We start from the raw sequence: 57671 nt of genomic DNA on the forward strand, positions 1-57671 counted from the left end.
GGTCCCGGGATCGATTCCCGGTCGGGGCTCTCTCATTAATTCATGCGAGAGCACGTATTAATGATGTGGCGGTGTAGCTCAGCTGGTTAGAGCGCACGACTCATAATCGTGAGGTCGACGGATCGAGCCCGTCCACCGCTACGCCCCGATAGCTCAGTGGTAGAGCGCCATCTTGGTAAGATGGAGGTCCCGGGATCGATTCCCGGTCGGGGCTCAGATAAGCCTGTCTCTTCGGAGGCAGGCTTTTTTGTTTTCCAATTTTGTCTGCCTATTTTCTTTGCTTGAGGCCCGGTCTGCATGCGCTCAGCGCACGGCTCGATACCGGGCATAGCGAAGCCCCCGAGAAAAATACTCGGGGGCTTCGTCTTTATGCTCTGATCAAAGCGTTAGGAGGCGCGGCGTACCACCGGCAGCTGGGACAGTAGCTCGTAGGAGCGCAGGCGGTCCTCATGCTCCCACGCCTCGGTCATGACAATGAGCTCGTCAGCGCCCGTGCGCGCCACCAGGTCCTCAATACGAGCCTGCGCGGTCGCGGGGGAACCTACGATTGCTTCGGCGGTCATGCGTTCAATGTGCATCTTCTCCGCGTCGGTCCAGACGGCGTCCATATCTTCCACGGGAGGTGCGAAAGACAGATTGCCGCGCACCACGCCCAGGAAATGCTGCTGCTGGCTCGTGTACAGGTAGCGTGCCCGCTCGTCGGTATCAGCGAGCATTGCGGTGGCACCCACCATGACGTAGGGCTGTTCCAGGTGCTCCGAGGGCTTGAAGTTTGCGCGGTAGGTGTCTACCGCCTCCTGCAGCATTGCGGGCGCAAAATGCGAAGCGAACGCGTAGGGCAGACCCAGCTGTGCGGCAAGCTGCGCACCGAACAGGGAAGAACCCAGAATGTACAGGGGCACCTTCGAGCCCTGGCCGGGAATGGCGTGCACGCGGTGCATGGGGGAGGGCTCACCCAGGAAGCGCTGCAGCTGCTGCACCTCGGCGGGGAAGCTCATGGCGGCAGAATCGTCGCGGCGCAGAGCGGCGGCGGTCATCGGGTCGGTGCCGGGCGCACGACCCACACCCAGGTCAATACGACCGGGGTGGAATGCGTTGAGGGTACCGAACTGCTCCGCCACCACGTAGGGTGCATGGTTGGGGAGCATAATGCCGCCCGAACCCACGCGAATACGCTCGGTTGCGGCGGCAATCTCCGCCATGACCACGACGGTCGCCGAAGATAGCAGGGAACCGGCATTGTGGTGCTCGGCGACCCAGAAACGCTCGTAGCCGAAGGACTCAGCCGCGCGGGCGGCATCGATGGTGTTGAGCATAGTCTGGTGCTGACGCTGATCGGGTCGATGCGGCATCAGGTCAAGCACCGAAATTTTTACGTTGGAAGACACAATTTTTCCTTCTTGATTGATTGCGGGTACCCGTCCAGCCTACGCCTGCTTGGGCTGGATGGGTAGGGGCCTTCGCTAGCAGGTAAAAATGCGACGAAATACTGCACGCCTGCACGCTGGTTGCCTGCACGCCGGTTACCTGTACAGTGGTCTGTCCACTCTGTGCGCCCAAGCTGAACACTGTGCACAAGAGCGGTAGACTGAAACCATGAGCATTAACCCTGAGATTGTGGGCAGGGTCTACCCGTCCGAGAACACCTACGTTGTCGGCCGCGAAAAGATCCGCGAATTTGCCCGAGCAGTTCACGCAGAAAACCCCCTCCACCACGACGTTGAGGCAGCCCGCGCGGCAGGGTACGCAGATGTGATTGCCCCGCCGACCTTCGCCATTATCCTGGCGCAGGCAGCCGACGCGGCACTCATCAATGACGATTCCGCCGGTATTGATTTCTCCCGCGTGGTGCACGCCGACCAGCGCTTCACCCACCACCGCCCCATCGTTGCCGGTGATGAACTGCGCACCGAAGTTCACGTGGACTCCGTGCGTGTCATGGGTGCCGGAGCTATGCTGACCACCCGCGAAGAAATCGTTGACGCGCAGGGCGAGCCGGTCACCACCTGCATTTCTTCCCTGCTGGTTCGTGCTGAGGAGGAGAACTAATGGTGCGTTTTGAAGATCTTGAAAAGGGCCAGGAAATCGGTTCGCGTACCGTGGAGCTCTCCCGCGCTTCGCTGGTGCGTTACGCTGGCGCATCCGGTGACTTCAACCCGATTCACTGGAATGAGCGTTTTGCCCAGTCGGTGGGCCTATCCGGCGTGATTGCTCACGGCATGCTGACCATGGGTACCGCCGTGCAGCTCGTGAGCGACTGGGTAGGCGACCCCGGTGCGATTGTGGACTATCAGACTCGCTTCACCAAGCCCGTTCCCGTGGCGGATGCGCCCGGCGGTGAAAACCCCGATACCCCCACGAACGCCCTGACTATTAGCGGTAAGGTGGGTGCTCTGAATGAGGAGGAGCGCACCGCCCGCATTGACCTGACCGTCACCGCGCGTGACGAGGAGGGCAAGGAGCAGAAGGTTCTGATGAAGAGCCAGGCTGTGGTTCGTCTTTCGGCGTAGTCTCTCGGCATAGAGTTTCTGCGCTCGCAGATAGCTGTGTGAAAGCCCCGACGCTACCCGATGCGGTGGTGCCGGGGCTTTTGCGTGCTCGCCGAGGTTGTGTGCTTACCGGCGGAGTGGTGGCGTTTTTCTGAGAAAGGTGCGGCGGAAAATGAAGGCAAAATCACCATAAGGTTTTCGTGACTTTAACGCGTGGTGGGTGTCGACCCCGCACAACGACCGGTATTCTTAACCTATGACTGAAAAGCTGTTGAGCGAACTGACCACCGCCCAGGTAGGCGGCCCCGCTAAGACCTACGTCCGCGCCACCTCCGAAGCAGAAATTATCGAAGCAGTCTCCGCTGCAGACGCCTCAGGCGAACCCGTCCTCATCGTGGGCGGCGGCTCCAACCTGCTGGTTTCCGACGAAGGCTTCAACGGAACCGTCGTGCACATCGCCTCCGAAGGAGTAGAGGTTCTGCCCATCCCCGCATGCGGCGGCGCAAACGTGCGCGTACAGGCGGGCACCATCTGGGATGACTTCGTCAAGCTCAGCATCGAGAACGAATGGGTCGGCCCCGCGGCCCTCTCCGGCATTCCCGGTACCGTGGGCGCGACCCCCGTGCAGAACGTCGGCGCCTACGGCGTGGAGGTGGGCGAGTTCATCGCCTCCGTACGCACCTGGGACCGTGAAAAGAACACTCGGAAGACCTTCGCGAGCGCAGACCTGCGCTTCGGCTACCGCGACTCGGTGCTCAAGCGCGCAACTGTCAACGGCTCGCCCCGCTACGTGGTGCTGACTGTTGATTTCCAGTTCACCCTCGGCAACCTCTCTTCCCCGATTCGCTACGCCGAGCTGGCGAAGAGCCTGGGTGTTGAGCCCGGCGAGCGCGCCGAATCCGCTCTGGTGCGCGAGAAGGTGCTTCAGCTGCGCGGCTCCAAAGGCATGGTACTCAACCCCGAGGATCGTGACACCTTCTCGACCGGTTCTTTCTTTACCAACCCGATTGTGCCCCGCTCGACCTTGGAGTCCCTGCCCGAGGGCGCCCCGAACTTCCCGGTGGTTGTGAAGACTTCCCCGTTCACCGCCGGTGTCGAGGACCCGGACCGTGTGAAGCTTTCGGCTGCATGGCTGATTCAGCACGCAGGCTTCGATAAGGGCTTCGGCCTGGAGGGTGAGTCCCGCGAGATCGCCCAGGGCCGCGCGAGCCTGTCCACCAAGCACACCCTGGCGATTACGAACCGCGGCGGCGCATCCGCTGAGGACATCTTCGCTATTGCCCGCGCTGTGCGTGACGGCGTGCGTGAACGTTTTGGCGTGACCCTGGTTCCTGAGCCTGTCGTGGTCAACGGCGAAATCTAAATGCTAAACTTCTCGTCTCTCGTAGCGCGAGGGCGCATAGAATAAACGCTTCGGGCGGTCTCTGATGAAGAGACCGCCCGAAGCGTTTTATCCACCCGCTGAGCTAGTGGCGAGGGGAAGAGACGCGCGCCTGCCCCGGCAGGTAGGGCCTGCGCTTGGGCGCTGTGCGCGTTGCAGCCAGCGGAGCGGCGGGCAGGTGCTCCATCAGTACCTGAACCGCCAGCGGAAGCTTCTGCGGCGGGCAGGGGGCGTGGAAAATCGGCTTGTGACGCGTGGGTCGGTAGGGGTAGTATTCCGCGTCCTCGCTGTGTGACCAGACAAGGTTGCCGAACTCGCCGGGAACGGGGGAAAGCACATTAGCGTAGTAGGCGCGCGTCTGCAGGTCGACACGCTCGGAGGCGCCAGTAGTGGTGCCGGTGGATACGCCGCTGGGCACACGATCCTGTTCGATGATGAGGGCGCGGACCATGCCGCCTACGGTGCTAATCGCGTTTACGTGTAGGGCGAGCAGATCCCCGTCCTTGTGGTCGACCTGTACCTGCCCGTCCGCGAGGATTTGGGTGCCCATTGTGATGCTGCTGGCGATTCCTTCGCAGAGGGCACGGATGAGCGCCATGCGTGCAGGGTAGAGGTCTGCGATATCCCAGCCGATGAGGGCGGGCGTGGCGGAATTGCCTGCGTATTCCTCGCAGGATTCGTAGGCTGCGACGTCCACGTAGCCGCGGGCGATGGGCTCGCGGTCGTAGGGGCGGCCGTCGCGCTGCTCCCAGAAGCTGAGGGCGGTTGCGGTGAAGACAGCCTGACCGTCGCGTACGGCGACGCTGAGCGTAAAGTCCTGTAGGTAGCCATTTTTGGTGCGCGGGCGCAGGGTGATTGCGCGGGTGTATTCGTTGAATTCCTCGGGCCAGTCCAGGTAGTAGCTCATTTTTGCCCCGTCGCCACGGTGCACGGTGAGTTCGCCCGGCAGTAGCATGGCTTCGGGCACGCCGCCGGCACGTTCGGTGGCGTAGTGTTCGCTCACGGGCCAGGGGCTGAACTCTGTGCGGTAGGGGCTGGAGAGGAAGGAATCGAGCATAGAACGTATCCTCTCATAGTTTGAGGTTGTGGCGCATGGATAGGGGGCTTAAATGACAAATGAGCTGTCCCTTCTGGTTGCTCGGAAAAAGCGTTCAGGAGGGACAGCCCATCATGTAGGCTAGGCGGCTCGTTAGAGGGATTCGCCGCGGCGTTCAGGCAACAGGAACACGGTGGTTGCCGCTACCAGGAACGCGGTGGAGAAGAGCGTAAAGAGCAGCGGGGTTCCACCGAATGCGATCAGCGGCGGCACAATGAGCGGCGCCGCGATGGAGGCGATACGACCAATGCCGGCGGCGGCACCGGTGCCGGTTCCGCGCAGGTGGGTCGGGAAGATTTCCGGGCTCAGGGCGTAGAGGGCACCCCACGCGCCGAGGTTGAAGAAGGAGAGCATGCAACCGGCGAGGATAATGAATACCTCGGAGTGCGCCATGCCGTAGCCAGCCGCTGCGAGGGCGGAGCCGAGCAGGAAGGTCGCCAGGGTTGCGCGTCGGCCCCACTTTTCGATGAGGTAGGCGGCGACCGCGTAGCCGGGCAGCTGGGCGAGGGTCATGATGAGCGTGAACGCGAAGGACTTCACGAGGCTGAAGCCCTGGGCGTTCAGCAGCGCCGGAATCCAGATGAATGCGCCGTAGTAGGAGAGGTTGATGCAGAACCAGATGACGCACAGGGCGATGGTCTTGCGGCGCTGACCGGCAGCCCAGATGGAGTGAATCTTCGCGGATTCTGCGTTGTCGGCACTTTCTGCGGCACCGTGTGCGGAAGCGTCTTCGGTCTGCTTCTTACCGGTTCGGGAGAAGAGCGCGGGGGAGGCCTCGAAACGTTCGACCACCTGTCGTGCCTGATCGTGCTTGCCGACCGACTCCAGGAAGCGCACCGACTCGGGGGTTCCCATACGGATTACGAGCGAGTAGATGGCGGGGATCAGACCGATGGCAAGCGCCCAACGCCAGCCATTAGCCTGCGGAACGACGAAGGTACCGATGAGCGCGGCGAGGATCCAGCCCAGAGCCCAGAAAGCCTCCAGGGCGACCACGACGCGCCCGCGAATAGCACGCGGCGAGAACTCAGAAATCAGGGTGGACGCCACGGGAAGTTCCGCGCCCAGACCCAGACCAACCAGGAAACGGAAGACGAGCAGCACACCCAGGGAGGTTGCCAGGGCGGATGCGCCGGTCGCCAGACCGTAAATCAGCAGGGTGAGGGCGAAGATGTAGCGGCGGCCGAGCTTATCGGCGAGTAGGCCGCCGAAGGTTGCACCGAGCGCCATGCCGGCGAATCCGATGGATCCGAGCCAGGAGGCTTCGGTGGGGCTGAGCTGCCATTCCTTGATGAGTGCCGCCATGACGAAGGAGATGAGGCCAACGTCCATGGCGTCCAGCGCCCAGCCGAGACCCGAGATGCCCAGGAGCTTGCCGTGGGCGCGGGTGAAGGGCAGGTTTTCGAGGCGTTCGTTGAGGGTCGGTGCGGCGTTGCGTTCAGCAGCGGGTGCAGAGGTACCAGCGGGTGCAACAGCGTTGGTGCGGGATGAGTCCGTTGATACGGGACGAGGGGAGGACACGGTAGTGGGTCGCTTCCTTAGTGTTTAGGCACAAGTGCCGGGTGAATTGTTCCCTTACAGTGTATAAAGGTACTTTCGACTTGAACACTATTGAAACGAAAAAATTTTGAAGATGACGGAAAAATCTCAACATGAAGAAATCTTTCACAGCACCCATTCAGCGGTAGGTGCTATTCTCTAACCACCGCCGCCCGGTGAAACTCGCCTACGGCACGTTTGGAAGGACCACCCCTGAAAACTATTGAAGATGAAGTCAAAGAAAGCGAGACCAGCCGCTTTCACCGCTGGCTCGAAGCCCGCAAGGAACGTATGCACGCGCATCCGGTCATGCGTCATCTCTACAAGCCCCTCGTCATCGGCGTGGGCGCCTTCTGCTTTATCGCCGGACTGATTATGCTCGTCACCCCCGGCCCCGGCTGGCTGTTCATCTTCATCGGCCTGGGCATTTGGGGTACCGAATTCACCTGGGCACGCCGCGCCAATGTCTTCATGAAGCACGTGGTGCTCACCGCCTGGTACCGCTACCGCGCCTGGCGACAGCAGCGTAAGGAACGCAAAGCCGCACGTAAGGCAGAACGCAAAGCCGTCGCCGCAAACCAGCGCTAAACCAGCTCACGCTAATCCGGCCAGTGCTAATCCGGTTCGCGCAAGCTATAGACAGACGCAAAAAGCCCTCGCTCCCATCCGATAAGAATGGTAGCGAGGGCTTTCTTATAGCTTGTCAGTGAGCTTTAGAGCTTGCCAACAGCAATCTGAAGCATGCGGCGAATCGGCTCAGCAGCACCCCAGAGCAGCTGGTCACCCACGGTGAACGCGCTAATGTACTCGGGGCCCATTGCAAGCTTACGCACGCGACCAACCGGAATTTCCAGAGAACCGGAAGCAGCCACGGGGGTCAGCTGCTCCATGGAAGCCTCACGCTCGTTCGGCACGAAGCGAACCCAGGGGTTGTCCTCAGCGATGATGCGCTCAATCTCCTCGAGCGGCAGGTCCTTCTTAAGCTTGATGGTCAGCGCCTGAGAGTGCGAGCGCATCGCAGCGATACGGACGCACAGACCGTCCATGGTGATCTTGTCATCTTCGGAGCGGCCCAGGATCTTGTTGGTCTCAACCTCAGCCTTCCACTCTTCGCGGGACTGGCCGTTACCCAGATCCGAGTCGATCCAGGGAATCAGGGAGCCGGCGAGCGGCACACCGAACTGGGAGGAATCCAGCTCACCGGAGCGCTGCTTAGCAAGAATCTTGCGGTCGATGTCCAGAATTGCGGATGCGGGGTCGTTCAGCTCCTCGGAGACCTCGTTGCCCAGGTCGCGGAACTGTGCGAGCACCTCGCGCATGTGGCGGGCACCGCCGCCGGATGCAGCCTGGTAGGTCATGGAGGTAGCCCACTCGACCAGGTCGTTCTTGAAGAGGCCGCCCAGGCCCATCAGCAGGCAGGAGACGGTGCAGTTACCGCCGACGAAGTCCTTCACGCCGGATGCCAGGCCGCGGTCGATGACGTCGCGGTTAATGGGGTCCAGCACGATGATGGAGTCATCGTTCATACGCAGGGTGGAAGCGGCATCAATCCACAGGCCGTCCCAGCCGGCTGCACGCAGCTTCGGGTGCACAGCCTCGGTGTAGCCACCGCCCTGAGCGGTCACAATAATCGAGTGCTTACGCAGCTCATCAATGTCGTATGCGTCCTTCAGTTCGGACGACTCAATTACGCCGTCGAAGGTGGGCGCAGCGCCACCAACATTAGAGGTAGTGAAGAAGACGGGGGTAATGCCCTCGAAGTCGCCTTCCTCAACCATGCGCTTCATGAGGACGGAGCCCACCATGCCGCGCCAGCCAACAAAACCTACAGAGTCACCGGGATTAAAGTTCATGGTTCCCAGTGTACTCTTAGGCTGGCGGGTGCGGACTAACACCGTACAAAAAATTTGATATTCGGAACGGTACATTCTGCGCAGGCGCTAGGCTCGGTACCAGGTACTGCACCGGGTACTGTATCGGGGCGCGTTAAAGCGTTCAAGCCCGCGGCACTCCGGATGGAGCAGCCGCAGGCTTGAACTGTCAGTTTGGGGTTTTATCTATGGGAGGCGCTCTTTAGGAGAGACGTTCCAGGCGCTGGAACGAGAAGTACATGGGGTTCTTCGTGCCCGACTCATCGAGCAGGTAACCCTTCTCGCTATTCTCCCAGGCGCTCTCGGAGGTGACCCGCCAGCACCCGTTCGGGGAGCTGCCCTCGCAGTTACCCGCAGAATTTGCAAGCTGCAGTTCGGGCGCTCGCGTATCGCCGGTAATCTCGTTGCCCTCCTGGCAGTAGAAGAGGGTCCGCTCCACCGTCTCCACCCGACCGAAGGCGGGCAGGTCGGTGCGGGAGAGCGCCTCCGCGTACACGGAGCCGCCACCAATAATCCAAGCATCAACCGCGGCGGTATCTGCGGGGGTAGCTTCGACCGGCGCGCCCGCGGCGTCACGAGCCGCGTACAGTGCCGCATCCAGTGAAGGAACCCACAGGGCGCCGTCGCGTTCTTCTGCCTCGGTGACCGAACGGCTAATCACGATATTCATACGGCCCGGCAGGGGGCGGAAACGCGGCGGGAAGGACTCCCACGTGCGGCGACCCATAATCACCGGGGCACCCAGCGTCACCTTCTTGAAGTGCGCCAAATCCTCCGGCGCGTACCAGGGCATATCCCCGTTACGACCAATGATGCCGGCATCGGTTTGAGCCCAAATAGCGCCCAGACGAAACATCATGCCTCCTAGAACTACCTGCAGTTAGACCGCAATCGGGGCGGCAATACCAGGGTGGTGCTTGTAATCCACCAGCTCAAAGTCTTCATACTCGTAATCAAAAATAGAAGGCTTCTTCGTCTTAATAACCAGCTTCGGGTAGGGGTACGGTTCGCGCGGCGGGTAGGGGTTACCCTCCGGGTCGGTGCCGTAGCCCAGCTGCTTCTTCACCTGCTCCAGGTGGTTCGAGTAGATGTGGCAGTCGCCGCCGGTCCAGATGAACTCGCCCGGTACCATACCGACCTCTTCGGCAATCAGGTAGGTCAGCAATGCATACGAGGCGATGTTGAAGGGCACGCCCAGGAACATATCGGCACTACGCTGGTACAGCTGGCAGGACAGCTCCTTCACACCGTCGGCGCGTTCGTGCACGTAGAACTGGAACAGCGCGTGGCAGGGCGGAAGCGCCATGCTATCCACCTCGGCGGGGTTCCACGCCGAAACAATGTGGCGACGAGAGCTCGGATTATTCTTCAGTGACTCAATGACCTTCGCAATCTGGTCAATCGTGCCGCCATCGGGGGTCGGCCACGAACGCCACTGCACGCCGTACACCGGACCCAAATCGCCGTTCTCATCAGCCCACTCATCCCAAATGGTCACGCCGCGCTCCTGCAACCAACGCACATTCGACGAACCGCGCAGGAACCACAGCAGCTCAATAGCAACCGACTTGAAGTGCACACGCTTGGTGGTAATCAGCGGGAACGACTCACGCAGATCAAAACGCATCTGACGGCCGAAAACACCGAAGGTGCCGGTGCCGGTACGGTCGGAACGCTGCGCATCCGCCGCAATGGCGTCCTTGTTCTCCTCGAGGATTTCGCGCAGAAGATCTTCATAGGGCGTGGGGATTGCGTGAGTCATAAGAAAAACCTTGAATCCTGTCAGTAGACGTGAGAGGCGGCAAAGAAGCAACCGCCCCTCTATTGTAAAACCCGCAAACGGGGTGCAGGTAGAGCAAACGCGCTGAGCATAAAGCCCAGCGCGCTCGCTATGAAAAGATAAAAATCTAGCCTAGAACCTAGTCCAGAGCCGCGCGTACACGCTCCACCGAGACAATACGCGGATCATCGCCCTCGGTCACCTGCAGGACCAGGGCATCGCCGGGCTCCAGGTACGGGTCCTCGGTCGGAAGTATCTCCGCGGAACCCTCAAACAGGTACTCGCGCAGAACATCCATCACCTGCGGCAGTACCGGGCGGTGGGTGCACAGCAGGGACGAAGAATCCTTATCGAACAGCGAAGCCACCACGCGGGCAGTACGCGCCGGGTGACGCTGAGCCCCAGCCTCCGACAGGGACTTCTTCTCCTTTACCGAAACACCGTAATCCACCGAATACGGGGTCACGGTCTGAACGCAACGCAGCCACGGGGAAGAAATAATGCGGCTCGGAGCCCACGCCGCAAAGAGACGGCTAGAAGCCAACGCCTGGCGCTTGCCGGTAGCCGCAAGCGGGCGGTCATCCTCAGCGGCAGCCCAGTTCGAACGCGGCTTAGCCTTCGCGTGGCGGGCAATCAGCACCGGGCGGGTGCGCAGCACGTCCGCCTCCGCGAGAGCCTCCAGGGACTCCAGAGGAGCCAGGTCGTCCTCGTTGGTCAGCAGGGCGCGAGCAACCTCGGTGGATACCCAGCGCAGCTCATCCACTTCACCCTCATCCGCCAGGGCGCGGGCACCCTCGGGAAGCTCAGCGGACCAGTAGAAAACATCCTTAGGGCGGCCACCCACCGGGTAGGAAGTCACCGCCAGGGGCACACCCAGAACAACCTGCAGGCCGACCTCTTCGCGAATCTCACGAATAGCAGTCTCAGCTAGGGACTCGCCGGGATCCTGCTTGCCCTTAGGCCAGGACCAGTCATCATAACGGGGGCGGTGAATGATCAGGACCTCAAGCGCACCGTCGCGCATGCGCCAAATCAGTGCGCCAGAAGCAACAATATCCGCAGTGTTTGCGGGGGAACGGTCAATGCTGTTGACCGCGTCAAAACGTCGTGCCGAGTAGTAGATGGAGGGGGAATCCAGCGGTGCCATATCTCTCTCTGAACCTCTTCGCTAGGCTTGCGCACAATGCCAGAGGGCACCATGCTCCGTGTCTAATTGTAGGCGAGAGAACGGTCAAGTTGTAATCTCAACGTAACCTGTTGTTCACTTTTGCGCTAAGTGCACTAGTCCACCGCACGTTTTTACACGACACGCGGAAAACCCCGCCTGCCCCACGCCATAAAGCGCGAGAACAGACGGGGTTCACGACCAGAAATCACCGCTAGGTCAGCGGCACAGCCTTAGACCTTATCGACCACGTTCTTACGGGAACGCGAGCTCAGGTAGTAGGACTGCACATCCTGCAGCGGGTTACCCTGATCATCGGTGTCGTGGCGGGTCCAGTTACCCTCAGAATCCAGGTGCCAAGTACGCGAAGAATCACTCATGTAGATGGTGAACATGTCACGCAGGTACTTCACGTGGCGCGGATCCTTCACCGGCACCAGAGCCTCAATACGGCGGTCCAGGTTACGGTGCATCATATCGGCAGAACCAATGTAGACGATCGGATCGCCACCGTTCTCAAAGGCAAACACGCGCGAGTGCTCCAAGAAACGACCCAGCACCGAACGGACGCGAATATTCTCGCTCAGGCCCTTAACACCCGGGCGCAGAGCACAAATACCGCGAACCACCACATCCACCGGCACGCCAGCCTGCGAAGCACGGTACAGCGAATCGATGACGGCTTCATCCACCATGGAGTTGCACTTGATCTGAATCTTTGCCGGGCGGCCCGCCTTGTGGTTCTCAATCTCCTGGTCGATGCACTCAATCAGGCCGCTACGCAGAGTACGCGGCGCCACCAGCAGCGACTGGTAATTGGTCTTCGGGGCGTAACCGGACAGCTGGTTGAACAGGCGGGAGACGTCCTCACAAATCTGCTCATCACAGGTAATCAGACCCAAATCCTCGTAGAAACGAGCGGTCGACGGGTGGTAGTTACCGGTACCAATGTGCGCGTAACGGCGCAGATGGTTACCCTCGCGGCGCACCACCAGCGACAGCTTGCAGTGAGTCTTCAGACCCACGATGCCGTACACCACGTGCACGCCGGCGCGCTCCAGCTTACGAGCCCAGGAGATGTTGGCTTCCTCATCAAAACGAGCCTTAATCTCGACCAGCGCCACAACCTGCTTGCCAGCCTCAGCCGCCTCAATCAGCGCATCCACGATGGGGGAATCGCCACTGGTGCGGTACAGGGTCTGCTTAATCGCCTGAACACGCGGGTCAGCGGCTGCCTGAGCCAGGAACGCCTGCACACTGGTCGCAAAGGAATCGTACGGGTGGTGCAGCAGCACGTCGTGGTCGCGGGCGGCAGCGAAAACGTCCGCAGCCTTCGCGGTCTCGGTGGCGTTGAGCCAGCGGGAGGTGTGCGCAATGTGCTTGGGGTAGTGCAGAGCCGGGCGGTTCGCGCGAACAATCGCACTCATGCCGCGCAAATCCAACGGAGCCGGCAGGCGGTACACCTCGGACTCGTCAATGTTCAGCTCAGAAATCAGCAGATCCAGGATGGTCGGGTTGATGGTGTCCTCAACCTCCAGGCGGACCGGAGGACCGAAACGACGGCGCAGAAGCTCCTTCTCCAGGGCCTTCAGCAGGTTCTCTGCATCGTCCTCTTCCACCTCAAGATCCTCGTTACGGGTCACGCGGAAGACGTGGTGCTCCACGACCTCCATGCCCGGGAAGAGGGCGTCCAGATGCTCAGCAATGATGTCTTCGAGCGCAATGTAGCGGCTCTCGCGGCCCGCAGTATTAGCGGCGCGGGAACCATCCACAGAGACCATGCGGTCCAGCTGATCGGGCACCTTCACGCGGGCGAACAGCTCCTTGCCGGTCTGCGGGTTACGTACCAGCACCGCAAGGTTCAGCGACAGACCCGAAATGTAGGGGAAGGGGTGCGCCGGGTCAACCGCCAGCGGGGTCAGAATCGGGAAGATGTCCTGCATGAACTCCTGACGCAGGCGCTGCTTAGCGTCCGCATCCAAGTCGTCCCAACCGACAATGCGGATGTTCTGCTCCTCCAGAGCAGGCAGAACCTGGTTGTGGAACACATCGGCGTGGCGCTCCTGCAGCTTATGGGCACGCTCAGCAATCTCTTCCATCTGCTCCTCGGGGCTCAGACCGGCAGCCGAAGGCACCGCCAGACCGGTCGCAATGCGGCGCTTCAGACCCGCCACACGCACCATGAAGAACTCGTCCAGGTTGGACGCCACAATCGACAGGAAGTTCAGACGCTCCAGCAGGAACAGGTTCGGGTCCTCCGCGAGCTCCAACACGCGGGTGTTGAAGTCCAGCCAGCTGCTCTCACGGTCGAAGAAACGCTCCGGGCCGAACTCCTCTTCCAGACTGAAGTAGGAGCGCTTCTCGCCCTTCTCAATGCGGTCGCCGCGGGACTCGGCACGCTCAATCTTCGAAATATCGTGGCCGATATGAATGACACCGGTCATGGGTGCCGGCTCAGACGGCTTAGGCTTAGGCGCCTTATTCAGGCCATTGGGGGCGGGTACCATACTGTACTTGCCTTTCTGCTCGGGGATAAGTCGTGAAGAGGCACGCCAACTGTGGCGCACCAAAACTAGGCGGCAGGCTCAGCCTGCTGGGCGGGGGCGTACATGCGGTCAACCGTCGCCACACCGAAACCCAACGAAGTGTAGAGGGAGTATGCGGCGGTGTTATCGGCATCCACGTACAGGTCGATGGCGCGCAGCGGCTCACCGTTCTCATCCTCCGCACAAGCCAGGTACGCCAGCGCGCGCAGGGTGAGGGTTCGGCCCAGGCCGCCTCCCTGAGCCTGCGGGTTCACACCCACCACATAGATCTCGCCGGAGGGGGACAGCTCGCCCTGCTCCTGACCGGTCGGAATCTTCGTCCAGGTGAATGCCGCAATGGCGGAGTCATCATCCACCTCGGAGGCGATGAAGAAACCCTCAGGACGGAACCAGGGGGAGCCGGTGCGCTCGCGCAAATCGGCAAGGGTGAGCTTGCCCTGCTCCGGGTGATGCGCAAAAGCTGCGGCATTCACGCGCAACCAGGGGAACTCGTCCGCGCCGGTGAAGGTGCGCATCCGCAGGTTCTCCGGCAGAGTGCGCGCGTCAGAGCGTTCCACGAGCTCTTCGCGGGTCTGAGCGTCCAGGGGCAGAACCATCTTGTACAGCACGCGCACCGGCTCGAAGCCGTGCAGGGTAGCGAACGCGTGGGCGGGGCTTTCAATGCCGGTGTCGGTGGCGCTGCCGTGAACCCAGAGTCGGTATCGTACGGCGTCTTCACCCAGCTGACGGACGGCGTGGTCGAAGAATGCGCTGCCGGCGCCTCGTCCGCGGTATTCGGGGGCGACGGCTGCCTCAATTACACCGGTATCTTCGTCGTTTGCCGGGGTGAGCGCCACGAAGACGGCGGCGAGGGTGCCGTTATCCTCGGCGACAAAGAAACGCGGAGGAATGAGGGTGCTTTCGCGCAATGCCTTGCTCAGCTCAACGCGGGTCTGCTCAGAGAACGCCGAGACGCCGTCATGGCGGGCAACCTTCTGCGCAAAGGAATCGAATCGTTCCAACAGCTCTTCGGTGAGCTGCGGTTCCGCGTAGACAAGGGAGCTTTCAGCGGGCAGGGTGGAGGGATTGGGTGTCTGACTGTGTACCATCATCGCCTTCTTTCGTAGCCTTCTGATTCAACTCTACCGGGGATAGTTGCTCTTTGAAGAGTTTGTTCTTCGTCCTGGACGAATATGACAAGAACCGGAACATTTACACATTCTGGTACTCGGCTCAGCGGCGAGGCTACTTCATAACGGGTACACCAAAACAGGGGTTGGAACCCCAAAATTTAGCGGGTGCTGTTGAAGGAATAGCCCACGTTACGCACGGTCGAAATCATCTGCTCGTATTCGGTACCGAGCTTGGAACGCAGACGACGCACGTGCACGTCCACGGTGCGGGTGCCGCCGTAGTAGGAGTCGTAACCCCACACCTCGGAGAGTAGCTGGGCGCGGGAGAAGACGCGGCCGGGGTGCTGAGCCATGAACTTGAGCAGTTCAAACTCTTTGAAGGTCAGATTCAGAGCGGTGCCGGAGAGGTGCGCCGAGTACGCCTGGGTGTCAATGACGAGGTTGCCCGCGCGCACGATGCGCTCTTCGGAGTTCTCTTCTTCTGCGGCTGCGTCGCTCTTGATGGCGAGGCGCAGGCGCGCATCCATTTCGGAGGGGGACGCCTGGTCAGAAACAATATCGTCAACCTGCCAGGAGGCTGCAACCGCCGCCATACCGCCTTCATTCAGAAGTGCGATGAGCGGCAACTGTACGCCGGCGGCGCGCAATAGCTGGGCGCATTGGCGGGCTTTGACGAGTGCGGTGCGGGCGTCGACCATGAGCAGGTCGAAAGCTTCAGATTCGAGGGTGGTGTGGGCAGTGTCGAGGGGGAAGACGTGTACCTTGTGGCTGAGGAGGCTCAGCGAGGGGATCATATCCTGCGCGGCGGTATCGCTCATAAGCGCAATACGGTACACAATCTCTCCTTTCCTGCATATTTCCCGTGTAAAACTTTTGGCTCTTTCTAGTGTACTCGCCCGGCTGTGATGCAGCTGTGGGAGCCGGCGCAGGCGGGGCACAAATATCGTATTCCGGACTGTTCATATAGCCTTTTCAACCGATGACTACAGGGGTTCTGGCATGCTGGTGCGGAACCGGGGTCTTGCCCGGCGCTAGGCAGGTCTTGCATCCGGGAAGCGGCTTGGGTGTCCACTATGTTTCAGCCGTTGATTCTGCGCCCTTTCGGGGTGGGACTGTGGTAGGTTTAAGGCATGGAAAACAATCTTATGGCTCTTGAAGCTCTCTTCATGTCGCTGATGGCTATTATCTCCGTGTGCATCGGTATCGGTGCATTCGCAGTGTTGCGTGGCCTCTTCAGCGGCCAGAAGTAGTCTTCCCGCACAGAGCAGAAGCATCGCCCACACAGGGCTTTAGGCGGTCGTACGGTTCGTACCGCCTCGCCAATGACAGCGTGAACCCCCACCCGGTCCCCTCCGGTTGGGGGTTTTCTTTATGCTGCCTGCCGTACCGTTTACTCTGCAGACGGCGGCGCTACCCCGTGCCGTGAGCGAACGAACAGGCTACCGTTGTACGCACGGGTACTAAAATGGAAGGTATGGCTATTGAAATCCCTACCAACCTAACCCCTGAACTTGTTCCCTTCGCATGGCTGCTCGGCACCTGGGAAGGCACCGGAACCATGTGGTACGAAGGCCAGGAAAACACCCCCTTCGGCCAGATTATTACTTTTGAGCAGGATGGTCTGCCCTTCATCGAATACCGCGCTGAGTCTTTCCTGCTCGATGACGAGGGTCAGAAGCTGCGCCCCATCACCGTTGAAACCGGTTTCTGGCAGATCGACCGCCCCCTGACCGACGCTGACGGCGGCTTCGGTATTGTCCCCAAGGACGTTGTTCCCGCCTTCGCTGACGCGGCAAGCGTAGAGACTCTCCGCAATGCCGACGACGGATTCTCTCTGCTGGCGACCATTGCGCACCCCGGCGGTATTAGCGAAAACTACGTGGGCATGGTCAAGGGCCCGGTCATTCGCATGCAGACCGGCAACCTGCTACGCGATGATATTTCCCACGACTACGCCGGCTCCGTGCGCCTGTGGGGCCTGGTCAACGGCAACCTCATGTGGGACTGGGAGGTCGCAGACGCCGAGGGTAAGCTGCACAAGCACGCCTCCGCTGAACTGCGCAAGACCTCGTCGATGACCGGCGACTCCTTGGGCACCTCGATGTTCGGTTCCCTGGACGGCGAAGAGCCCACCGGCGAGCCCGGCTCCGAGCCCACCGCCTAATAAATTACTTATGTCTGCCCCGCTGAATGGCGGGGCAGACTCTTTGCGTGAAAGGTGCACCTTCCGTGACTGATTCTTCGCTTGAAGCCCCTCAGGCTGAGGCACCCCAGCCCGATGCCGCCCGCCCCGCGAGCCCCCTGCTGGGCCTGCACGGCGCTTTTGCAACCTCCGGTCTGGATGCTGGCGTTGCCGCGCACTACGGCAACCCCATGCTGGAGCAGCGCGCCCTCAGCTTTGACCGCTCCGCCGGTGCGGAGGAACCGCTGGTGCTGGTGGACCGCTCCTCCATGGGCGTGGTGCGTGTTGCGGGTCCGGATCGTCAGACCTGGCTGACCTCCATCGCCTCGCAGATTCTGACCGGCATGACCGCCGGGGAGAGCCGCGAGTTCCTGCTGCTTTCGCCCCAGGGACGCGTGGAGTACGCCCCGGCAGCTATCGAAGACGGCGAGGCGCTCTGGCTGATCGTGGAGGGCGACCAAGCTCAGCCGCTGACCGATTACCTGAACCGCATGAAGTTCATGATGCGCGTTGAGGTGCAGAACCTCAGCGACGAGTACGCCGTGCTGGAGAGCGCCCGCAACCCGATTCTGCAGGACGGTTCGGTGCATCCGGCGCTCGCTGAGTGCAAGCCGCTGGTGTGGGAGGACCCTTGGCACACTCCGGCACCGGGTAGCTACCGCTACGACGAGGCGGGTGACGCCCACCCCGGCGCGGACTACGTGCGTTTCTTGAGCATTGTGCCGCGCTCTGTCCTGCCGGCCCTGGCTGAATCTGCGGATGCGCGTTTTGCGGGCCTGTGGGCTGCGGAGGCTCTGCGTATTGAGGCGTGGCGCCCTCGCTACGGCACTGAAGCTGACGATAAGACCATTCCGCAGGAGCTGGATTACACCCGCACCGCGGTGCATTTCGATAAGGGCTGCTACAAGGGTCAGGAGACGGTGGCTCGCGTGCATAACCTGGGTCGCCCGCCGCGCCGCCTGGTGTTCTTGGATATTGACGGTTCGGAGCACACCCTGCCCGCGGTAGGTAGTGAGTTGTTCGTGGAGGGCAAGTCCCGCCCGGTCGGTCGTATTACCTCGGTGGCGTTGCATTATGAGGCGGGCCCGATTGCGCTGGCTGTGATTAAGCGTGGCGTTGATCCGCAGGCGCCTTTGCGTGCGGTTGATGGCGGCGACTTCCAGCCGGATGGTTCGCCGGCGCCGGCGACCGAGTATGCGGTGGCTCAGACGACGGTGGTTTCGCCGGAGTCCGGTGAGGTGGCGCGTCGTTCTTTGGCTGGTCAGGACTTCCTGAAGCGTTAGGCGCTTCCCAGCCAAAAACCGCCTGAACTAGAAAATACCTCAGATAAGACCGCGGAGGCGGGCACCCGTTACGAGTGCCCGCCTCCGCGGTCTTAGTATGTGTGCTCAGCGGTCTTGCTGAGCCTGCGGGGTTTAGCGGCCGAAGAGGACGGCTGCTTCTTCCCAGCGTTCCTGAGGTACAGACTTCAGACCGTCCAGTGCCTCTTCGAGGGGTACGTACTTGATTTCGGTGCCCTGAACGGAGACCATCTTGCCCCACTGCTTCTGAGCGACCATGTCGACTGCGCCCATGCCCAGGCGGGTTGCGAGCACGCGGTCGTAGCCGGTGGGTGCGCCACCGCGCTGGATGTGGCCCAGGATGGTGTTACGGGTTTCGACGCCGGTCATCTTCTCGATCTCGTGGGTGATGTACTCACCGATGCCACCGAGGCGGGGACGACCGTCCTTTTCGGTACCCTTGTTTGCCATGACGTCGTCGAAGCCTTCGGGGATGAAGCCTTCAGCAACAACAACCAGGGGAGAGCGGCCGCGGTCGTGTACTTCCTTGACCCATTCAGCAACCTGCTCCATGGAGACCTTGACCTCGGGAATCAGGATTGCGTGTGCGCCTGCTGCCATACCGGAGTGCAGTGCGATCCAGCCGACGTGGCGGCCCATGACCTCTGCAACCATGCAGCGGTGGTGCGATTCACCGGTGGTGCGGATGCGGTCCATTGCCTCGGTTGCGATGGACACTGCGGTGTCGAAGCCGAAGGTGTAGTCGGTTGCGCGCAGATCGTTGTCAATGGTCTTGGGGACACCGATGACGGGCAGGCCTGCGTCTGCCAGGCGCTTTGCGCCTGCGAGGGTGCCTTCACCGCCGATAGCAACGATTGCGTCGATGCCGTGGCGTTCCATCATGATTTCGATGTTTTCGGGGCCACCGTTGGGGCCGTCGAAGGGGTTGGTGCGGGAGGTACCGATGATGGTGCCGCCCTGGGCTGCCAGGCCGCGGACCTTCTGACGGGGCAGGTCCATGTAGTCGCCTTCAACGACGCCGCGCCAGCCATCACGGAAGCCGACGAACTCGTAGCCGTACTTCTTGACGCCGTTGAGGACAGCGCCGCGGATGACAGCGTTCAGGCCGGGGCAGTCGCCGCCGGAAGTAAGCAGACCGATCTTCATAGTTGGCTCCTAATGTCTGCGCGTTTTAGGTGTTGTGCGCGCGCGTGTATATAACTATGACCTCCACGAATTCGGCACGCGAATGTTCGCCGGTCGGGAGGTCGTTCTCTTGGTCTCTATTTTAGCGATGTTTGGGTTGTGTGGGTAGTGGTGGAAAGCCGTGGGAACGCCGGTTTTGGTGCTGAAAAGTTCAGGTTTTTGAAACCTGTATGTTTGGGTTTGAAACACAAATAGCCGCCCTTTCCCACCTATGGCACCGAAGAGGCGAATGAGGCTTCCTCACATCTGTAAAGATGCGGGAAGCCTCATTCGTTTTAAAAATATTTTTAAATATTTGTGGGATTCTCCGTTTTTAGGACAAAAAACGGTCAATAGTCCTGTGATTGATCGTTTCGCACCGGTTTATCCCACGTCTGAACCGCTTCCCACGGGGTGAGTTGCAGGTTCAGCAGGCGCGCTCAGAGGGGGCGGAACTAGTCGCGTGCCTGACCGAGGAACTTCTGCAGGCGTGCCAGGCCCTCCGCCAGGTCCTCGTCGCTCAGGGCGTAGGAGAGGCGCAGGTAGCCGCTGGGACCGAATGCCTCGCCGGGAACTACGGCGACCTCAGCCTTTTCGAGGATGAGCTCAGCCAGCTCTGCGGTGGTCTGCGGGCGTACGCCTTCAATTTCCTTGCCGAGCAGTTCGCGTACGTCCGGGTAGGCGTAGAACGCGCCGGTGGGTACGGGGCAGTGCACGCCTTCAATAGCGTTCAGGCCATCTACGATGGTGCGGCGGCGGCGGTCGAAGGCTGCGTGCATGATTTCCACGTCGTCCTGCGGGCCGGTCAGCGCGGCGAGGGCTGCGCGCTGGGCGATGTTGTTGACGTTGGAGGTCATGTGGGACTGCAGGTTGGAGGCTGCGGCGATGACGTCGCGCGGGCCAATCATCCAGCCCACGCGCCAGCCGGTCATGGCGTAGGTCTTTGCCACGCCGTTGAGGATGACGCACAGGTCAGCGAGCTCGGGTACTGCCTTCAGGATAGAGACTGCCTGAACACCGTCATAGGTGAGGTGCTCGTAGATTTCGTCGGTCAGAACGAAGATGCCCTTGGCAAGTGCCCATTCGCCGATGGCGCGGGTTTCTTCTTCGGTGTAGACGGCACCGGTCGGGTTGGAGGGGGAGACGAAGATGAGCGCCTTGGTGGCGGGGGTGTAGGCCGCTTCGAGCTGCTCGACGGTGACCTTGTAGTGCTGGTCGCTACCGGCGAAAACCTCGATAGGGTTACCGCCAGCCAGGCGAATGCACTCGGGGTAGGTGGTCCAGTAGGGTGCGGGCAGCAGGACGTCGTCGCCTTCGTCAATGACGGTTGCGAATGCCTGGTAGACCGCCTGCTTGCCGCCGTTGGTGATGACAACCTGGGAGGGGTCAATCTCTACGCCGGAGTCGCGCAGGGTCTTTTCCGCGATTGCCTTCTTCAGCTCGGGAAGACCGGAGGCGGGGGAGTAGCGGAAGTTCTTGGGGTCGTTGAGCGCTTCGCGTGCGGCGTCCACAATGTGCGCGGGGGTGGGGAAGTCCGGTTCGCCTGCGCCGAAACCGATGACGGGGCGTCCCTGAGCCTTGAGTGCTTTTGCCTTTGCGTCGACGGCAAGGGTTGCGGAGGGTGCGATGGCACCGATGCGGCTTGAAATACGCGCCATGGGGCTCTCTTCTCTTTCTTCTTGTGCGCTGCCGGCGTGAAGTCGACAAGGAAATAGGTGATGGGAATGCACGTGTGGGACCAATCCGCGCGTGATGGGCGCGGGTGTGTGCGGCGTTCCTTGTAATAGGATACGGTCCACTAGTAGCGATACGGAACCCTTCGTCAAGGTATCTCAAGAGGTTTTTCGAAAAATATTACATTTTGAAGTTGCATCAGCCCCGAAAGATGGTTTACAGTTAGTTCTGCACCCGCAAGGGTGTAATTGTTTGCCCCTCTAAAGCCACGGCTTAGGAGGCAGTGGAGGAGTAGACAAGTGAGAAGCAACTCTCACACCTGAAGTTAACGCTTCAAAGGGTGGTGGCTCAATTGGTAGAGCAGCGGTCTCCAAAACCGCAGGTTGCAGGTTCGAGTCCTGTCCGCCCTGCTTTTATTGCCTCAATAAATAATTTGTACGCCCGCACCCCGGGCGTACTTTTTTAGACTCAGAAAGGGGCAGAAGAAATGGCATCGTCTGCTACCGCCGAGAAGGTTGTTAAGCCCGGCGCATCGTCGAAGAACGATAAGAAGCTCGGTTTCTTCGGCCGTATTTTTGCATTCCTCCGTGAAGTTTTTGCGGAGTTGAAGAAGGTTACTACTCCCACCGGACGTGAACTGGTTGGTTACTTCTTCGGAGTTCTGTTCTTCGTCGTGGTGATGCTCCTTCTTATTTCTGGTCTGGATTATCTTTTCGGCCAGGGAGCATTCTGGATTTTCGGTAACGGAACCATTCAGCGTAACTAGTACAGGCTGCATCCTTATTTGGGGTGCCCCATCAGTGATTTCCCTCAGCGCATTGGCGAGTGGAAGTCCTCTCTAGATGATTAACGATAGAAAGTAGGAGCGACGTGTCCGAGCAGGAACTGGTATCCGAGATTGAAGAGGTCGAGGTAGCCGTTGCTGAGGCTACTGAGGAGTCTGCAGCTATTGAGCAGCAGGCTGAGGAAGCTACCGAGGCTGTCGAGGTGGCTGAAGCAGCTGCTGAGGCTGCTGAGGAAGTCGACGCTCTGGAAGAATTCAAGTCCAAGCTGCGCCGTCAGATGGGCGACTGGTATGTGGTTCACACCTACTCCGGCTACGAGAACAAGGTGAAGACCGGTATCGAGACCCGTATCCAGAACCTGGAAGCTGAAGATGAGATCTTCGAGGTTCAGGTTCCCATGGAGACCGTGGTTGAGTTCAAGAACACCGTGAAGAAGACCATCCGCCGCGTGCGTGTTCCCGGTTACGTTCTGGTTCGTATGGAACTGACCGACCACTCGTGGGGCGTTGTCCGCCACACCCCCGGTGTGACTGGCTTCGTGGGTCAGGATGCGTACAACCCGGTCCCGCTGCGCATGGACGAGGTCTTCGACATGCTCCTGCCGGTCTTCGAAGAGCAGCAGCAGAGCCAGGGTCTGCCTGTTTCCAAGCCCGTTATCGAGTCCGACTACACTGTGGGCGAGAATGTCCGCGTGAAGTCCGGTGCTTTCGAGGGCATGGACGCTACCGTTTCGGAGATCAAGGGCGAGTCCCAGCAGATTGTCGTGATGATTTCCGTCTTCGGCCGCGATACCCCGGTGACCTTGAGCTTCACCGAGATCGAAAAGATTTAACGCTTTTAGCGTGTGAATATGAGCCTCGCACTTCGGTGTGGGGCTCATATTTTGTAGCGGCTGTATAGCCGGTGGCGGCTGCGCAGGTGAGGTTTACTCTTTCTGCTAGCTGGCGCTGGATTAAGTCGCTGATTAACGCTAGAATGTTGGTTTGTGTATGCGCATGTCACGCTTTCATGTGGATGCACGGGTGACCGCGCCACGGTCACCGTCTTGCCGGCGTACGCTCCTGTGCGTCGGTTCCCAGCTAAGAAAAGGACCCTACATTGGCTCCCAAGAAGAAGGTCACTGGCCTCATTAAGCTGCAGATCCAGGCAGGCGCCGCTAACCCGGCTCCCCCCGTCGGCCCCGCACTGGGCTCGCACGGTGTGAACATCATGGAGTTCTGCAAGGCATACAACGCTGCAACTGAGTCGCAGCGCGGTAACATCATCCCCGTTGAGATTACCGTCTACGAGGATCGCTCCTTCACCTTCATCACCAAGACCCCTCCGGCTTCCCAGCTGATCAAGAAGGCTGCTGGCGTTGCTAAGGGCTCCGCTGTTCCTCACACCACCAAGGTTGGTTCGCTGACCGAGGCTCAGGTGCGCGAGATTGCTGAGACCAAGATGCCCGACCTGAACGCAAACGACCTGGATGCTGCTTCCAAGATCATCGCAGGTACCGCTCGTTCCATGGGTATCACCGTCGAGTAATTTCGGTTCGCCGAATAGCCGAGTAATCGGCACCGTAGATTTTTCTACACAGAACTTGTAAATGCCCGTCGTATGGACGGGATGTGGCAGAGCCGAGCGCGGCTCACGAGACCACAACTGCATAAGGAGAAAAGCAGATGGCAAAGCGCAGCAAGGCGTACAAGGCAGCTGTAGCCAAGATTGAAGAGGGTAAGCTCTACACCCCCGCTGAGGCAGTTGCCCTGGCGAAGGAAACCTCTTCCACCAAGACCGACGCAACCGTTGAGGTTGCAATGCGTCTGTCCGTTGACCCCCGTAAGGCAGACCAGATGGTTCGCGGTACCGTGAACCTGCCCCACGGCACCGGTAAGACCGCTCGCGTGGTCGTTATCGCAGCAGGCCCCAAGGCTGCTGAGGCTGAGGCAGCTGGCGCTGACTACGTTGGTTCCGACGAGCTGATCGCAAAGATCGCTGGCGGCTGGACTGACTTCGACGCAGCGGTTGCAACCCCCGACATGATGGGCAAGGTCGGCCGCCTGGGTAAGATCCTGGGTCCCCGTAACCTGATGCCGAACCCCAAGACCGGTACCGTGACCATGGATGTTGCAAAGGCTGTTGCAGACATCAAGGGCGGTAAGATCGACTTCCGCGTTGACCGTAACTCCAACCTGCACTTCATCATCGGTAAGGCTTCCTTCACCGCTGAGCAGCTCGAGGAGAACTTCCAGGCAGCTCTGGAAGAGGTTAACCGTCTGAAGCCCTCTTCGGCTAAGGGTCGTTACATCTCCAAGGCAACCGTTGCTACCACCTTCGGCCCCGGCATCCCCGTTGATCCGGCTGCCGTTGCTGCCTAAGGTATGCACCTGTAGCTTCTAGCATTTAGCTAGTAGTCGCCCCCGACGTTTAGGCGTCGGGGGCGATTTTTTTGTGCATGATTTTGTCTGTGCGAAGATTCAAAACACAGCGTGAAGATTCAAGACATTGCGTGACCGGAATCGGTTAAAGTACGTCACGGACTTCCAGCTTGTATAGGCTTAAAAACATAGAATGATTTTCTGGTCCCTGGTTCCTATGGCGTTGCCCATGCTCCGGTACCGTCGAAACACATATTGGGGCTGCGTGCCCCATCCTGCCCTACAACTATGAGAGGTAAAACCTAATGCCTTCTTCCCTTCAGAGCGAGCAGAGCGCCCGTCGCGGTCTCAGCGTGCCGGTCAATTATTTTGCGGTGGCGCTGGGCACCGGTGCTTTGGGTGCTGCCTGGCGTACCGGTGCGTCGAAGGGAATGGCGCCTGAATGGGTGGGGGAGAGCATCCTGGCTTTTAACGCTGTGGTGTGGCTGCTCCTTGTGGGGTTTTTGGTTCATTCGGTGGTGAAGTACCGTGCGTGGGTGCGTAGTTTTTGGGAGCATCCGGCGCGTACCTGCTTCTTTTCGCTGATTCCGGCGACGACGGCGCAGATGGGTGCGGCTCTCTACCCGTATGCTGAGGTTCCGGCTCTGACCCTGGTGGTGCTGGGAGCTGTGGGGCAGCTGTACTTTGCCTCTCACCGCATTGCCGGTACGTGGCGTGGTGGGTATGTGCCTGAGGCCGCTTCGCCGGTGCTGTATCTGCCGACTGTGGCGACGAATTTTGCGACCGCTACGGCGATGGGCTTTGTGGGGTGGCACGATATGGCGATGCTCTTCTTCGGTGCGGGCCTGATTTCGTGGTTCAGTGTCGAGGCCGCGATTCTGAGCCGCCTGCGCACCTTGACTCCGCTACCTCAGGGGGAGCGCGGCATTATTGGTATTCAGATGGCGCCGCCTTTTGTGGGTGGTAACGCGTACCTGGCGGCTAATGGCGGCACGGTGGACTGGTTCTTCCTGGTGCTGACCGGTTATGGCATTCTGCAGCTGTTCTTCTTGATGCGTTTGCTCCCGTGGACTCTTGAGGGTGGTTTCTCGATGAGCATGTGGGGTTTCTCGTTCGGTATGGCTTCCATGGCGGCGAGCGGTATTCGCTTGGCGGCTGCTGGCTCGCTGGGGTTGGTTGGTCCTGCCTTGACGGTGGCGGGTACGGCTTTCCTCATCTTCCTGTGGGTGGGTACGCTGCATCTGGCGTTGAAGGGGCGTTTGCTGGTACGACCGAGCTAGGGCGCTCACATGAGACTTTGGTGCGAGGTTTGCGCGCTGTTTTATGACGGTGCTTATCTTCTGCACCCGTGCCGGGCATAAGTTTCGGCGATAATGGGGGAATGACTTCTGCATCCTACTCTTCTGCCGCGGCGGAGCCTTTTGAAGGCCTGCGTATTCGAGGTGTCGCTAAGACCTTCGGCACCGATACGACGGTTCTGAACGAGATTGACCTGGATGTGCACCCCGGGGAGCTGATTTCTCTGGTTGGTTCTTCGGGTACGGGTAAGTCCACTCTGCTGCGTATTATTGCCGGCCTGGAGGAGCCGAGCGCCGGTCGGGTGACCTACGCCGGTCAGCCTCTGGAGCGCGGCTCGGTGGGTGTGGTGTTTCAGCGCCCTATTCTGTACCCGCACCTGAGCGTGAAGGACAATATTCTGTTTCCAACCCGGCTGGGTGCGTTCGCCGGTCAGGTTGATATGGACTACTACCGTGAGCTGCTGGAGGCTTTGAAGCTTGAGGGGCTGGAGTCCCGTAAGCCTTCGCAACTGTCGGGTGGTCAGGCTCAGCGTGTGGGTATTGCGCGTGCTTTGATTCGTCGTGCCCCGGTGGTTCTTTTTGATGAGCCGCTGGCGAGTGTGGATGAGCAGATGAGTGCGAGTATCCGCGCCGATATTGTGCGCCTGCATGAGCGTTACGGTTTTACGGGCCTGTACGTGACCCATGATCAGAATGAGGCGCTCATGCTGGGTCAGCGGGTGGCGGTGATGGATGCTGGCTACCTGGTTCAGGTGGATACTCCGGAGCGGCTGCTGGCGCATCCGCATACTCTGCAGGTGGCGAAGCTTATGGCGGCGCCCGCGCTGAACCTTTTGGCTCTTGAGGATTCTGAGTCGCTTCCTGCCGGGTGCGAGTTGGCGATTCGTGCGACCGCTCTGTGCCCTGTGGCGGCAGACGCTGCTCATGCTCTGCCGGTGCAGGTGCTCGGCAGCCGCCATCTGGTGGGTGGCATGCTGTACCGTGCGCGTCTGTTGGAGACGGTGTCCCTGCCTCTGGAATCTCGGCGGGCTTCGGCGGATTCTGAGCTGAGTGCCCGAATGTGTGCCCGAGTGCGTGCCGGTCAGGAGCTTGAGTTCTTTATCTCGGATGCGCAGGGCGGCTCCTCCCTAAGTGTTGGGGAGCGGGTGCACCTGGGGGTGGCGGCGGAGCGCTGCTTCTTGTTCTCGGGCGGAAAGCGCTTTTACCTCTAGAACACGGTTTCTGGGCCTTTCAACCGGGCCTTTTCGGCGGGAGAAAGAGCGGTTAATTGGCTTAAAAGGGGTCTTTAAGTGATTAATCCCGCTTAACCACGTTTTTAACTTGCGACTCGGGCTTTAACCTGAGATGATGAATGAACCAAAGACCGCCGGTCTAGAACTATGTCCTTTATCGCCACCTCGATGGAGACGAAGAACAGAGTTCTGATAAGAGCAGATTTCACTAGAAATCGCCGCCCGCGTAGGTAACTCGAAGTGAATAGTCGTTACCCTGATTTAGGGTGCCGTCTATCGTGCCTCGTACGCCTACGCGTCGGGGCATTTTTTATTGCTTGCAATAAATGCTTCGAGGCTCTACCGGCGACCTTACAAGAATCGGAAGAAGGAACTACCATGGCGACTCAGGAAAAGATCGCTGCAGTATCCGAGCTGAAGGAACTCTTCGAAGCTTCGAACGCAGTCATCCTGACCGAATACCGCGGTCTCACTGTTGCACAGCTCAAGGAGCTGCGCCGCGCACTCGGTGCAGAGACCGAATACGCCGTGGTGAAGAACACGCTGGCTGCTATCGCAGCTAAGGAAGCTGGCATCGACGCATTCGAAGGCCACCTCCAGGGTCCCTCCGCACTGGCATTCATCAAGGGCGACCTGATCGATGCTGCTAAGGGCCTGCGTGACTTTGCCAAGGCTAACCCCCAGCTGATTGTGAAGAACGGTTACTACGAAGGTGCCGCTCTGACCGAGGACGACGTCAAGCGCTACGCTGACCTGGAATCCCGCGAGGTTCTGCTGTCCAAGGTTGCAGGTGGTGCAAAGGCTACCATCGCACGCATCGCACAGGTTGTGGACGCACTGCGCGTCAAGCTGGAGGAGCAGGAAGGCGCAGCTCCCGCTGCTGCCGAGGAGGCTTCGGAAGAGGCATAAGCCCCTTTCGTGCTACTGCACCAGCGCTGAGATACTCAGCAGCGTGAACGCGAATAGCGTGTAACGCACCCTAAATTTGACCGACCCTCTCGGGTAGGTACTGAAGATTTACACCGCGGGCGTCAGCCCGCACCAGATAGTGAAGGAGCCAAACAATGGCTAAGCTGTCCATCGAAGAACTCATTGCAGCATTCAAGGAACTGTCCCTCGTTGAGGTTTCCGAGTTCGTCAAGGCATTCGAGGAAGAGTTCGACGTCACCGCAGCTGCTCCCGTTGCAGTTGTAGCAGGCGGCGCAGCAGGCGAGGCTGCTGAAGAGAAGTCCGAGTTCGACGTTATCCTGGAGTCCGCTGGCGACAAGAAGATCGCAGTGATCAAGGAAGTTCGTGCCCTGACCTCCCTCGGCCTGAAGGAAGCAAAGGACCTGGTTGACAGCGCTCCCAAGGCTCTGCTCGAGGGCGTTTCCAAGGAAGACGCTGAGAAGGCTAAGGAGCAGCTCGAGGCTGCTGGCGCAACCATCACCCTCAAGTAATCGACTTCTTCTCGATTCTTACGCGGGCGGTGCATCCATCGGATGTGCCGCCTCGCGGCATTTAACAGCCCCGAACCCGCCCGGTATGAAGACTGGGGAGGTTCGGGGCTTTGCCGTGTCCGCTCTTTTCTCCTGTAGCAAACGGCGGCGCGGTCCCATCTGACCGCGCTCACTCGCAGAAGTCGCTGTGACCGCACTGTGCCCCGGATGAGAGAGGCTGAGAGCACTGTGGTGCCTCTCTCCTAGAGCCCGGCAACGGGTCAGAGGTGCCGTATGATGGGATGAGACAACCCAGACATTCCTTTGCACGAAAGCGGATAGACATGAGCGAGCAGAAGAAAAAGAAGAAGAGCGCAACCGAGCGACCCGCCCGCGACTTGGCGGCTGAAGCACAGCAGGTCCTGGACGCTTTCGGTGCCGGTGTTCGTGAAGACCGCGATTACCCGGCTCTACACCTGGCGCCTCCCGTGGGCCGTCTGAATGACCCGAACGGCCTGGTCTTCGATGGTAAGCGTTATCACGCCTTCTACCAGTACTCGCCCCTGCACCCGGAGCGTATGGTCTACTGGCGTCATGCGGTGAGCGAGGACCTGACCCACTGGACCGATGAGGGTACCGCGCTGGTTCCCGATAGCCGCTACGACTCGCACGGCTGCTACTCCGGCTCCGGTATTAAGGTTCCCGGCGGTTTTGAGTTCTTCTACACCGGTAACGTGAAGGACGAAAAGGGCAACCGCGAAACCTACCAGATTCTCGCAACCGCTGGTGAGGACGCGAAGCCGACCCGTCAGCTGCCCCCGCTGATTTCCGGCCCCGCAAAGGGCTACACTGCACACTACCGCGATCCGCACGTTTTTGAGCGTAACGGCGAATGGTGGATGGTCATTGGTGCTCAGCGTGAGGACCTGACCGGCGCTGTGGTTGTGTACACCTCCAAGGATCGCCGCGAGTGGACCTTCCGCGGCGAGCTGGGCATTAAGGACAAGACCCTCAAGGGCACCTACATGTACGAGTGCCCCTCCCTGCTGAGCATGCGCGATGAGCTGACCGGCGAAATCCGCGACGTGCTGATTTTCAGCCCGCAGGGCATGCAGCCCCTCGGCGAGAAGTACAACAACATTTTCCAGAGCGGCTACATTGTCGGTTCGCTGGATAACGAGACCCTCAAGTTCACCGTGGAGACCCCCTTCACCGAGCTGGATGCAGGTTTCGAGTTCTACGCCCCGCAGACCATCTCCGGTACCGGCCTGACCGCTGACCCGAAGGCACCGCACACCGTGAGCGGCGATGCCCCGGTGATGATCGCGTGGCTGGGCAACGCAGACCAGGACGACCTGCCCTCGTGGAGCCACCGCTGGGTGCACATGTTCACCTACCCGCGTGAGCTGCACCTGCGTAACGGCAAGCTGTTCCAGCGCCCGGTGCCGCAGCTCAACGACGCGATGGAGATGAAGCCGCTGTACCGCGAGGAGGAGAAGGGCAAGCTCGTGGAGCTGAAGAACGCCCTGACCTTCCGCCTGCGCGGTCGTGTGAACGTCTCTGATGAGCGCGTGAAGCTGAAGATTAAGGACACCCACGGCGTGGCACTGAGCATCGTCCTGGATAAGGACTTTGTACAGATGGACCGTGGCGGTACCCGCTACACCGAGGGCGGTAGCCTGCGCCGCCGCACCCTAAAGCGTTCGAAGATTCGCGAGTTTGACCTGCTCGTGGATGGCTCGGCAACCGAACTGTACGTGGGTGGCAAGCTGGTCGCATCCATGGGTGCTGAGGTCATGACCGCTCGCACCTTCTTCAAGGGCGATAAGCGCCGCGTCCGCCTGACCGGTGGCGAGGTGTTGTCCCTGGAGTACGGCCGCCTCTAAGCCGTTTTCTAAGGCGCTGGTTCTAGGTGCTGGGAGCTGCCTGCACGGGTGGTTTTACGGTAATTTCTGAATATGTCTGAGGGCTCACTTTCCGTATGGAGGGTGGGCCCTCGCTTTTAAGAACTTTCCCGTGATACCATGTTTTACATCCGATATGTCAAACGTATGACATATGCATGACATGCACACACAGACATATCTCACCTCATTCACAAAGCATCATACGGTGGTGCTCCAAACAAAGGAGAGCGAGCGTGGACCACAAGTCAGTGGCACAGCGCGTGCTGAAGGACGTCGGTGGCGCCGGCAACATCGTTGCAGCCGCACACTGCGCAACCCGCCTTCGCCTCGTCCTGAAGAACCAGGACAAGGTCGACCAGGCAGCAATCGACAACGACGAGGATCTCAAGGGTAGCTTCCTCAACGCTGGCCAGTTCCAGATCATCGTCGGCCCCGGCGACGTCAACGAGGTACACAAGCACCTCATCGCCGCTGGCGCACCCGAGGCATCCAAGGACGACCTCAAGAGCATCGCCGCGAAGCAGGGCAACCTTGTCTCCCGCTTCATCAAGACCATTGCCGACATCTTCGTGCCGCTCATCCCGGTGCTGGTCGGTGGCGGTATGCTGATGGCGGTCAACAGCGTGCTGACCTCTAAGGGTATCTTCGGCCCGCAGCCCTTCATTGAGATGTACCCCGAGTGGGAGGGCTTCGCGGATATCGTGAACCTGCTCTCCGCAGCGCCCTTCGCCTTCCTGCCCGTGCTGGTTGGTTTCTCCGCCACCAAGGTCTTCGGTGGTAACCCCTACCTGGGCATGACCATGGGTGCCGCAATGGTCTCCCCTGCCCTGATGAACGGCTACAGCGTCGCAAAGTCGCTGGCAGGCGTTGAGGGTGCTGACCCCATGACCTACTGGAACCTCTTCGGCCTGCAGGTTCAGCAGGCGGGCTACCAGGGTACCGTGCTGCCCATCATGCTGGTTGCATTTATCCTGGCGAACATTGAGAAGTTCTTCCACAAGGTCCTCAAGGGCACCATCGACTTCATCTTCACCCCGACCCTCACCATCCTCATCACCGGCTTCCTGACCTTCCTGCTGGTCGGCCCGCCGATGTTCCAGCTGGGTACCTGGCTGGGTGAAGGTATCAACTGGCTCTACACCGTTGCCGGCCCGTTGGGTGGTCTGATCTTCGGTACCTTCTACGCATTCATCGTGATGACCGGTATGCACCAGGCATTCCCGCCCATCGAGATGAGCCTGTGGGCAACCGGCGGTTCCTTCATCTTCGTTGTTGCCTCCATGTCTAACGTGGCTCAGGGTGCTGCCGCAGCCGGTGTCGCGCTGACCACCAAGAACAAGAAGATCAAGGGCATTGCTTCGGCATCCGCACCCTCCGCATTCCTGGGTATTACCGAGCCCGCAATGTTCGGTGTGAACCTGGCTCTGCGCTGGCCCTTCTACATTGCAATCGTTTCCGCTGGTATTGGTGCAATGGTTGCTTCCATCCTGAACGTGAAGGCAATTGCTCTGGGTGCTGCTGGCTACATCGGCTTCCCCTCTATTAGCCCCACCACCGGCGCGGGCTGGGCTGGCTTCTTTGGCAGTCTCATCCTGACCACCGTCATCGCTTTCGTTGCCTCCTTCATCTGGGGCAAGAAGGTCGAGGCTGGCAACACTGAGGAAGCTGAGGCACCTGCTGCTGCTCCTGTTGCCGCCGCAGCTCCCGCCGCTGCCGCTCCTGCTGTAGCAGCTGAGGCTGGCGAGAGCGTCGAGATTGGCTCCCACATGGTCGGTTCCGTGGTTCTGCTGGCAGACGTCAAGGACCCCACCTTCTCCTCCGGCGCACTGGGTGCAGGCACCGCAGTGGAGCCCACCGAAGGTAAGCTCTACGCACCGGCTGACGGTAAGATCACCGTTGCATTCCCCACCGGCCACGCATACGGTCTGCGTACCGAAGATGGCCTGGATCTGCTGATGCACATCGGCATGGACACCGTTGAGCTTGACGGCAAGCACTTCGAGCCCAAGGTTGCTAAGGGCGACACCGTCAAGCGCGGCGACGTCATCGCTGAGTTTGATATCCCCGCCATCAAGGCGGCTGGTTACCCGCTGGCAACCCCCATGGTGATCACCAACGCCAAGAAGGCAGCTACTTCGGTTGAAGATGTCCAGGCTTCGGGCGCTTCTGTGACTAATGCAGATTCGCTCCTGAAGGTTGCACTGAAGGCAAAGGCTAACGCATAGTCTGCACTCTTAGTGAGTAGATAACCTCAACGTGATGTACACCCCGTACCGCTCTTCCTAGAGCTGGTGCGGGGTGTTCAATTTTTCCTGCAATGCTGTGAAAAAAGTGTGTGAATACATATGCATTAAAATTATGCATATTGGTGCAATATTAGCTAGCGCACAATGGTGCATGGTCATGAAAAATGTCTTGATAAGGCACAATCTATTAGCCAGGAGTGAATAATCCAGCTAATATTTATGTATAGTTTCAAGCTTTTGTAAAGGGTGAATATGACCTCAGCTTCCTATACCGTCCGCACCGCCGAGCCTCATGAATATGCCGAAGCGCTCGAAGTACTGATTGCCGCATTCGACGGGGATCCCGCCATGATGGCAGTCATCGCAGGCGGTAGCCGCCGACAGGAACTCGCCAGGCTCCGCGCCATCATGACCCTTCAGGTCTACGGCAACTTTTCCGACCGTGGCCGCATCGATATCGGCATCGAAGAATCCACCGGCAAGATCGTAGGCGTCTGCCTCTGGAGCACCCCCGAATCCCACGAAGGTTCCTTCCTGAACGAACTCAAGCAGATTGGCGCCTACTACAAGGCCCTCGGTTGTAAGAGCCTGCTACGGGCAGTCATGATGGAGCTACACCTGCTCAAGTACCGCCCCGCGTACAAGCACTGGTACCTCTTCAACATTGGTGTTCTCGAAGAGTATCGTGGCCGGGGCATTGGCTCCCAGCTACTCGACTACGGTACCGAACGCATCGGCGACTACCCCGCCTACCTCGAAGCATCGACCTACGACAGTGCCCGCCTCTACGAGCGCCGCGGATTCTTCTCCCTCGGCCCGCTCCACGGAATCTTCTCCAAGGCACACGCCGTCGGCATGGTCTACCCCGGCACCGGTCCCACCGAGATTGTGCAGCGCACCTCCTAAACTTCCGGACGCGCGCAGAACCGATAAATGTATATGAAAAATCCGCCCCACCGTGAGCACTCGCACGGTGGGGCGGATTTTTATTGTCAGAAGAGGAGCCTCTTATTGGAGCTCGTCCGGGGCAGAGGTATCAGGCTGAATCTGATCCAGATTCGGGATAGAACGCACCGTCGCCCCCAAATGCAGCTCAACGGGGAGTACGTCCTCGGGTTGGGTAATTGGGGGAGCGGTCTTCTCTGAAGATTCCTCCTGCTGTAGCTCAATGAGCTCCAGTAGACGCTGCGCGGTACGCTTCGCAATACCCTCAATCGGCTGAACCACGGTCGCCAACTCCGGCATGAGCAGCTGAACGCTCTGCGTGCCGTCGTAGCCAATCACCTGGAAATCCTCAGGAACGCGAATACCGCGTGCGCGCGCCCAGCCCAGCGCCAACGCGGCGTAATTATCGTTGGAGGCGAAGACCGCATCCACCGGCTCCGGGCTATCGGCGCGTTCGTCGAGGTAGCGGTAGAGCACCTCACGCTTAATGCCCAGGGAGGGGCGGAAACCCAGCTCCAGGAACTCCGGCATGAGTCCGGCTTCGAGCATTGCCTCACGGTATCCGCGCTGACGCTCATTGTGCTCACCCAGGGTCGATGTCACGTGCACAATATTCTGCGCACCCGTGGCGATCAGATGCTCCGTGGCGGCGCGAGCGCCTTCGTAGTTATCGGAGCGGACATTCGGGTAAAAGCCGCTTTCGAGGCGGTCCACGGTCACCAGGGGAGCCTGGGCGTGCGGAATATTCACCAATGCGTCGGAGTGAGCGCCGCTGATAATGCCGTCCACCTGATTGGAGAAAAGCATCTCGAGGTAGCGCTTTTCCTGCTCGGGGTGGTCGTCGCTATTGCAGAGAATGACGCGGTAGCCTGCCTCGGCAAGGTAACTTTCGAGGCGGTACACCATCTCCCCGTAGAAGGGGTTAGCGACCGTGGGGAAGATGAGGCCCACCATCTGCGAGCGCTGACCTTGCAGGCTACGGGCGATGGCGTTGGGCCGGTAGCCGAGTTCCCGCATTGCCTCGTGGACCTTGGTGCGGGTGCTTTCGCTCAGGTAGCCGCGGTTGTTGAGCACGCGGGAGACCGTGGTGGGGGAGACTCCCGCCAGGGCCGCAACGTCGCTGAGTTTGGGCTTAGCCACGGAGGCTCCCTTCGGTATGCTAAACGATTGACATATCTCTCTACTATACCCCGACCGCATACCGCATAAACATTCCAACGCCGGAAAATAGCGCCTTACTACAGCACCGGAATAATCGGAACCCGGGCCCCCACCTCATGAGCAGAACCCCGAACCGAAGAATCATCCAACACCGCGCAGTGAGTAGCCGCCGCCAACGACGACAGCATATGCGACGCCGACTTCGGCAGAGGATACGCCACACCATCACGCACCGACACGGGAAGCAGACGAGCCCCCGCCGGCTTACGCAACGTATCAACAGGCTCACCCAGAACCGCAGAATCCAGCTCCGGTAGAGGCATATCCCTCATACCAGCCAAAAGCGGCGGCAAATACGAATACAGGGCAGTGTACGCAGCCAAAGGATTACCCGGCAGACCCAACACAAAACGCTCACGACCCGAATTCGGGCCAGTCTCCGGAACCGGCAGGCGCGCAGCCAATGCAGGGTGCCCCGGACGCACATCCACCGACTCAAACAGATACGTCGCACCCATATCGTTGAGCACCTTACGCACCAAATCAACACCCGAGGTGCTCGACCCACCCGTGAACACCAGCACACGAGCAGTCGACGTGGACAAGAACGTGCGGAACTCAGACTCAACATCCGCCAAGCGAATCGAAGGGCGCGCCTCACAGCCAGCAGAAATAATCGCATGCTCCATAAAGCCGCCAAACGCATCACGCACCTGACCCGGCGCAGGCACACCAAACGTAATGACCTCATTACCCGTAAACGCGCAACGCACCGGAATCGGGGCATACACCGGCAACTCATCAAAACCATTCGTGCCCAAGAACGCCGCCATACGCGCAGAAATACGGTCGCCGTGGCGCGCCAACAGCTCGCCACGCTCCAGCTCAGCACCGGCATGGCGAATATCAGCACCCGGTGCCGGAGGCTCAAAACCCTCCGCCATATCCAGGTAATGAATGCTCGACTGAGTCTCCAAATGAGCGCTCACGCCCGGACGCAAAGAAGCCTCCGCACCCTCATATAGGCGGGAATGCTCCTCACGCACAATCGCCTCAGCACCCTCCGGAATCAAACCACCCGTCAGAATCGGGGTCGCCTCGCCCGGTGCAATCGGCACGGTCAGGCGGTGAATATTCGCGCGAGAATCCTCCGGGTACGCCGGGGTCACCAGACGCCACGGAGGCGCACCCGCCACCGCGTAACCGTCCATCGCCGAAGAGCTGTAGTGGGGCACCGGCATCATCGAATAAACGTCGTCCGCCAAATAGTGGCCAATCGTCGCCAACAGCGGCAAAGACTCCGTCTTCACATGGTGAGCAATCTCCAGACCCTGCTCATGCAGAATCTGGCGGGCCTGCTGCCACGAAACAGAAGGAATATGGTGAGACATCGTACCTCGTAAAAGTGTGTGCGGGACGCGCAACAGCGCGCGAGCTCAAAAACATCGCCCGGTCGGGCGTTAAGAACTGAGACCTACCACTAGGGTACTCGTAGCTTGGCAACTAGCGCTCCTGCGCGCCTCAGATGCTAATAACTCGTGCTAATAACTCGACCAGAGCGAGGTCGTATAGCCGAGAGCCTGCGCCTGCTCCCACGTATCAACATCGGCGGTGTCAGCGGCAGACATCTCCACCGCCGCAGGGTTCAAACGGCGCAAAAAAGAACGAACAGAAGCGTCAGTCGTACCGGTCGAAAAGACCGAACGAATCGCCTCAAAGCGGTAAATACCCACCAGCGGCTGATAGATGCCCTCAGAGACACCCCAGAAGCCCTCAGAAGCTTCAGAGTCACTGGGCGCTTCAGAACCGGTGGTGGAGAAGGTAGTCGCGGTCTGCTCGGCACCCCGCGCAGCGGTAAGCAACTGCTGAACCGCCGGAGCAATACGCGGAGTATCCACACCCAAAATCAGGCACCAGCCCGGCAACGGGGTCTGCGAGCGCTCGCAATCCGCCGCAATACACTCCAACCCGGCATGAATCGCCGCGGCAGGACCCGAAAACGGCGGATCCTCACGAGTACGCAACACCCCGGTAGGCAACGGCAGGCTCTCAGGACCCACCACCACACGCGGGGACGCGCTCGCCACCGCCTCCAGGGCGCAATCCAGTAGGGTGCTCGTGCCATCAGACAGGGACGCCTTCGGCACATGGTTCAGACGGCGAGAAGCGCCTCCGGCAACAACGACCGCGGCGCACGAAAAATCACCCTCAGCGGGGAGCGGAGAAGCGGGCATCTTATCCGCCGGCATTATCCACCCGCAAAGGGAGGCAGAACGTCCACGCGATCGGCATCCTGCAGCGGAGCCTCCGCCTCCGAGCGGGCGCCGTTGACCAGGAAGGAACACTGCTCCATCACCTGGGCAAGAGTCAGACCAGAAGGAGTCGTACCCTCCAGGGTCCGACCCAGGTGCTCAATGAGCGCGCCAAGAGTCGCGGACGGCAGCTCAGCCAGAGGCACCGACAGCTGCGCGGTACCCGCCGCAGAACGCGCGGCAGCGAAAAAATGAACCTGCATCATGCTCCTCAAACCTTGAATAGGGACAGCCGAACGCCAGGGGGGCTGGTGCCAGTAAAAGGCCTTGTCCCACGCATATCTGACTGTATATTCGGCTAATAAATAGGGTAGCCTCTTAGCCACCAATAGCGCTCATCGAGCGGCTCGCCTTCGCGAACTCCTCAATATCGAAGTCAGCGTCTTCCTTACCGTGCGCACGCGGCTTAAACCACATGCCCTCACGCCAGCGCAGAGCCAGCTCCTTATCGTCAGCGCCAGAACGCAGAAGCTGCATCAGATCAGTCTCGGTATCGGAGAACAGGCAGGAGCGAATCTTGCCGTCCGCCGTCAGACGGGTGCGGGTGCACGCATTGCAGAACGACTCCGTCACCGACGCGATAATGCCCACGCGGCCCAGCGACTCGGTGCCGTCGGTCGGGAAGCCTGCCTCATCGAGGGCAGTACCGAGCGGGTACACCTCCCACAGCTGAGCGGGGGAGTCGCCGCGAGCCTCAGTCACCGAACCCAGAACGTACTCAGCCGACAGCTTCTCGCGAATCTCAGCGGCAGTAATGGTGCCCTCACGGGTCCAACGGTTATCTGCATCCAGTGGCATCTGCTCAATGAAACGCAGCTGATAGCCGCCCGCCAACGCCCAGCGCAGAAGCTCCGGAGCCTGATCATCATTCAGGCCCGGCATCAGCACAGCATTAATCTTGATGGGCCACAGACCAGCCTCCGCCGCACCGTCAATACCCTTGAGCACGGCGTCGAGCTTATCGCGGCGGGTCAGCTCGGCAAAGGTCTCACGGCAAATCGTATCCAGAGAAACATTGATGCGGGTCAGACCAGCCTCCGCCAGGGCGGCGGCACGCTTCTCCAAACCAATACCGTTCGTCGTAATCGCCAACGGAATGCTCGGATGCGCCTCATGGATGCGAGAAATAATGTCCACCAAATCAGCGCGGACCAGCGGCTCACCACCGGTAAAGCGGATCTCCTCCACGCCCAGCTCAGTGATCGCAATATCGGCAAGGCGCGCAATCTCCTCGGCGGAGAGCAGATTATCCTTCGGAAGCCACTGCAAACCATCCGCCGGCATGCAATAAATGCAACGAAGATTACATTTATCGGTCAGAGAGATACGCAGATCCGTCGCCACGCGACCCCAACGGTCCAAGAGCGGACCGCTGTTCGTAATATTAGGGAGCTTACGCGCAGGCTTGACGCCGCTCTCAGATTTTTCGGGCGTAACAAAAGCAGCCCCGTTACCCTCCGCAGAAGATAAGGTGCTTAACGTTGGGCCCGCAATGAGTTCAGAAGAGGCCGAATTCGCCGTGTACGCCATGTAAAACCTATGTGGAAAATTTGCATATTTCAGGTGACAATATGATTATTCCATGTTCCGGCGCCCCGTACATAGTGTGTGCAGGGTAAGTTACAACTGCGCCACAGCAGACAACCACGACGAAGCAACGCCGCGTGTACAAGCTAGGGACGTACACGGAACGTCACATAAAGCCCGCACATGGACGCACCTCACCTTCAATAGCAGTACGAACCAACCAAGGAAATACCTCATGAAGAGCCCCCTCGCAGCCCTCAGCGCGCTCGCCGCAGCAACCCTCGCCCTCACCGGATGCGGCGCCACCCAGAGCTCCTCATCGTCCACCGCATCTGCAGCAAGCAGCCAGGCAGCCTCCGGCAAGGTCGAAGTCTTCGCCGCAGCCTCCCTGAACAACGCCGGTGCAGACCTCGAAAAGGCATACGAAGCCGCCAACCCGGGCGTAGACGTCACCTTCGTCTACGAAGGCTCCGCAAAGCTCGTCAACCAGATCGAGCAGGGTGCAACCCCCGACCTGCTCATCACCGCAGACACCAAGAACATGGACAAGGCAAAGAAGCTCGACCAGTTCTCGACTTCCGAAACCAACGTTCTGGTCACCAACAAGCTCGTGCTCGTCACCGCCGAAGGTAACCCCGGCAAGATCAACAGCCTTGACGACCTCAAGACCACCGAAGGCGTCGTCGCTGTCTGCAAGGAAGACGTTCCCTGCGGCACCATCGCCCACCAGGAACTGAAGAAGCACGACATCACCCTCAAGAACGCAACCACCGAAAGCAAGGTCACCGACGTAGCGACCAAGGTCACCACCGGTAACGCGGACGCGGGCTTCATCTACACCACCGACCTCGCCGCCGCCAAGAAGAAGGGCGCCAACCTCGGTTCCGTCGAACTGACCGACGTGGAACGCAACGAATACCCCGCAGCGCTGAGCAAGACCGGCTCCTCCTCCGAAGCCGCAAAGAAGTTCAACGAATGGCTGAAGAACTCCGATGAGGCGAAGAAGATCCTCACCGACTACGGCTTCAGCACCGCCAAGTAACGCTAGCGCCGTTCCGCACCGCTGAAACCCGGAGCGCAGAACGGACACCCGCAGGATGCGGCGGCACGCTCAACGAGCAAGCCGCCGCATCCTGAACGCGTCTCCTGCCGCGCTCTCAAGACCCCGAAGAAATACGCCGAGAAATACCCATGACAGACAGCACCGCAACCACCCGCCGCCGCGCCGGCGCCTCACGCACGCCCGGGAGCAGCCTCTTCGCCTCCGTGCCCGTGCTCTTCCTGGTTCCGGCGTCGCTGGGTATTTTCCTCATCGCGGGTCCGCTTCTCGGGCTCTTCCTCAACATCCCCTGGAGCCAGCTCGGCAGCATCTTCACCCCGCAGGTGCTCGGGGCGGCTAACCTCTCTCTCGGCACCGCCGCCGCATCCACCCTCATCTGTGGTCTTCTCGGCGCACCCCTGGCACTCGTGCTTTCTAAAGTGCTCAACCGCTCGCGGCTGCACCGTTTCGGGTCGGTCCTCTACGCCATCATCTACACCCCGGTGATTCTCTCACCGGTGGTCTCCGGCCTTGGGCTACTCTTCTTCTGGGGACGCAAAGGCATGATCGGTACCTACCTCTACCAGGCAGGAATCTCTATCCCGTTCACCTCGAACGCGGTGATTATCGCCCAGGTCTTCGTCGCCCTGCCCTTCTTTGTCGCCACCGCGGTTACCACCCTGCAAGCCATACCCCGTGAGTATGAGGAAATCGCTCTCGTCGAAGGCGCTAAACCCGCAGAAATCACTTTCAAAGTGTTGTTGCCCCTCGCCGCGCCGGGACTCGCCACCGCCTTTCTCCTCTCCTTCGCTCGTGCACTCGGTGAATACGGTGCAACCGTCACCTTCGCCGGCAACGTGCAAGGAAAAACCCAAACCATACCCCTCGCCATTGACCTAGCCATCAACAGCAGCGACATTTCCAGCGCCCTCGGAAGCGCCCTGATCCTCATCAGCCTCTACCTGGGAATCTTTGGGGTCCTCGGCCTGATTCGCGCCCTCAAAAAACTACGCGAAAGCACCCGATAAGCCACTCCGCCGCCTGCCCCGCATACCACCCGGCATACACCGGTCCTTAGGCAAAACTGCATTTACCAGCCCACAAACACACACCTACACTAGTCATAACCGCCACCGCACGATTGGAACCGCCATGATTTCCCCCGAATTCAATGGAACCCCTAGCACCGAGGAATACCGCGCCTACCTGGCGCTACTGTTGCGCGAAGTATTTATCGGCACCGCAGAAACGGTTCCCCTCTACCACGCGGCAGGACGCATCCTCGCGCAAGACGTCACCGCACGCATGGACGTACCCAGCTTCGACAACTCCCAAATGGACGGCTACGCCCTCACCGCGGCAGCCGTTGACCGCGAAGACCGTATCTTCACCGTCGGCCGCGAAATCCCCGCCGGACGCCCGCTACAGCGCTCCCGCTCCTCCGACGACCTGACCTACCCCATCATGACCGGCGCACCCATCCCCAAGGGCTACGACGCCGTCATCCCCGTCGAACAGTCTGAACGCATCGAATACCCCGACCTGCCCGAATCCTTCGGCCGCCCCAGCGAAAAGGTCAAACTCGCCCCCGGCAAGCCCGGACAGTTCGTCCGCCGCCGCGGTGAAGACGTCGTCACCGGCCAGGTACTCGCACGTGCCGGTGAACGCGTCACCCCCGCCCTGCTCGGTGCGCTCGCCTCCCAGGGTTATGCGCGCCTGACCGTTGCGGCAGGCCCCCGCGTGCTCGTATGCACTGGCGGCGACGAGATTCTTTCCGGTGTTGAAGAAGACGGCACCGCTACCTCGCAAGAGCTGGCTCAGGGGCAGATTTTTGACGCCAACGGCTCCATGCTCACCGCCATGCTCCGCGAAGACGGAGCGGAGGTGCGGCGCATCGCTATTGGTGATGACCCCATCGAGCTGCTGCACCGCCTCACGGCAGAATACGAGAGTTTCGCGCCGGACATCATCATCACCTCCGGAGGCATTAGCCACGGTAAATACGAAGTGGTGCGCAACGCCATCGCCAAGGCACACGAAGCCGACATCCTGGTGCCCGTCTCCTGGTTTGGGCATGTCAGCCAGCAGCCCGGCGGACCGCAGGGCGTAAATGTTCTCGATTTCAAGGGACACCGCGTGCCCATGATTTCCTTCCCCGGCAACCCGGTGAGCACCCTCATCTCGTACGCCCTGATTCTGCGCCCCTATCTGCGTGCCGGCGGCCCCTACGGAGTGCCCTATGCGGTCGCCTCCGAACAGGCAACGCTGAACAACGCACCGCGCGGCGTGCTCGTCACCGACACCCCGCTTACCGCACCGGCGACCAAGCGCCAGTTCCTGCGCGGTACCCTCGCCATGGTCGAGGTCGAGCCCGGAACCTACCGGGTGGAGCTCTACCCCGACGTGCTCTCCGGCTCGCACCTGCTACACCGCGCCGCACAGGCGGATGTGCTCATTGAGCTGGCGCCCGGAACCACCTACACCGGGGGAGAAGCGGTACCCTACCACCGCATCCGCCTCACCGATAACTAGGCGACGCACCCCCGCATTGTTCCCATCCAGAGCGACAGGGAATAATTGAGACTCACACTAACTAACGATTCGCGGCAGAAGAACACCGCGCAGAAGCCAGGAGAAACGATGACCTCTACCTCTCAGCCCAACCAGGAACTGACCCATGTGCGCGCCGACGGCTCGGCACATATGGTGGATGTTACGGAGAAGTCAGTTACCACCCGCACCGCCCTGGCTGAGGCGACTGTACGCACCCGCGAAGACGTTATCGCCATGATTTTTGACGCCGACCTGCCCAAGGGCGACGCACTGCCCGTCGCACGCGTCGCCGGCATTATGGGTGCTAAGCGTACCCCGGAAATCATTCCCCTCTGCCACCCGCTGCCCCTGGGCAAGATTACGGTGGACTTCGAACGCGGCACCGACTTCGTGCGTATTGAGGCTTCCGTGAAGACCCGCGGAGTCACCGGTGTGGAGATGGAGGCGCTCACCGCCGTCTCCTCGGCGGCTCTGACTGTTTTCGACATGATTAAGGCAGTCGATAAGCACGCCGTTATTACCGATATTCGTGTTCTGGAGAAGAGCGGCGGCAAGTCCGGCGACTGGTCCGTCCGCGAGGACTCCTAAGCCCCGGCGGAACACCGCCCCACCGCCATCTGGTAAATACAGAAAAGGAATTCCAATGAGTAGCGAAGAGTACACCATGCCGGAGAACCTGACTGGTCTGGTCATTGTCGCCTCCACCCGCGCAGCCCGCGGCGTGTACGAGGATAAGTCCGGCCCCATCGCCGTGGAGTGGCTGCGCTCGCGCGGTTTCGACACCCCGGACGCTGTGGTCATTGAAGACCGCGATATCGTCGAGTACTTCAACACCCTGGTCACCGAGGGGAAGAAGAACGGCACCTTGCCGACCTTCATTTTGACCAGCGGTGGTACCGGCCTGAACTCTGACGACCAGACCGTGGAGGCTGTACGCCCCCACCTGGACAAGGAAGTTCCCGGCATCATGCACGCTTTCTGGATGAACGGTCTGAAGAACGTTCCTGCAGCCGTGCTTTCGCGCGGTGTGGCGGGCGTGATTGACCGTACCTTCGTGATGACCCTGCCCGGTTCGCGCGGCGGTGTGAAGGACGGCGTGGCAACCCTCGACCCGCTCGTCGAGCACATTTGCCGCCAGATGGAGGACTACCATGACCACTAAGCCGCAGAACGAAGAATCCCTGGACCATTCGGGTGCGCACGGTGCTGAGCCGAGCGGCTCGACCGTGGTGTTCACCGATATTACGGAGGCGCCCCTGGAACCGCTGTACGCGGCGGCTAAGGCTGAGGTTATGACCGATGCTATGGGTGCCCTGGTAATTTTTGACGGCATTGTGCGCAACCACGATCACGGTAGTGCGGTGCGCGGTCTGTCCTATAGCGCGCATCCGCAGGCTCGTGAGTATATTGCCGAGGTTGCCGCCGAGGTCGCTGCTGAGCTGGACGGTGTGCGCCTGTGGGCTGTGCACCGCGTGGGCCCGATCGCTATCGGAGAGTCGGCTCTGACGGTGATGGCGGCGGCTGCTCACCGCGGCCGCGCGTTTGATGCCTGCGAGCTCGTTGCCGACCGTGTGAAGGCTCGTGTGCCGATTTGGAAGGAACAGGAACTGCTCGATGGCAGCATCGAGTGGGTTGGCGTGGATACTTCGCCCGCTTAGCCTTCTGAATATTCTGATATCTCTATATAAGCCTGTCAGGGGGATTTCTCTCGGGCAGGCTTATTCTCCTTGAGGCTTGGCGCCCTGAAAGCTCAAGCCACCCTCTATTACTTGATGTGAGGATTCCCTATGTCTTCTCAGCCTTCAACCGGCGCGAGCGAGCTCTCTGCCGCTGAGCATGCGTTCTACTCTCGCCAGCTGATCCTGCCCGAAATGGGTTATGAGGCTCAGCTGGCGCTCAAGGGTGCGCGCGTAGTGGTACTGGGTTCCGGTGGTTTGGGCGCTCCTGCCCTGCTGTATCTGGCGGGTGCCGGGGTTGGTCAGATTGTGGTGGTGGATGATGACTTCGTGGATACCTCGAATCTGCACCGCCAGGTGATTCATACGCACGCCAGGGTGGGCAATTCTAAGGCTGAGTCCGCAGCTGAGTCCTTGCGCTCGCTGAATCCTTTTATTGAGGTGTTGCCGGTGCGAGAGCGTTTGACGGAGGCGAATGTTGATGAGCTTCTGTCTGGTGCTGACCTGGTGCTGGATGGTAGCGATAATTTCGAGTCGCGTTATGTGGTGTCGGCGGCGGCTGCGCGTGCTGGGATTGCGCATGTATGGGCTGCGATCCTTGGTTTTGATGCGCAGCTGAGTGTGTTTTGGGCTGGTCGCGGTCCGGTGTATGAGGATTTGTACCCTCATGCTCCTGCTGCCGGTAGCGTGCCGTCGTGTAGTACTGCTGGCGTGGTGGGTGCTATGGCTGGCGTGGTGGGTGCTGCGATGGCCATGGAGGCGGTGAAGCTGCTGACCGGGGTGGGGGAGCCGCTCATGGGTGAGGTTGGCCTATATTCGGCATTAAGCGGAAGGTGGGAATATATACCTCTTGTAGCTAGCGTGCAAGCTGTACCTAAGAAAAGCGCTGTTTTGCCCCAAGAAACGAGTCATAAGCCCAAAAATCATGTAACAATTCGTAATATTTCTCAGGATTTTACAAGCTCTTCTGCTGACTCGAAACCCCGCTCGATGAGCGCTCAGGACCTTAAAAAGATGTCATCGGGTGAAAATATTGCCCTTTTGGATGTTCGTGAGCAGGTGGAGTTCAATGCCTTTGCAATTGACGGTGCCATTAACCTACCCCTCACTGAATTGCTTGAAGCGGCTCGAAATGACTCTCTCAAAGCCCTGATTGAGCGTAAAATCCCCGCAAATGCCCAGAAAATCGTTATTTACTGCACCGGATACACCCGAACGGTTGAGGCGGCTCGTGAAATAGCGCCTCTGGAGGAGCGTTCTGTGTACATGCTTGAGGGTGGAATTTCCGCCTGGCTTACGGTCTAAAACACCCTTATTTCGTATGAATTAGGCAAGGTTTTTATCTCGTATTTTCCATGCCAAATTTCCGATATATTGGGCAGTATGGAACAAGCATCACAGATTAAGGGCCCGGACGGCCCCCTTACCGATCAGCTGATCAAGTTCGGTAAGTTCTTCTCCCGCTGGGATGAGACTGAAGACGGCCGCGCCGTCTTCCGTGAAGGCGGCCGCGAAGGTGACGCCTTCTACCGCGACCGTTGGAGCCACGATAAGGAAGTTCGCTCTACCCACGGCGTGAACTGCACCGGCTCCTGCTCCTGGAAGGTGTACGTCAAGGACGGCATTATCACCTGGGAAGCACAGGAAACTGACTACCCCTCGGTTGGTCCCGACCGCCCCGAGTACGAGCCCCGCGGTTGCCCCCGCGGTGCAGCATTCTCGTGGTACACCTACTCTCCCACTCGCGTTAAGTACCCCTACGTTCGCGGTCTCCTGCTGGAGATGTACCGCGAAGCGAAGGCAATCCACAACGATCCCGTGGACGCCTTCCACTCCATCGTGTCCGACCCCGCCAAGCGTGCACGCTACGTGAACGCACGCGGTAAGGGTGGTCTGGTGCGCTCGACCTGGGCTGAGGCTCTCGAGCTGATGGCTGCTGCTCACGTGCACACCATCAAGTACTACGGCCCCGACCGTAACACCGGCTTCACCCCGATTCCGGCAATGTCCATGGCGTCCTTCAGCGCGGGTGTTCGCTACATCCAGCTGGCCGGTGGCGTCATGACCAGCTTCTACGACTGGTACGCTGACCTCCCCGTGGCTTCCCCGCAGGTCTTCGGCGACCAGACCGACGTTCCCGAGTCCGGCGACTGGTGGGACGCTGCATACCTCATCATGTGGGGTGCAAACGTTCCGCTGACCCGTACCCCGGATGCTCACTGGGTCTCCGAGGTCCGCTACCGCGGTACCAAGGTTGTCACCGTGAGCCCCGACTACGCCGACAACACCAAGTTCGCTGACGAGTGGCTACCCGCCCAGGCAGGTACCGACGCGGCACTGGCAATGGCGATGGGCCACGTCATCCTCAAGGAGAACTACGTCGACCAGCGTGTCGAGTTCTTCGAGGACTTCTCCCTGACCTACACCGACCTTCCCTTCCTGGTCACCCTGGAAACCCGTGAAGACGGCATTAAGGTTCCCTCCAAGTTCCTGACTGCAGCTAAGCTCGCTGGCGAGGCTGAGCAGCCGAACGCTGACTTCAAGCCCGTCCTGATGGACCGCGAGACCGGCGAGGTCTTCGTGCCCAACGGCACCATGGGTCACCGTTACGCTCAGGAAGACCAGGGCAAGTGGAACCTGGATTTGCAGGGTCGTAAGCCGATTCTGTCGATTCGCGACCTGCCTCAGGGCCAGACTGCAGCTGCAGAGATCAAGATGCCGACCTTCGACAACCCGAAGGGCCACGGCGACGTCATTACCCGCGGCGTGCCCGTAACCTACGTTGATGGTCACGAAGTTACTACCGTCTTCGACATCATGCTGGCACAGTACGGTGTGGGCCGTGAGGGTCTGCCCGGTACCTGGGCTAAGGACTACGAGGACTGGAACGTTCAGAACACCCCGGCATGGCAGGAGCAGATTACTTCTGTCCCCGCCGAGGCTGTTATTCGCGTTGCCCGCGAGTTCGCCAAGAGCGCCCTGGATTCCGGCGGTCGCTCCATGGTCATCTTCGGTGCAGGTATCTGCCAGTGGTACCACGCTGACACCACCTACCGCGCTATCCTCGCTCTGCTGAACCTGACCGGTTGCCAGGGCCGCAACGGTGGCGGTTGGGCTCACTACGTGGGCCAGGAGAAGGCACGTCCTCTGACCGGTCTGACCAACATTGCGAACGCTCTGGACTGGAGCCGCCCGCCGCGTCACATGATCGGTACCGGCTTCTGGTACATGCACACTGACCAGTTCCGTCAGGACGCGTACTCCACCGACTACCTGCAGTCCCCGCTGGCTAAGGGCGAGCTGCGCGACGTTCACACTGCTGACGTTGTGGCACGTTCTACCCGTATGGGCTGGATGCCGTTCTACCCGCAGTTCCCCGAGAACTCGCTGGATCTGGCAGACAAGGCAGAGCAGGCAGTGGCACGCGGCGAGGCTTCCTCGAACGCGGACTACATTGCACAGCGCCTGAACTCCGGTGACCTGGAGTTCTCCGTTGAGGACGTTGACAACCCCGTCAACTGGCCTCGTACCCTGACCCTGTGGCGTTCGAACCTGTTCGGTTCCTCCGCTAAGGGTGAGAGCTACTTCCTGAAGCACCTGGTCGGTAGCATGGACAACGTCCAGGGCTCCGACTCGGAGAAGCTGCCGAACGAAGTGAAGTGGGTTGAGGACGCGCCTCAGGGCAAGCTGGATCTGCTGGTCACCTCGGACTTCCGTATGACCTCCACGACCCTGCTGTCTGACATCGTTCTGCCGACTGCTACCTGGTACGAGAAGCACGATATCTCCTCGACCGATATGCACCCGTTCCTGCACGCGTTCTCCCCGGCAATTGACCCGCCGTGGGAGGCAAAGACCGACCACGAGACCTTCAAGGCACTGGCGTTTGAGTTCAGCCGCCTGGCTAAGAAGCACCTCGGCGTCCGTAAGGACATCGTTTCGGTCCCGCTGTTGCACGACACCCCCGGCCAGATTGCTCAGCCCGGCGGTCACGCACCCGACTGGAAGAACACCCCCGGTATGGTGGGCGTACCCGGCAAGAACATGCCGAACTTCGTCACCGTCGAGCGCGACTACGGCGCACTGTACGACATGTACACCACCGTTGGCCCGCTGTTCGATAAGCTCGGTGCAACCACCAAGTTCATCACTTACGACCTGAAGGACGAAGTCGCGAAGATGGCTAAGGAATTCGGTGTGATGGACTCCGGTAAGGGCGCAGGCCGTCCGGCACTGGATACCGACGTGAAGATTTCTGAAGCAATCCTCATGATTTCCGGTACCTCCAACGGTGAGGTCGCTGTCAAGGGCTTCAAGGAGCTTGAGAAGCAGACCGGTCTGCACCTGATGGACCTGGCAGAAGGTAACGAGGAACGTCGTATCACCTTCCCCATGACCCAGGCCGCACCGCAGCCCGTGATGACCTCCCCCGAGTGGTCCGGTTCGGAGACCGGTGGTCGCCGTTACGCTCCGTTCACCGTCAACATCGAGAAGAAGAAGCCGTTCCACACCCTGACCGGCCGTATGCACTTCTTCCTCGACCACGACTGGATGCACGAAATGGGCGAGGCTCTGCCGATTTACCGTCCGCCGCTGGATATGACCGGCCTGTACAACGAGCCTGAGCTCGGTACTACCGATGGTGTTTCGGTTGCTGTTCGCTACCTGACCCCGCACAACAAGTGGGCAATTCACTCGCAGTACTTCGATAACCACTACATGCTGAGCATGTTCCGTGGCGGTCCGACTGCATGGATGAGCCCGCAGGACGCTGAGAAGATTGGCGTCAAGGATGGCGAGTGGATTGAGTGTGTGAACACCAATGGTGTCTTCGTCGGCCGTGCGGTTGTTTCGCACCGTATGCCCGAGGGCGTTTGCTACGTCTACCACGCTCAGGAGCGTATGGTTAGCCCGAAGTCTGAAGTCACCGGTAAGCGCGGTGGTATTCACAACTCGGTGACCCGTATTCTTCTGAAGCCCACCCACATGATTGGTGGCTACGCTCACCAGGCGTTCGCCTTCAACTATCTTGGACCGACCGGTAACCAGCGAGACATCGTCTCGTACATCCGTCGCCGTAAGTCCCAGGAGGTAACTTTCTAATGCGCGTTATGGCACAAGTTGCTATGGTGATGGCGCTCGATAAGTGCATCGGCTGCCACACCTGCTCCGTGACCTGTAAGCAGGCATGGACGAACCGAGCCGGTACCGAGTACGTCTGGTTCAACAACGTTGAGACTCGTCCCGGTCAGGGTTACCCCCGCCGTTACGAGGATCAGGAGAAGTGGAAGGGCGGCTGGGTGCTGAACAAGCGCGGTCGTTTGGAGCTCAAGAGCGGTAACCGCTTCCAGAAGCTCTTCACGATCTTCGCTTCCCCGATTCAGCCCGAGCTGAACGACTACTACGAGCCCTGGACCTACGATTACCAGAACCTGACCAGTGCTCCTCTGGGTGATGACTTCCCGGCTGCTAAGCCGGTCTCCCTCATCACCGGTGAGGACACCAAGGTCGAGTGGGGTATGAACTGGGACGACAACCTGGCTGGTGCGACCGAGTACGGTCACCTGGACCCGCTGGTTGAGAAGGTTCGCAAGAAGGCTGAGGACAAGATTAAGTTCGAGTTCGAGCAGACCTTCATGTTCTACCTGCCTCGTATTTGTGAGCACTGCTTGAACCCCTCCTGCATGGCTTCTTGCCCCTCCGGCGCTATCTACAAGCGCGCTGAGGACGGTATCGTTCTGGTTGACCAGGACCGTTGCCGCGGTTGGCGTCAGTGCATCACCGGTTGCCCCTACAAGAAGGTGTACTTCAACCACAAGACGGGTAAGGCTGAGAAGTGTACCTTCTGCTACCCCCGTATTGAGGCTGGTATTCCGACCGTGTGTGCTGAGACCTGTGTTGGTCGTATGCGCTACATCGGTATCTTCCTCTACGATGCAGACCGCGTGACTGAGGCTGCTTCGGTCGAGGATGAGAAGGATCTCTACGAGGCTCAGCTGTCGCTGATGCTTGATCCTTCGGATCCGGCTGTGATTGAGCAGGCTCGTAAGAACGACATCCCCGATGCGTGGATTACTGCAGCTCAGAAGTCGCCCGTGTACAAGCTGGCGAAGGAGTGGAAGGTGGCTCTGCCCCTGCACCCCGAGTACCGCACCATGCCGATGGTTTGGTACGTGCCGCCGCTGTCTCCGATTGTTGACCTGCTCAAGGAGCAGGGCCACGATGCAGAGAACAGCAACAACCTGTTCGGCGCTATTGAGTCTCTCCGTATTCCGGTTGAGTACCTGGCTGAGCTGTTCACCGCTGGTGACACTGAGGTTGTTACTAACGTTCTGCGCCGCCTGGCTGCGATGCGTTCGTACATGCGTGACATCAACCTCGGTGGCGAAGGCAACGAGGAGATTGCTCAGGCAGTTGGCATGACTGGTCAGCAGGTGTACGAGATGTACCGCCTGATGGCTATCGCTAAGTACAACGAGCGTTACGTCATTCCGAAGGCTCACATGGAAGACGCCCACAACCTTGAGGAAATGGGCTGCTCCTTGAGCGTGGATGGCGGACCCGGCATGTACGGCGATGCGTTCAACGACATGGAGGGTCGCCCGACCCCCGTGTCCACCGGTGTCTACGAGGCTAACAACAAGGTCAGCTTGTTCAGCTGGGACGGTTCTTCCCGTCCTGACGGCCTCTTCCCGAATACCACCGGAAAGAAGTAATAAGTGGCTGGATTCTTTTCCAAGCTCATGGGCAAGGCCGGTTCCGAGGCTACTGTCTCGGAGCCGGCTCAGCCGGAGAACCCGTTTGATATCGATTACGGTCCCGGCGAGGATAAGGACTCGGTGATTTACCAGGTGAGCGGTATGCTCCTGGGCTACCCCGATGAGGAGACTCTGAAGGTTCTGCCTGAACTGGTGGAGATTACCGCTTCCACCCAGGATGAGGCTTTCATTGCTGCCGTTGATGCGGTTCAGCAGTGGCTGACTTCTAAGGACCTGGAGGATGTGCAGTCCGAGTACGTGCAGGAGTACGACCTTTCACGTCGTCATTCTCTGCATCTGTCCTACTGGACCGATGGTGATACCCGCCGCCGTGGTGAGACGCTCCTGCGTTTTAAGCAGATGTACCGCGACTCCGGTATGTTGACCGTTTTGAATGGTGAACTTCCGGACTACCTGCCGCTGGTGCTGGAGTTCTGTGCGTTGGTGGATCGCCGTAAGGGACGTTCCGCTTTGCAGGCGTACCGTCCGTCCCTTGAGCTTCTTCGTCTGTCCATGAAGGACGGAAATCTGCCCCACTACGGGTTGTTGCAGAGCATCTGCGATACCCTTCCTGGCGTCTCTCCGCAGACTCAGGAGGAGGTCCAGAAGATGGCTGGCTACGGCCCTCCCGTCGAGACTGTTGGCCTGAATGGCTACGCTGATCATCAGCTGCTCCAGCAGGCTTCGGCTCGTTCTAACTAGTTTTATCCCTTGTGAGGAGACAACACGTGTACGTACTTGCTTCTGAGAACGCAGGACATGCTGCACAGGCTGTAGCCGATCCGGGTATTGTTGACATCCTGCTGTGGGGCGTTCTGCCCTATGTTGCACTGGTCATTCTGATTGGTGGCACCATTTGGCGTTACCGTACTGACCAGTTCGGATGGACTACCCGCTCGTCCCAGGTCTATGAATCGAAGCTGTTGCGCATCGCTTCGCCCCTGTTCCATTACGGTCTTGCGGCCGTTTTCCTTGGCCACGTTGGTGGTCTGCTGGTGCCTAAGGCATTCACCGACCTGGTCATTTCGGAGGACACTTACCACATTGTGGCGCTGGCTGGCGGTTCTGTTGCTGCGGTCGCAACCATTGTTGGTATGTTTGTTCTGATTGGTCGCCGTGTTTCGAACTCTCGTGTGCGTTCGGCTACCACTCGTAATGACGTTTTCATGTATGTCGTTTTGGTTCTGGTGATTCTCGCCGGTACTGCGGCTACTCTAATTTCGGCAGTGAACCCCTCGGGTGGTTTGCCTCCGGTGAATGGTCACGAGGTTCACTTCAACTACCGTGAGACCATTTCTGTGTGGTTCCGTTCGCTGTTCTACTTCCACCCTGAGGTGGCTCTGATGGTGAATATTCCTGTGGCTTTCAAGATTCACATCGTGGTGGCTATGGTTCTGTTCATCATTTGGCCGTTTACCCGCCTGGTGCATGCACTGACTGTGCCCCTGCACTACCTCTTCCGCCCCTACACCGTGTACCGCTCTCGTGGCGGCCAGCGTGTTGGTGCACGTCGAGGTTGGGATCCGGTTGGTACTCTCCCGCGTGAGCGCGCCGACCGCTAATACACATATCCATATTGCAAAAGAGGAAATATGAGCACCCCTGCTGCACCGAGCTACGACCTGAAGAATGGTCAGCTCCGTAACGTTCTGCTTGCAACCTTCGCCTCGACCATTGGTTTCTGGGCGTGGACCGTTGTTGGCCCGCTGGCCAAGATGTACGCAAAGCAGATGCACCTGGACGCTGGTATGACCAGCCTTCTGGTTGCTATGCCGATTTTCATCGGCGCTATCGGCCGTATTCCCGTTGGTGGTCTGACTGACCGCTACGGTGGTCGTATTATGTTCACCGCTGTTCTGGCGATTAGCGCACCCCTGGTCTTCCTGGTTGGTGTTGCTGGTCAGATGAACTCGCTGCCCATGCTGCTTGTTGTGGCGTTCTTCCTGGGTATTGCGGGTACCGTGTTCGCTGTGGGTATTCCCTTCAGTTCCGCATGGTATGACGCTTCCAAGAAGGGTTTTGCGACCGGTGTGTTCGGTGCCGGCATGGTGGGTACTGCAATTTCTGCATTCGCTACCCCCCGCCTGGTGCAGGGTATTGGTTACTTCCAGACTCACGTTCTGATTGCTGTTATCTGTGCTGTAACCGCTGCTATCTCTTTCTTCTTCTTGAAGGATTCCCCGGCAACCATCGGCCGTGAGGTTACTCCGCTGATGCCGAAGATTGTTCAGGCATTCAAGGTGAAGACCACTTGGCAGCTGTGCTTCCTCTACGCTGTTGTGTTCGGTGCGTTCGTGGCATTCTCGAACTACCTGCCTACTTACCTGAGCAACATCTACAACTTCAACGCTAACGACGCTGGTATGCGTGCGGCTGGCTTTGCGGTTGCTGCTGTGATTGCTCGTCCCTTCGGTGGTGTGCTGGCTGATAAGTTCGGTCCGAAGATTATCACCCTCATCTCCCTGGGTGGTGTGGTGATCCTGGCAGTTATTACCGCGTTCCAGCCTGATGCTGAGCACGTGTATGGTGCTGTTTTCATCCTGATGGCTGCTCTTCTGGGTCTGGGCCACGGCTCGGTCTTCGGCTGGGTGGCTCGTGCGGCTGATCCGAAGAACGTTGGTGCGGTGTCCGGTGTGGTTGCTGCTGCTGGCGCTCTGGGTGGTTTCTTCCCGCCGCTGGTGATGGGTGCAACCTACAACCAGGCTGAGAACAACTACTTCATCGGTCTGATGCTGCTGGCTGTGACTGCGGCTCTGGCTTTCCTGTCGGCATTCCTGGTGCCGCACGGTGGCAAGCCCAACCACGCTAAGTAGGTTCTTCTAGTACATCCTTCTGCAGGATGTATGCGAAGTTTGCTTTGACTGAGTCCGGCTCGTTTTCTCTTCGGAGGGAACGAGCCGGACTTTGTGCTTTTCTGCTGTTTTGTCGTCTGACAGGGGTGGGCTTTGGCGAGGCAGAAGAGTTTGATGTTTGGGCATGTCGAATGTTGGTAGAGCTAGCGAAACTTTGTGGAGATGTGGGACACTTTAAAGTGTTCGACTCGTCGCAATAGCGCGACGTGACCCCTCTACGGTTTGCGCCGACCAATAGGAGAATCCTATGTCCTTTATTGATCGTCATCTCGGCCCCCGTTCCGCAGACGCAGAGCAGATGCTCGAAACCCTGGGATACTCTTCCCTGGATGCGCTGATGGACGCTGTCGTCCCCTCCCAGATTCGCCTTGACGGCGAATTGCAGCTGCCTGCTCCGCTGTCGGAGCATGAGGCTCAGGCAAAGATTGCCGGCTATGCTGCGAAGAATAAGGTTCTCGCCCAGATGATTGGTGCCGGATACTACGATGCAGTAACTCCCGCGGTTCTGCGCCGTAACATTCTGGAAAACCCCGGTTTCTACACTTCTTACACCCCGTACCAGGCTGAGATTTCTCAGGGCCGTCTGGAGGCTCTGCTGAACTTCCAGAACACCGTGATGGAGCTGACCGGCCTGGAGATTGCAAACTCCTCCCTGCTGGATGAGGCATCCGCAGTAGCTGAGGCAGCTGTCATGATGCACCGTGCGAACCGCAAGGTGAAGAATGGCTTCTTCGCGATTGACTCCCGTTGCCTGCCTCAGGTTATTTCGGTGACTCGCGGCCGTGCAGAGATGCTCGGCATTCCCTTCGTCATTACTGATTTCTCTGAGGGTCTGCCCGAGGGCGACCTGTACGGTATCGTCCTGGCGTACCCCGGCAATGAAGGCGATATTCGCGATATTGAGCCGCTGATTAAGGCCGCTAAGGAGCGTAACGCCCTGGTCACTGTGGTCGCTGACCTGTTGGCTCTGACCCTGCTGAAGTCTCCGGGTGAGCTGGGTGCTGATATCGCTGTGGGTAACACTCAGCGTTTCGGTCTGCCCTTCTTCTTCGGTGGCCCCCACGCTGCGTACATGGCTGTTCACAAGGGCATGGAGCGTACCATGCCTGGCCGTCTGGTGGGTGTTTCTAAGGATTCGGCTGGTAAGCCTGCTTACCGTCTGGCTCTGCAGACTCGTGAGCAGCACATTCGCCGTGAGAAGGCTACTTCCAATATTTGTACTGCTCAGGCTCTGCTGGCGATTGTTGCTGGCGCTTACGCGATGTACCACGGTCCTGAGGGTCTGCGCGCTATCGCGGACCGCCTGCACACCAATGCTGCTCGTGTTGCTACTGCGCTGAAGGCTGCGGGCTACGGTATCGCTCACGATACTTTCTTCGACACTGTCGTGGTGGAGGCTGCTGGCCGTGCTGACGAGCTGGTTGCGAAGGCTCTGGAAGCTGGCGTGAACATCCGCCGCTTCGACGAGAACCGCATCGGTATTTCCGTGGGTGAGTCTCACGGTGAGGAGCTGCTCAAGGGCCTGGTTGAGGCTCTGGGCGGCACCCTGGGCGAGGCAGATGCACAGTACGATCTGCCCGCTGAGCTGCTGCGTACTGATGAGTACATGCAGCACCCGATTTTCCACAAGTACCGTTCCGAGACCGAGATGATGCGCTACCTGCGTCACCTCGCTGACAAGGATCTGGCACTTGACCGCACCATGATTCCGCTGGGTTCGTGCACTATGAAGCTGAACGCGGCCGCTGAGATGGAGCCCATCTCCTGGCCTGAGTTCGCGAACATCCACCCGCTGGTCCCGGAGGATCAGGCTGAGGGCTGGCACGAGCTGATTAAGGATTTGAGCGAGTGGCTGGTTGCTATTACCGGTTACGATGCTATCTCGCTGCAGCCGAACTCGGGTGCGACCGGTGAGTACGCTGGTCTGCGCGCTATCCGTTCCTTCCATGAGGCTAACGGTGACCACGAGCGCGATACCGTCCTGATTCCGCTGTCTGCTCACGGCACCAACGCGGCATCTGCTGCTCTGGCTGGTCTGAAGGTTGCCGGTGTGGCAACTGCGGCTGACGGTTCGATTGATGTTGACGACCTGAAGGCAAAGATTGAGAAGTACGGCCCCAAGGTTGCCGGCATCATGATTACCTACCCTTCCACTCACGGTGTGTTTGAGGAGCAGGTTGCTGAGGTGTGCCAGCTGGTTCACGAGGCTGGCGGCCAGGTGTACCTGGATGGCGCGAACCTGAACGCTCAGATGGGCTTCGCTCAGCCCGGTAAGTTCGGCGGCGACGTTTCGCACCTGAACCTGCACAAGACCTTCTCCATTCCTCACGGTGGTGGCGGCCCCGGTGTTGGCCCGCTGGCTGTTCGTGAGCACCTGGCGAAGTTCCTGCCCGGTGACGCATACCGCGCTGATGCTGAAGGTAAGCTCCCCAACGATGCCGCACTGCCGATTTCGCAGGCGTTCTTCGGTTCTGCCGGTGTTCTGCCGATTAGCTGGATGTACATTGCGATGACTGGTGCTCAGGGTCTGAAGGACTCTTCGCAGTACGCGGTTCTGAACGCTAACTACATTGCGAAGAAGCTCAACGACAAGTACCCGGTGCTGTACACCGGCCCCGGCGGTCTGGTCGCTCACGAGTGCATCCTGGACCTGCGTCAGCTGACCGATCAGTCTCACGTGACTGCTGAGGATGTCTGCAAGCGTCTGATGGACTTCGGCTTCCACGCTCCGACCCTGGCGTTCCCGGTTCCGGGCACCCTGATGGTTGAGCCGACTGAGTCTGAGTCGAAGGAAGAGCTGGACCGCTTCATTGAGGCAATGGAGACCATCTACGATGAGATTATCGAGGTGGCTGAGGGCAAGGTCGCTGTGGAGGATTCGGTTCTACGCAACGCACCGCACACCGTTGATGTGGTGAGCGCTGATGAGTGGGATCGCCCCTACAGCCGTACTCAGGGAGCTTTCCCTGTCCCGAGCCTGCGCGCTAATAAGTACTTCACTTCGGTGGGTCGTATTGATGGCGCTGGCGGTGACCGTAACTTCGTGTGCGAATGCCCCCCGATGGAGGCTTTCGACCTGGAAGCATAAGGAGCCTGTAACGCTCCTGGGTAGGCTGTAGCGGTCTACCTGCCTCACCCGTCCTCAGGTTCCTGGGGGCGGGTGGGGACCGCCTCCGCAGCGTATCTCGTGTCTGTGGGGGTGAACTAAATCTACGACGATTGAACGATAACAGCACAAGGCTGTGCGTGAGGAGAATCTAATGTCCCCCAAGAAGACCTCTCTGTACTCTGTCCACGAGAAGCTTGGCGCTTCTTTCACCGACTTCGGCGGCTGGGATATGCCCCTGAAGTACGCTAATGACGTTGCTGAGCATGAGGCTGTCCGTACTCGTGCCGGTATTTTCGACCTGTCCCACATGGGTGAGTTCCGTGTGACCGGTCCGGATGCGGGTGCGTTCCTGGATTACGCTCTGGTGTCGAACATGTCCATCCTGAAGGTCGGTAAGGCAAAGTACTCGATCCTGGTCAACGACAAGGGCGGCGTGATTGACGACCTGATTACTTACCGTCTGGGCGATGAGGAGTTCATGGTCGTTCCGAATGCTTCGAATATTGACACTGACTTTGCTGCGATGAGCGAGCGCCTGGGTGATTTCAATGTTGAGTTCGTGAACGAGTCGGAGCAGACTTCCCTGGTGGCTGTTCAGGGTCCTCGTGCTGAGGAGATTCTGCTGGCCGCTGGTGTTTCTGATGAGGAGGCTGTCCGCGAGCTGAAGTACTACGCTTCGGTGCCGCTGACTGTTGCCGGTGTTGATGTTCTGCTGGCTCGTACCGGTTACACCGGTGAGGACGGCTTCGAGCTGTTCGTTCCGAATGAGAACGCTGTTGAGCTGTGGGATAAGCTGGCTGCTGCTGGTGAGCCTTTCGGTATGATTCCTGCCGGCCTGGCTTCTCGTGACTCCCTGCGTCTTGAGGCTGGTATGCCGCTGTACGGTCATGAGCTGGGTCTTGAGATTACTCCGTTTGAGTCCGGTCTGGGCCGTCTGGTTGAGATCGCTCTGGAGAAGAAGGCGGCTGACTTCGTTGGTCGTGAGGCTCTGACTGAGCTGGCTAAGAGCGAGTCGAAGCGCATCCTGGTTGGTTTGAAGGCTCAGGCGAAGCGTCCTGCTCGTGCCGGTTCTAAGCTGGTGGATGCTGAGGGCAATGAGATTGGTGAGGTTACCTCCGGTATTCCTTCCCCGACTCTGGGCTTCCCGATTGCTATGGCGCTGGTGAACCGTGAATTCTCTGAGGTTGGTTCTA

The 57671-nt window shown here is 59.6% G+C and carries 48 protein-coding genes and 3 tRNA genes (1 of these 51 only partly in view); 34 read left to right on the forward strand and 17 right to left on the reverse strand.

Features of this window, described 5'->3' with window-relative positions:
• Window positions 1–67 precede the first annotated feature (67 nt).
• Window positions 68–141, forward strand: a tRNA-Met gene (locus HMPREF2605_RS02055).
• A gap of 1 nt (window position 142) precedes the next feature.
• Window positions 143–214 (forward strand) — tRNA-Thr (locus HMPREF2605_RS02060).
• Window positions 215–386: 172 nt separating this feature from the next.
• Here the strand turns inward: HMPREF2605_RS02060 and HMPREF2605_RS02065 are convergent.
• A complete protein-coding gene (locus HMPREF2605_RS02065; RefSeq protein WP_049353812.1) occupies window positions 387–1388 on the reverse strand; it encodes an LLM class flavin-dependent oxidoreductase in 1002 nt (333 codons plus the stop codon).
• A gap of 208 nt (window positions 1389–1596) precedes the next feature.
• Here HMPREF2605_RS02065 and HMPREF2605_RS02070 point away from each other — a divergent pair, with 208 nt between their 5' ends.
• The 3 genes from HMPREF2605_RS02070 to HMPREF2605_RS02080 all read left to right on the forward strand — a co-directional run bounded on the left by HMPREF2605_RS02070 (window position 1597) and on the right by HMPREF2605_RS02080 (window position 3852).
• Window positions 1597–2049, forward strand: a complete 453-nt coding sequence (locus HMPREF2605_RS02070; protein WP_005504824.1) for a MaoC family dehydratase N-terminal domain-containing protein — start codon at window positions 1597–1599, stop codon at window positions 2047–2049.
• Window positions 2049–2510 (forward strand): MaoC family dehydratase, encoded by a 462-nt coding sequence (locus HMPREF2605_RS02075; RefSeq protein WP_049353811.1) that lies wholly within the window; start codon window positions 2049–2051, stop codon window positions 2508–2510. The genes HMPREF2605_RS02070 and HMPREF2605_RS02075 overlap by 1 nt, the downstream gene beginning before the upstream one ends.
• Window positions 2511–2745: 235 nt before the next feature.
• Window positions 2746–3852 (forward strand): UDP-N-acetylmuramate dehydrogenase, encoded by a 1107-nt coding sequence (locus HMPREF2605_RS02080; protein ID WP_070846798.1) that lies wholly within the window; start codon window positions 2746–2748, stop codon window positions 3850–3852.
• A gap of 103 nt (window positions 3853–3955) precedes the next feature.
• On the opposite strand, the gene HMPREF2605_RS02085 is transcribed toward HMPREF2605_RS02080, so the two are convergent.
• Both HMPREF2605_RS02085 and HMPREF2605_RS02090 read right to left on the reverse strand, forming a co-directional pair.
• On the reverse strand, window positions 3956–4927 hold the full coding sequence (locus tag HMPREF2605_RS02085; protein WP_070846799.1) for a histidine kinase: 972 nt from the start codon (window positions 4925–4927) through the stop codon (window positions 3956–3958).
• A 132-nt stretch (window positions 4928–5059) separates the two neighbouring features.
• Window positions 5060–6487, reverse strand: a complete 1428-nt coding sequence (locus HMPREF2605_RS02090; RefSeq protein ID WP_049353809.1) for an MFS transporter — start codon at window positions 6485–6487, stop codon at window positions 5060–5062.
• Window positions 6488–6796: 309 nt separating this feature from the next.
• Between HMPREF2605_RS02090 and HMPREF2605_RS02095 the strand changes: the two genes are divergently transcribed.
• Window positions 6797–7093, forward strand: a complete 297-nt coding sequence (locus tag HMPREF2605_RS02095; RefSeq protein ID WP_239663377.1) for a PGPGW domain-containing protein — start codon at window positions 6797–6799, stop codon at window positions 7091–7093.
• A gap of 125 nt (window positions 7094–7218) precedes the next feature.
• Here the strand turns inward: HMPREF2605_RS02095 and asd are convergent, their stop codons facing one another.
• The 7 genes from asd to HMPREF2605_RS02130 all read right to left on the reverse strand — a co-directional run bounded on the left by asd (window position 7219) and on the right by HMPREF2605_RS02130 (window position 15815).
• Window positions 7219–8358 (reverse strand): aspartate-semialdehyde dehydrogenase, encoded by a 1140-nt coding sequence (gene asd / locus HMPREF2605_RS02100; RefSeq protein ID WP_070846800.1) that lies wholly within the window; start codon window positions 8356–8358, stop codon window positions 7219–7221.
• Window positions 8359–8578: 220 nt separating this feature from the next.
• Window positions 8579–9232, reverse strand: a complete 654-nt coding sequence (locus HMPREF2605_RS02105) for a dihydrofolate reductase (RefSeq protein WP_070846801.1) — start codon at window positions 9230–9232, stop codon at window positions 8579–8581.
• A 24-nt stretch (window positions 9233–9256) separates the two neighbouring features.
• Window positions 9257–10138 carry a thymidylate synthase gene (locus tag HMPREF2605_RS02110; RefSeq protein ID WP_070846802.1) on the reverse strand — a complete coding sequence of 294 codons (882 nt, stop codon included), beginning with the start codon at window positions 10136–10138 and terminating at the stop codon, window positions 9257–9259.
• A 157-nt stretch (window positions 10139–10295) separates the two neighbouring features.
• Complete coding sequence (locus HMPREF2605_RS02115; protein WP_070846803.1) at window positions 10296–11303, reverse strand: NUDIX hydrolase; 1008 nt, start codon at window positions 11301–11303, stop codon at window positions 10296–10298.
• A 251-nt stretch (window positions 11304–11554) separates the two neighbouring features.
• Complete coding sequence (locus HMPREF2605_RS02120; RefSeq protein WP_083324836.1) at window positions 11555–13828, reverse strand: RNA degradosome polyphosphate kinase; 2274 nt, start codon at window positions 13826–13828, stop codon at window positions 11555–11557.
• Window positions 13829–13893: 65 nt separating this feature from the next.
• Window positions 13894–14958: a mycothiol synthase gene (gene mshD / locus HMPREF2605_RS02125; RefSeq protein WP_083324837.1), complete on the reverse strand. Its 1065-nt coding sequence runs from the start codon at window positions 14956–14958 to the stop codon at window positions 13894–13896.
• A 179-nt stretch (window positions 14959–15137) separates the two neighbouring features.
• Window positions 15138–15815, reverse strand: coding sequence for a winged helix-turn-helix transcriptional regulator (locus HMPREF2605_RS02130; RefSeq protein WP_080974862.1), 678 nt, complete (start codon window positions 15813–15815; stop codon window positions 15138–15140).
• Between the two features lie 638 nt (window positions 15816–16453).
• Between HMPREF2605_RS02130 and HMPREF2605_RS02135 the strand changes: the two genes are divergently transcribed.
• Together HMPREF2605_RS02135 and HMPREF2605_RS02140 are read left to right on the forward strand one after the other, a co-directional pair.
• Window positions 16454–17143, forward strand: coding sequence for a nitrobindin family protein (locus HMPREF2605_RS02135; protein WP_049347335.1), 690 nt, complete (start codon window positions 16454–16456; stop codon window positions 17141–17143).
• Window positions 17144–17208: 65 nt separating this feature from the next.
• Window positions 17209–18444: a CAF17-like 4Fe-4S cluster assembly/insertion protein YgfZ gene (locus HMPREF2605_RS02140; protein ID WP_070846804.1), complete on the forward strand. Its 1236-nt coding sequence runs from the start codon at window positions 17209–17211 to the stop codon at window positions 18442–18444.
• A 132-nt stretch (window positions 18445–18576) separates the two neighbouring features.
• Here HMPREF2605_RS02140 and HMPREF2605_RS02145 read toward each other — a convergent pair whose 3' ends face one another.
• Together HMPREF2605_RS02145 and HMPREF2605_RS02150 are read right to left on the reverse strand one after the other, a co-directional pair.
• Window positions 18577–19608 carry a 6-phosphofructokinase gene (locus HMPREF2605_RS02145; RefSeq protein WP_005504866.1) on the reverse strand — a complete coding sequence of 344 codons (1032 nt, stop codon included), beginning with the start codon at window positions 19606–19608 and terminating at the stop codon, window positions 18577–18579.
• Between the two features lie 473 nt (window positions 19609–20081).
• Entirely contained in the window at window positions 20082–21284 is a 1203-nt protein-coding gene (locus HMPREF2605_RS02150; protein ID WP_049341095.1) for a pyridoxal phosphate-dependent aminotransferase, read from the reverse strand.
• 353 nt (window positions 21285–21637) lie between these two features.
• Here HMPREF2605_RS02150 and HMPREF2605_RS02155 point away from each other — a divergent pair.
• The 12 genes from HMPREF2605_RS02155 to HMPREF2605_RS02210 all read left to right on the forward strand — a co-directional run bounded on the left by HMPREF2605_RS02155 (window position 21638) and on the right by HMPREF2605_RS02210 (window position 33452).
• Window positions 21638–21710: transfer RNA gene (locus HMPREF2605_RS02155), tRNA-Trp, on the forward strand.
• Between the two features lie 77 nt (window positions 21711–21787).
• The gene (gene secE / locus HMPREF2605_RS02160) at window positions 21788–22066 is read left to right on the forward strand and encodes a preprotein translocase subunit SecE (protein ID WP_070688594.1); all 279 of its coding nucleotides are present in this window, start codon (window positions 21788–21790) and stop codon (window positions 22064–22066) included.
• A gap of 104 nt (window positions 22067–22170) precedes the next feature.
• Entirely contained in the window at window positions 22171–22917 is a 747-nt protein-coding gene (gene nusG / locus HMPREF2605_RS02165) for a transcription termination/antitermination protein NusG (protein ID WP_049327539.1), read from the forward strand.
• 266 nt (window positions 22918–23183) lie between these two features.
• Window positions 23184–23612 (forward strand): 50S ribosomal protein L11, encoded by a 429-nt coding sequence (gene rplK / locus HMPREF2605_RS02170; RefSeq protein WP_005504870.1) that lies wholly within the window; start codon window positions 23184–23186, stop codon window positions 23610–23612.
• A gap of 137 nt (window positions 23613–23749) precedes the next feature.
• A complete protein-coding gene (gene rplA / locus HMPREF2605_RS02175; RefSeq protein WP_005504876.1) occupies window positions 23750–24445 on the forward strand; it encodes a 50S ribosomal protein L1 in 696 nt (231 codons plus the stop codon).
• A 305-nt stretch (window positions 24446–24750) separates the two neighbouring features.
• The gene (locus HMPREF2605_RS02180; RefSeq protein ID WP_070846805.1) at window positions 24751–25725 is read left to right on the forward strand and encodes a TDT family transporter; all 975 of its coding nucleotides are present in this window, start codon (window positions 24751–24753) and stop codon (window positions 25723–25725) included.
• Between the two features lie 101 nt (window positions 25726–25826).
• A complete protein-coding gene (locus HMPREF2605_RS02185) occupies window positions 25827–26954 on the forward strand; it encodes an ABC transporter ATP-binding protein (RefSeq protein WP_070846806.1) in 1128 nt (375 codons plus the stop codon).
• Between the two features lie 399 nt (window positions 26955–27353).
• Window positions 27354–27884, forward strand: a complete 531-nt coding sequence (gene rplJ, locus HMPREF2605_RS02190) for a 50S ribosomal protein L10 (protein WP_005504882.1) — start codon at window positions 27354–27356, stop codon at window positions 27882–27884.
• 155 nt (window positions 27885–28039) lie between these two features.
• Window positions 28040–28414, forward strand: a complete 375-nt coding sequence (gene rplL, locus HMPREF2605_RS02195; protein WP_005504884.1) for a 50S ribosomal protein L7/L12 — start codon at window positions 28040–28042, stop codon at window positions 28412–28414.
• Window positions 28415–28737: 323 nt separating this feature from the next.
• Window positions 28738–30279, forward strand: a complete 1542-nt coding sequence (locus HMPREF2605_RS02200; protein ID WP_070846807.1) for a glycoside hydrolase family 32 protein — start codon at window positions 28738–28740, stop codon at window positions 30277–30279.
• Between the two features lie 254 nt (window positions 30280–30533).
• Window positions 30534–32525 carry a PTS sucrose transporter subunit IIABC gene (locus HMPREF2605_RS02205; protein WP_070846808.1) on the forward strand — a complete coding sequence of 664 codons (1992 nt, stop codon included), beginning with the start codon at window positions 30534–30536 and terminating at the stop codon, window positions 32523–32525.
• Window positions 32526–32798: 273 nt separating this feature from the next.
• A complete protein-coding gene (locus HMPREF2605_RS02210) occupies window positions 32799–33452 on the forward strand; it encodes a GNAT family N-acetyltransferase (protein WP_070846809.1) in 654 nt (217 codons plus the stop codon).
• 102 nt (window positions 33453–33554) lie between these two features.
• On the opposite strand, the gene HMPREF2605_RS02215 is transcribed toward HMPREF2605_RS02210, so the two are convergent.
• The 5 genes from HMPREF2605_RS02215 to moaA all read right to left on the reverse strand — a co-directional run bounded on the left by HMPREF2605_RS02215 (window position 33555) and on the right by moaA (window position 38494).
• Window positions 33555–34631 carry a LacI family DNA-binding transcriptional regulator gene (locus HMPREF2605_RS02215; RefSeq protein ID WP_070831801.1) on the reverse strand — a complete coding sequence of 359 codons (1077 nt, stop codon included), beginning with the start codon at window positions 34629–34631 and terminating at the stop codon, window positions 33555–33557.
• Window positions 34632–34729: 98 nt separating this feature from the next.
• A complete protein-coding gene (locus HMPREF2605_RS02220) occupies window positions 34730–36043 on the reverse strand; it encodes a molybdopterin molybdotransferase MoeA (RefSeq protein ID WP_070831798.1) in 1314 nt (437 codons plus the stop codon).
• Window positions 36044–36193: 150 nt separating this feature from the next.
• The gene (locus HMPREF2605_RS02225) at window positions 36194–36901 is read right to left on the reverse strand and encodes a molybdenum cofactor guanylyltransferase (protein ID WP_070846810.1); all 708 of its coding nucleotides are present in this window, start codon (window positions 36899–36901) and stop codon (window positions 36194–36196) included.
• Window positions 36901–37167 carry a MoaD/ThiS family protein gene (locus HMPREF2605_RS02230; RefSeq protein ID WP_070846811.1) on the reverse strand — a complete coding sequence of 89 codons (267 nt, stop codon included), beginning with the start codon at window positions 37165–37167 and terminating at the stop codon, window positions 36901–36903. Before HMPREF2605_RS02230 ends, HMPREF2605_RS02225 begins: the two co-directional genes overlap by 1 nt.
• Window positions 37168–37282: 115 nt before the next feature.
• Complete coding sequence (moaA, locus tag HMPREF2605_RS02235; RefSeq protein ID WP_070846812.1) at window positions 37283–38494, reverse strand: GTP 3',8-cyclase MoaA; 1212 nt, start codon at window positions 38492–38494, stop codon at window positions 37283–37285.
• Between the two features lie 232 nt (window positions 38495–38726).
• On the opposite strand from moaA, the gene modA reads away from it, so the two are divergent.
• The 14 genes from modA to gcvT all read left to right on the forward strand — a co-directional run.
• Window positions 38727–39533 (forward strand): molybdate ABC transporter substrate-binding protein, encoded by an 807-nt coding sequence (gene modA, locus HMPREF2605_RS02240; RefSeq protein ID WP_070846813.1) that lies wholly within the window; start codon window positions 38727–38729, stop codon window positions 39531–39533.
• 149 nt (window positions 39534–39682) lie between these two features.
• Window positions 39683–40558, forward strand: a complete 876-nt coding sequence (locus HMPREF2605_RS02245; RefSeq protein ID WP_070831788.1) for an ABC transporter permease — start codon at window positions 39683–39685, stop codon at window positions 40556–40558.
• A gap of 124 nt (window positions 40559–40682) precedes the next feature.
• The gene (locus tag HMPREF2605_RS02250; protein ID WP_070846814.1) at window positions 40683–42062 is read left to right on the forward strand and encodes a molybdopterin molybdotransferase MoeA; all 1380 of its coding nucleotides are present in this window, start codon (window positions 40683–40685) and stop codon (window positions 42060–42062) included.
• 108 nt (window positions 42063–42170) lie between these two features.
• Complete coding sequence (gene moaC / locus HMPREF2605_RS02255) at window positions 42171–42671, forward strand: cyclic pyranopterin monophosphate synthase MoaC (RefSeq protein ID WP_044150196.1); 501 nt, start codon at window positions 42171–42173, stop codon at window positions 42669–42671.
• Window positions 42672–42726: 55 nt separating this feature from the next.
• Window positions 42727–43245, forward strand: a complete 519-nt coding sequence (locus HMPREF2605_RS02260; RefSeq protein ID WP_070846815.1) for a MogA/MoaB family molybdenum cofactor biosynthesis protein — start codon at window positions 42727–42729, stop codon at window positions 43243–43245.
• Window positions 43235–43741, forward strand: coding sequence for a molybdenum cofactor biosynthesis protein MoaE (locus tag HMPREF2605_RS02265; RefSeq protein WP_005504913.1), 507 nt, complete (start codon window positions 43235–43237; stop codon window positions 43739–43741). Before HMPREF2605_RS02260 ends, HMPREF2605_RS02265 begins: the two co-directional genes overlap by 11 nt.
• A gap of 129 nt (window positions 43742–43870) precedes the next feature.
• A complete protein-coding gene (locus HMPREF2605_RS02270) occupies window positions 43871–45064 on the forward strand; it encodes a ThiF family adenylyltransferase (RefSeq protein WP_070846816.1) in 1194 nt (397 codons plus the stop codon).
• A 78-nt stretch (window positions 45065–45142) separates the two neighbouring features.
• Window positions 45143–48862 (forward strand): nitrate reductase subunit alpha, encoded by a 3720-nt coding sequence (locus HMPREF2605_RS02275; RefSeq protein WP_049353783.1) that lies wholly within the window; start codon window positions 45143–45145, stop codon window positions 48860–48862.
• Window positions 48862–50475, forward strand: a complete 1614-nt coding sequence (narH, locus tag HMPREF2605_RS02280; protein WP_005504921.1) for a nitrate reductase subunit beta — start codon at window positions 48862–48864, stop codon at window positions 50473–50475. The genes HMPREF2605_RS02275 and narH overlap by 1 nt, the downstream gene beginning before the upstream one ends.
• A gap of 3 nt (window positions 50476–50478) precedes the next feature.
• The gene (gene narJ / locus HMPREF2605_RS02285) at window positions 50479–51219 is read left to right on the forward strand and encodes a nitrate reductase molybdenum cofactor assembly chaperone (protein ID WP_005504922.1); all 741 of its coding nucleotides are present in this window, start codon (window positions 50479–50481) and stop codon (window positions 51217–51219) included.
• A 26-nt stretch (window positions 51220–51245) separates the two neighbouring features.
• Window positions 51246–52079: a respiratory nitrate reductase subunit gamma gene (gene narI / locus HMPREF2605_RS02290; protein WP_070642956.1), complete on the forward strand. Its 834-nt coding sequence runs from the start codon at window positions 51246–51248 to the stop codon at window positions 52077–52079.
• A gap of 30 nt (window positions 52080–52109) precedes the next feature.
• Entirely contained in the window at window positions 52110–53330 is a 1221-nt protein-coding gene (locus HMPREF2605_RS02295; protein ID WP_005504924.1) for an MFS transporter, read from the forward strand.
• A gap of 286 nt (window positions 53331–53616) precedes the next feature.
• The gene (gene gcvP / locus HMPREF2605_RS02300; RefSeq protein ID WP_070846817.1) at window positions 53617–56457 is read left to right on the forward strand and encodes an aminomethyl-transferring glycine dehydrogenase; all 2841 of its coding nucleotides are present in this window, start codon (window positions 53617–53619) and stop codon (window positions 56455–56457) included.
• A gap of 172 nt (window positions 56458–56629) precedes the next feature.
• Window positions 56630–57671, forward strand: the 5' portion of a protein-coding gene (gene gcvT / locus HMPREF2605_RS02305) for a glycine cleavage system aminomethyltransferase GcvT (protein ID WP_005508390.1). Its footprint extends 77 nt past the window's final position; 1042 of the gene's 1119 nt are visible here — the first part of the coding sequence; it begins with the start codon at window positions 56630–56632; its stop codon lies off the right edge, out of view.

It is taken from the genome of Rothia sp. HMSC065C03, assembly GCF_001837295.1.
GTDB lineage: Bacteria > Actinomycetota > Actinomycetes > Actinomycetales > Micrococcaceae > Rothia.

Bases quoted from the DNA above. Each gene is read 5' to 3' on its own strand.
- HMPREF2605_RS02070 (WP_005504824.1), top strand. From the start codon at position 1,597: ATGAGCATTAACCCTGAGATTGTGGGCAGGGTCTACCCGTCCGAGAAC.
- HMPREF2605_RS02075 (WP_049353811.1), top strand. From the start codon at position 2,049: ATGGTGCGTTTTGAAGATCTTGAAAAGGGCCAGGAAATCGGTTCGCGT.
- HMPREF2605_RS02080 (WP_070846798.1), top strand. From the start codon at position 2,746: ATGACTGAAAAGCTGTTGAGCGAACTGACCACCGCCCAGGTAGGCGGC.
- HMPREF2605_RS02085 (WP_070846799.1), bottom strand. From the start codon at position 4,927: ATGCTCGATTCCTTCCTCTCCAGCCCCTACCGCACAGAGTTCAGCCCC.
- HMPREF2605_RS02095 (WP_239663377.1), top strand. From the start codon at position 6,797: ATGCACGCGCATCCGGTCATGCGTCATCTCTACAAGCCCCTCGTCATC.
- asd (WP_070846800.1), bottom strand. From the start codon at position 8,358: ATGAACTTTAATCCCGGTGACTCTGTAGGTTTTGTTGGCTGGCGCGGC.
- HMPREF2605_RS02105 (WP_070846801.1), bottom strand. From the start codon at position 9,232: ATGTTTCGTCTGGGCGCTATTTGGGCTCAAACCGATGCCGGCATCATT.
- HMPREF2605_RS02110 (WP_070846802.1), bottom strand. From the start codon at position 10,138: ATGACTCACGCAATCCCCACGCCCTATGAAGATCTTCTGCGCGAAATC.
- HMPREF2605_RS02115 (WP_070846803.1), bottom strand. From the start codon at position 11,303: ATGGCACCGCTGGATTCCCCCTCCATCTACTACTCGGCACGACGTTTT.
- HMPREF2605_RS02120 (WP_083324836.1), bottom strand. From the start codon at position 13,828: ATGGTACCCGCCCCCAATGGCCTGAATAAGGCGCCTAAGCCTAAGCCG.
- mshD (WP_083324837.1), bottom strand. From the start codon at position 14,958: ATGATGGTACACAGTCAGACACCCAATCCCTCCACCCTGCCCGCTGAA.
- HMPREF2605_RS02135 (WP_049347335.1), top strand. From the start codon at position 16,454: ATGGCTATTGAAATCCCTACCAACCTAACCCCTGAACTTGTTCCCTTC.
- HMPREF2605_RS02145 (WP_005504866.1), bottom strand. From the start codon at position 19,608: ATGAAGATCGGTCTGCTTACTTCCGGCGGCGACTGCCCCGGCCTGAAC.
- HMPREF2605_RS02150 (WP_049341095.1), bottom strand. From the start codon at position 21,284: ATGGCGCGTATTTCAAGCCGCATCGGTGCCATCGCACCCTCCGCAACC.
- secE (WP_070688594.1), top strand. From the start codon at position 21,788: ATGGCATCGTCTGCTACCGCCGAGAAGGTTGTTAAGCCCGGCGCATCG.
- rplA (WP_005504876.1), top strand. From the start codon at position 23,750: ATGGCAAAGCGCAGCAAGGCGTACAAGGCAGCTGTAGCCAAGATTGAA.
- HMPREF2605_RS02180 (WP_070846805.1), top strand. From the start codon at position 24,751: ATGCCTTCTTCCCTTCAGAGCGAGCAGAGCGCCCGTCGCGGTCTCAGC.
- HMPREF2605_RS02185 (WP_070846806.1), top strand. From the start codon at position 25,827: ATGACTTCTGCATCCTACTCTTCTGCCGCGGCGGAGCCTTTTGAAGGC.
- rplJ (WP_005504882.1), top strand. From the start codon at position 27,354: ATGGCGACTCAGGAAAAGATCGCTGCAGTATCCGAGCTGAAGGAACTC.
- rplL (WP_005504884.1), top strand. From the start codon at position 28,040: ATGGCTAAGCTGTCCATCGAAGAACTCATTGCAGCATTCAAGGAACTG.
- HMPREF2605_RS02200 (WP_070846807.1), top strand. From the start codon at position 28,738: ATGAGCGAGCAGAAGAAAAAGAAGAAGAGCGCAACCGAGCGACCCGCC.
- HMPREF2605_RS02210 (WP_070846809.1), top strand. From the start codon at position 32,799: ATGACCTCAGCTTCCTATACCGTCCGCACCGCCGAGCCTCATGAATAT.
- HMPREF2605_RS02220 (WP_070831798.1), bottom strand. From the start codon at position 36,043: ATGTCTCACCATATTCCTTCTGTTTCGTGGCAGCAGGCCCGCCAGATT.
- HMPREF2605_RS02225 (WP_070846810.1), bottom strand. From the start codon at position 36,901: ATGCCGGCGGATAAGATGCCCGCTTCTCCGCTCCCCGCTGAGGGTGAT.
- HMPREF2605_RS02230 (WP_070846811.1), bottom strand. From the start codon at position 37,167: ATGCAGGTTCATTTTTTCGCTGCCGCGCGTTCTGCGGCGGGTACCGCG.
- moaA (WP_070846812.1), bottom strand. From the start codon at position 38,494: ATGGCGTACACGGCGAATTCGGCCTCTTCTGAACTCATTGCGGGCCCA.
- modA (WP_070846813.1), top strand. From the start codon at position 38,727: ATGAAGAGCCCCCTCGCAGCCCTCAGCGCGCTCGCCGCAGCAACCCTC.
- HMPREF2605_RS02245 (WP_070831788.1), top strand. From the start codon at position 39,683: ATGACAGACAGCACCGCAACCACCCGCCGCCGCGCCGGCGCCTCACGC.
- HMPREF2605_RS02250 (WP_070846814.1), top strand. From the start codon at position 40,683: ATGATTTCCCCCGAATTCAATGGAACCCCTAGCACCGAGGAATACCGC.
- moaC (WP_044150196.1), top strand. From the start codon at position 42,171: ATGACCTCTACCTCTCAGCCCAACCAGGAACTGACCCATGTGCGCGCC.
- HMPREF2605_RS02260 (WP_070846815.1), top strand. From the start codon at position 42,727: ATGAGTAGCGAAGAGTACACCATGCCGGAGAACCTGACTGGTCTGGTC.
- HMPREF2605_RS02265 (WP_005504913.1), top strand. From the start codon at position 43,235: ATGACCACTAAGCCGCAGAACGAAGAATCCCTGGACCATTCGGGTGCG.
- HMPREF2605_RS02270 (WP_070846816.1), top strand. From the start codon at position 43,871: ATGTCTTCTCAGCCTTCAACCGGCGCGAGCGAGCTCTCTGCCGCTGAG.
- HMPREF2605_RS02275 (WP_049353783.1), top strand. From the start codon at position 45,143: ATGGAACAAGCATCACAGATTAAGGGCCCGGACGGCCCCCTTACCGAT.
- narH (WP_005504921.1), top strand. From the start codon at position 48,862: ATGCGCGTTATGGCACAAGTTGCTATGGTGATGGCGCTCGATAAGTGC.
- HMPREF2605_RS02295 (WP_005504924.1), top strand. From the start codon at position 52,110: ATGAGCACCCCTGCTGCACCGAGCTACGACCTGAAGAATGGTCAGCTC.
- gcvP (WP_070846817.1), top strand. From the start codon at position 53,617: ATGTCCTTTATTGATCGTCATCTCGGCCCCCGTTCCGCAGACGCAGAG.